Here is a 56387-nt window from a genome sequence, read left to right on the forward strand (position 1 = left end):
ACAACACAAAGAGGCCCCACAGTGCATTGGGTTATCGCCCACCGGCCCCGGAATCCATCATCCCGATGGAACACAGGACGATCATGCACTAACAATCAAACTGGACCAGTCAGATGAGGCTGCTCAGGTCGACCCGATTGCCTATGGGCTATCGGTCACAGCCTTCGTTCAGGTGCGCCTGACGCAGCATAACGAACAAACGGTCAAGACGTTTGAACAACGCATCATGCAGCTAGAGGAAGTGCTGGAGTGTTTCATCCTGACCGGCGGCACGGACTACCTGTTGAAAGTCATGGTGTCGGGCCTGAACGCCTATGAAGACTTTATCCGTAAGCGTCTTCACTTAATCGGCGGCATTGGTTCGATCGATACAAGCTTTGTCTATAGCGTGGTCAAGCAGTCGAACGTTTATCCAAGCGCGTAATGTCCCGGTTGAGAGACCTGCCGGGTGTCACGGCGTATCTGACGATGGGCGCATAGGCGAGAGCGGTTGCGTTCTCCCGATCGCGCCCAAGAGCGCCAGTGCCTATCGCCTCCTCGAGGGGCTTGATGGAGCGATGAACAGGACGCGTGGAAGCGTTCATCAATGAGCTTGGTCAACGGTGACCAATAGCCGCCGAAAGCCAGTTTATTCTATCAAGCTAAGGGATTTTGGTGGAGCCAAGGGGAGTCGAACCCCTGACCTCTTGCATGCCATGCAAGCGCTCTCCCAACTGAGCTATGGCCCCATCTTTGTGCTGGCGTTCCCGCCTGCCCGGGTGATCTATGGCAGGGCGCGGGGGAGATCAAGAGAAAAAATCCCCCGCCCCAGAAATTATTCAGTCGTCATCATCCGACGCGACATCGGCGATATCGTCGAGCGAAACGTCGTCGTCATCGTCGTCATCCAACAGGTCATCATCGAGATCGACATCGTCGTCATCGACCAGCACGTCATCATCATTGTCCAGATCCTTGTCGGCGCTGGGCTGCGATTTCGCGTCCGATTTGTCCGCTACCAGGGTGCGGGCCTTGCCGATGGCCAGAGCTTCGGCGCTGAAGCTGTGTCCGCAGGACGGGCAGGTCATCGGATCACGTTGCAGGTCGTAAAAACGGGTCGAGCAGTTCGGGCAAACGCGTTTTACGCCCCATTCTTCCTTGGGCATGGTCATTCCCTTCGTTCGTCAATGTACGGACAGAGTCGCAGCGAAGTGCCATATGTGCCGCAAGGTGTCAAAGCCCTTTTTGGTTCAATTCCGACCCTTGCCGGAATTGATGCTGGACGGCCCCAATCGACTGGCTAAACATGGCGGCATGACACGCGAAACTCCCTCTGTCGCCGTTTTGCCGGGCGATCCCCGGGTCGAGGTGCAGCTGCGCCGCTCGGGGCGGGCGCGGCGCTATTCGCTGCGGGTGTCGCAACTTGATGGCCGGGTGACGCTGACCCTGCCGACGCAGGCGCCGTTGCGCGAGGGGTTGGATTTCCTGAACGAGCGCGCCGAGTGGGTGCGCGGCCATCTTGAACAGCGCCCCGAGGCGCAGAGCGCCGTGCTGGGGGGCGAGTTGCTGTTCGAAGGCGTGCTGCTGCCCGTGCGCGGCGCGTCGGGCCTGCGGGCACCCCGGATCGAGGGTGGTGCTTTGCTGGTGCCCGACAATGACGCCCGCGCGTCTGCGCGCATTCAGGCCTTTTTGAAACAGGCGGCGCGTGATCGGTTGGTGGCGGCCTGTGACCGGCATGCCGCGGCGCTGGGCCGGCGGTATGGGCGGATCACGCTGCGCGACACCCGTTCGCGCTGGGGGTCATGCACGGCGCAGGGCGATCTGATGTTTTCCTGGCGGCTGATCATGGCCCCGCCCGTGGTGCTGGATTACGTCGCCGCGCATGAGGTGGCACATCTGATCGAGATGAACCATTCAGCGGCCTTCTGGGCGCAGGTGGCGCGGGTCTGTCCCGACTATGCGCGCCACCGGGGCTGGCTGCGCGAAAACGGGCGTCAGCTGCACCAGGTGCGGTTTGAGTGATTGACGCAAAGCCATTTCGTGATCACAGTCGCAACATGAATCCGACGCCCAGATCCCCCGACAGTTCGGCCGTTGCGCATGAGTTCGTCTATCGCACTCTGCGCACGCGTATCATGCATGGCGAGATGACGCCCGGGTCGGCCCTGACCCTGCGGGGGGTTGGCAGCCAGTTCGGCGTGTCCATGACCCCCGCGCGCGAGGCCGTGCGGCGCCTGGTGGCCGAGGGCGCGCTGACACTGTCGTCGTCGGGCCGGGTCTCGACGCCCGAGCTGTCGCCGGAGCGGATCGAGGAACTGGCCGCGCTGCGTGCGCTGCTGGAGCCCGAACTGGCCGCGCGCGCCTTGCCGCGGGCGCATATGGCGCTGATCGACAGGTTGCAGATGATCAATGGCAGCATTGCCGAGGCCGTCAGCCGCAACGATGCGATCGGTTATATCCGCACCAATCTTGAGTTTCACCGCACGCTGTACCTACGCGCGCAGGCGCCGGCGATGCTGGCGATGCTGGAAACGGTGTGGTTGCAGCTGGGGCCGACGATGCGGGCGCTTTACGGTCGATCGGGCCGGACAGAGCCGCCGCGCCATCACCTCAACATCCTGGCCGCGCTCAAGGCCGGGGACGAGCCGTCGCTGCGGCTGTCGGTGCGCACCGATGTGACGCAGGGGCTGCGGCTGCTGATCGGCTGATCGAATTTTCAGGAAAAGCGACGGAAACGGCCCCGCCGGGCGTTAGGGACATGTGACCGGGCTATCCCTTGCCGGTCATCTTTCCCTATGTCTGGCGGCAACTCCAGACGATACGGCCGGGGCGTGTTCCACCCCGGCCGTTTTTTTATCAGGCGTGGATCGCGCCGTCGCCACAGGCCAGGGCGGCCTCACGCACAGCCTCGCTAAAGGTCGGGTGGGCGTGGCAGGTCAGGGCGATATCCTGAGCCGAGGCGCCGAATTCCATGGCCACGCAGATCTCGTGGATCATGTCGCCGGCCGCCGGGCCGATGATGTGGCAGCCCAGAACGCGGTCGGTCGCGGCATCGACGATCAGCTTGACGAAGCCGTCGCCCTGGAACACGGCCTTGGCGCGGCCATTGCCCATGAAGCTGAACTTGCCAACCTTGTAGGCGCGGCCTTCGGCCTTGAGCTGCTCTTCGGTCTTGCCGACCGAGGCGACCTCGGGGGCGGTGTAGATCACGCCGGGGATCACGTCATAGTTCACGTGGCCATGCTTGCCGGCCAGAACCTCGGCGACGGCCATGCCTTCGTCTTCGGCCTTGTGGGCCAGCATCGGGCCGACAACCGCGTCACCGATGGCATAGATGCCTTTGACATTGGTCGCCCAATGCGCGTCGATCTTGACCTGGCCGCGCTGTTCCATTGCCACGCCCAGGGCCTCGAGGCCCAGACCGTCGGTATAGGGTTTGCGGCCGGTGGCAACCAGCACCACGTCGGCATCCAGCGAATGCTCGCTGTCGTCCTTGCGCAGCTTGTAGTTCACCTTGGCCTTGGTCTTGGTGGTTTCCACGTTCTGCACGGCGGCGCCCAGGATGAAATCGAGGCCCTGCTTTTTCAGCAGCTTCTGGAAGCTGCGCGCCACTTCGGCATCCATGCCGGGGGTGATGTTGTCGAGGAATTCGACCACGGTCACCTCGGCGCCCAGACGCGCATAGACCGAGCCCATTTCCAGGCCGATAACACCGGCGCCGATGACGACCATCTTTTTCGGAATCTTGGGCAGTTCCAGCGCACCCGTCGAGGTGACGACGATTTTCTCGTCCACATCAACGCCCGGCAGCGAGGCCGATTCCGACCCGGTGGCGATGACGATGTTCTTGGCGGTGTGCACTTCGTCGCCGACCTGGACCTTGCCGGCCGCGGGGATCGAGCCCCAGCCTTTCAGCCAGTCGACCTTGTTCTTTTTGAACAGGAATTCGATGCCCTTGGTGTTCTGGCCGATCACGTCGTCCTTGTAGGCGATCATCTTTTCCCAATCGACCTTCACCTTGCCGGCGTTCAGGCCCATCTTTTCGAAATTGTGCTCGGCCTCGTGCAGGCTGTGCGACGCGTGCAGCAGCGCCTTGGACGGGATGCAGCCCACGTTCAGGCAGGTGCCGCCCAGGGTTTCGCGCCCCTCGACGCAGGCGGTTTTCAGGCCCAGCTGGGCGCAGCGGATCGCGCAGACATAGCCGCCGGGGCCGCCGCCGATCACGATGACATCATAGTCAGCCATTTATCTCTCCTGTGTGCCCCTTGGGTGGGGCGTAAAGAATGGGGCGAGCCTCGGCCCGCCCCGTCGTTATGTGTCGGTCAGATCTTACAGATCCATCAGCAGGCGGCGGGGATCTTCCATCGCCTCTTTGACGCGAACCAGGAAGGTCACGGCGCCTTTGCCGTCGACGATGCGGTGATCGTAGGACAGGGCCAGGTACATCATCGGGCGGATCTTGATCTCGCCGTTGATGACCATGGGGCGGTCCTGGATCTTGTGCATGCCCAGAATACCCGACTGCGGGGGGTTCAGAATGGGCGAGGACATCAGCGAGCCGTAGACACCACCGTTCGAGATGGTGAAGGTGCCGCCCTGCATCTCGGCCATCGACAGCTTGCCGTCGCGGGCGCGGCGGCCTTTCTCGGCGATGGCTTTCTCGATCTCGGCGAACGACATCTTGTCGGCGTCACGGATGACCGGAACCACCAGGCCCTGCGGGGTGCCGGCAGCGATGCCCATGTGCACATAGTTCTTGTACACGATGTCGGTGCCGTCGATCTCGGCGTTGACTTCGGGGATCTCTTTCAGCGCGTGGCAGCAGGCCTTGGTGAAGAAGGACATAAAGCCCAGGCGGACGCCGTGTTTCTTCTCGAACAGGTCCTTGTATTGCGAACGCAGTTCCATGGCCGCAGTCATGTCCACCTCGTTATAGGTGGTCAGGATGGCCGCGCTGTTCTGAGCATCCTTCAGGCGCTTGGCGATGGTCTGGCGCAGGCGGGTCATCTTGACGCGTTCCTCGCGGGCGGCGTCATCGGCGGCCACGGGGGCGCGCGGCGCGGCGGCCGGGGCAGGGGCGGCAGCCGGGGCGAGAGCGGCTTTCAGCACGTCCTCTTTCATGATGCGGCCATCGCGGCCCGAGCCCTGCACATTGGCGGCGGCGATGCCTTTTTCCGCCATCAGCTTGTTGGCCGAGGGGGCGTTTTCGACATCCTTGCCGCCTGCGGGGGCAGCAGCAGCCGGGGCTGCGGCGGGGGCGGCGGCAACAGCGGCGCCGGCGCCCGAGGCGATGACGGCCAGCTTGGCGGTGGCGTCAACCGTGGAGCCCTCGGGGGCGACGATCTCGGCCAGGACACCGGCGGCGGGGGCCGGAACCTCGACCGACACCTTGTCGGTTTCCAGTTCGCACAGCATTTCATCCTGAGCGACAGTGTCGCCGACCTTCTTGAACCAGGTCGAAACGGTGGCCTCGGTGACGCTTTCGCCCAGGGTGGGCACCATCACGTCAACGCTGGCACCGCCTGCGCTGGCGGCGGGGGCGGCAGCAGCGGCAGGCGCGGCGGCCGGGGCCGATGCAGCGGCAGCGCCGCCTTCGGCGATGGTGGCCAGCAGGGCGTCGACACCTACGGTATCGCCCTCGGCGGCGATGATGTCGCCCAGGGTGCCGGCGACCGGCGAGGGAACCTCGACGGTGACCTTATCGGTTTCCAGTTCGCACAGCATCTCATCAACTGCGACGGCATCGCCGGGTTTCTTGAACCAGGTTGCGACGGTGGCTTCGGTTACGCTTTCGCCCAGGGTCGGGACGCGGACTTCGGTGGTCATGTTCAATTACCCTTCAATGGTCAGCGCATCATTCACGAGCGCAGTTTGTTGTGCTTTGTGCTGGCTGGCGAGGCCCGTCGCGGGCGAAGCCGAGGCGTTGCGGCCCGCATAGCGGGGACGCGAATGCTTGGCACCGATACGGGTCAGAACCCATTCGATGTTCGGCTCGATGAAGGTCCAGGCACCCTGGTTCTTGGGTTCTTCCTGGCACCACACCATTTCCGCCTGCGGGAAACGTCCCAGTTCCTTGGCCATCGAGATGGCCGGGAACGGATAGAACTGTTCCACGCGCAGCAGGTAGATGTCGTCGATCCCGCGGGCGTCGCGTTCTTCGAGCAGGTCGTAATAGACCTTGCCCGAGCACATGACGACGCGCTTGATCTTGTCATCTGCCACCAGCTTGGTGTCGGAATTGCCGTGTTCGGCGTCATCCCAAAGCACCCGATGGAAGGAGGAGCCGGTGGTAAAGTCTTCGGTGTTGGAAACGCACATCTTGTGACGCAGCAGCGACTTGGGCGTCATCAGCACAAGCGGCTTGCGGAAGCTGCGGTGCAGCTGACGGCGCAGGATGTGGAAATAGTTCGCAGGCGTCGAACAGTTCGCCACGATCCAGTTGTCCTCGGCGCAAAGCTGCAGGAACCGTTCCAGGCGGGCCGAGCTGTGCTCGGGGCCCTGGCCCTCAAAGCCGTGCGGCAGCAGCATCACCAGGCCCGACATCCGCAGCCATTTGCGTTCGCCCGAGTTGATGAACTGGTCGAACATGATCTGCGCGCCGTTGGCAAAGTCGCCGAACTGGGCTTCCCACATCACCAGCGCGTTGGGTTCGGACAGCGAATAGCCGTATTCAAAGCCCAGCACCGCGTATTCCGACAGCATCGAGTCGATGACCTCGTAATTGGCCTGACCGTCGCGGATGTGGTTCAGCGGATAGTAACGCTCTTCGGTTTCCTGGTTCACCAGGCCCGAATGGCGCTGCGAGAAGGTGCCGCGGGTGGCGTCCTGGCCGGCCAGGCGCACCGGATAGCCCTCGGTCAGCAGCGAGCCAAAGGCCAGCGCCTCGGCGGTGGCCCAGTCAAAGCCCTTGCCGGTGGTGAACATCTCTTGCTTGGTTTCCAAGAGACGGCCCACGGTCTTGTGCAGGGCAAAGTCGTTGGGCGCCGTGGTCAGGGCCTTGCCGACCTCTTCCATGGTCTCGGGTTTGATCGAGGTGTCGCCGCGCTGGTAATCCTCGCCCTCGCGGTTGAGGTGGGCCCAGCGGCCATCCAGCCAGTCGGCCTTGTTGGGCTTGTATTCCTTGCCGGCCTCGAACTCTTCGTTGAGGTAGGCCTGGAACGCGGCCTTCATGTCTTCGATTTCACCTTCCGGGATCAGACCATCGGCCACCAGGCGCTCGGTATAGAGCTGCAGAGTGGTTTTGTGGGTCTTGATCTTCTTGTACATCAACGGGTTGGTGAACATCGGCTCGTCGCCTTCGTTGTGACCGAAGCGGCGATAGCAGAAGATGTCGAGAACCACGTCCTTGTGGAATTTCTGGCGGAACTCGGTGGCGACGCGTGCAGCATGCACCACGGCCTCGGGGTCATCGCCATTGACGTGGAAGATCGGCGCCTCGACGACCAGCGCGTTGTCGGTCGGGTAGGGCGAGCTGCGCGAGAAGTGCGGAGCGGTGGTAAAGCCGATCTGGTTGTTCACCACGATGTGGATCGTGCCGCCGGTCTTGTGACCGCGCAGGCCCGACAGGGCGAAACATTCGGCCACGACGCCCTGGCCCGCAAAGGCTGCATCGCCGTGCAGCAGGATCGGGATCACGGTGTGGCGGATCGGATCCTTGTTCTGGTCGGTCTTGGCGCGGCATTTGCCCAGCACGACCGGGTTTACCGCCTCAAGGTGCGAGGGGTTGGCGGTCAGCGACAGGTGCACCCTGTTGCCGTCGAACTCGCGGTCCGAGCTGGCGCCCAGGTGGTATTTCACGTCGCCCGACCCATCGACATCCTCGGGCTTGAAGCTGCCGCCCTGGAATTCGTTGAAGATGGCGCGGTAGGGCTTGGCCATCACGTTGGCCAGCACCGACAGGCGGCCGCGGTGCGGCATGCCGATCACGATTTCCTTTACGCCCAGGCTGCCACCGCGCTTGATGATCTGTTCCATCGCCGGGATCAGGCTTTCACCGCCGTCCAGGCCGAAACGCTTGGTGCCCATGTATTTGACATGCAGGAACTTCTCGAAACCTTCGGCCTCGACCAGCTTGTTCAGGATCGCTTTGCGGCCCTCGCGGGTAAAGGCGATTTCCTTGCCGTAACCCTCGATGCGCTCTTTCAGCCAGCTGGCCTGCTCGGGGTCGGAGATGTGCATGTATTGCAGGGCGAAGGTGCCGCAATAGGTGCGTTTCACGATGTCCAGGATCTGGCGCAGAGAAGCGATCTGCAGGCCCAGAACATTGTCGATAAAGATCGGGCGATCCATGTCGGCATCGGTGAAACCGTAGGATTTGGGATCCAGCTCGGGGTGGGCATTGCCGTCGCGCATGCCCAGCGGGTCGAGATCGGCCACCAGGTGGCCGCGGATGCGGTAGGCGCGGATGATCATCAGGGCGCGGATCGAATCCAGCACGGCGCGCTTGATCTGGTCGTCGGACACCTCGATGCCCTTTTCGGCGGCCTTGGCGGCAATCTTCTTGCCGGCGCCCTTGGCCTCGACCGCGGGCGCGGCCCATTGGCCATCCAGCGCGGCGGTCAGATCGTCATTGGGCACGGGCGGCCAGTCGGCGCGTTGCCATGACGGGCCGGCGGCCTCGGCCTTGACGTCCATATCGGCGTCGCCAAGTGCAGAGAAGAATTGCTGCCATGCCGCGTCGACCGCATTCGGGTCATTGGCATAGCGGGCATAAAGCTGTTCCACATACTCGGCGTTGTGGCCTTGTAGGAACGATGATGCATGAAAAAGATCGTTGGGGGTCTGGTCGTTCATTTGTTGTTCCCTGACAGGGGTGGGGTCGCTTCTTGTTCTTTCGATCCCGGTGCGCGGACACGACCGGGAAGGGGTTAGTGAAGTGGGGTCTCCGGGTCGTCGTAATGGTCAAGAACCCAGGCCATCCGATCTTGAACGATCGAAACGGCTGGGGGGGTAGGGTGATCGGCAATGCCAAGGCCGCTGCGGAGGGCCTTGGTCGATTTGGTGATCGGCATATCAGCCGGATCGCGTTGCAGCCCCAGCTGATCACAGACATCTGCGGTGTCACCGGGCAGATGTTCCAGGCGGATCGCGGCGTCGACGATGTGCTCTCCATCAATCGTGACGACTTCGCGGTCATCGCCCCAGCTGTCGGACTGTAGAAATTCCAGAAATTCCGCCCGGGTCGATGCGATATCGGTCAAAGGGGCGGCGCCGTTGCGGGAACGGCAGAGGTGGAACGGCGGGATCATGCGGGCAAAGGGATTGCGCACCGTGGCGATGATCGTGCTGTCGTTCCGTTGCTTGGGGCCGAGATGCTGGCGCATCCCGGCCGCAGGCATGTGAGTGTACCGGATGCGCCCCCGGGGGGACGCCTGGTCGGCAGGCAGCTTGCGAAGCGCGGTAACGGCGTCGGTCTGTTCGATCACGGGGGCATCCGAGATGGCCGCTGCCTTTTGCAGGGCCATCTCAACCGAAGTGCCTCCGGTTTTGCGCGTCTTGATAAAGACGAAACGCGGATCGTTGCAGTCCAAGACCATTTACCAAGCCTTTGCGACAGTGGCGGGCGCCACCGAAGCCGATCGGGGTTAGCCGATCGCCTTCAGAACAGCCTCGCCCAGACCGGCCGGGCTTTCGGCGACAATGATACCGGCCGATTTCATGGCTTCGATCTTGTCTTCGGCGCCACCTTTGCCACCGGCGACGATCGCGCCAGCGTGGCCCATGCGACGTCCCGGAGGGGCGGTGCGGCCAGCGATGAAACCGGCGACGGGCTTCCAGCGGCCTTTCTTCTTCTGTTCGGCCAGGAATTCGGCGGCTTCTTCTTCGGCCGAGCCACCGATTTCACCGATCATGATGATCGACTGGGTTTCCGGGTCGTCCAGGAACATGTCCAGCACGTCGATATGCTCGGTGCCCTTGATCGGGTCGCCACCGATGCCGACGGCGGTCGACTGGCCCAGACCGATATCAGAGGTCTGCTTGACGGCCTCATAGGTCAGGGTGCCCGAACGCGACACAACGCCGACCGACCCACGCTTGTGGATATGACCGGGCATGATGCCGATTTTGCAGGCGTCGGGGGTGATGATGCCGGGGCAGTTCGGGCCGATCAGACGGCTGGAGCTGTCCATCAGCGCGCGCTTGACCTTCATCATGTCCAGCACCGGGATGCCTTCGGTGATGCAGACGATCAGTTCCATCTCGGCGTCGATCGCTTCGAGGATCGAGTCGGCCGCGAACGGCGGCGGAACGTAGATCACGGTGGCGTTGGCTTCGGTCTTGGCTTTCGCTTCGTGAACCGAGTTGAACACGGGCAAGTTCAGATGGCTTTGGCCACCCTTGCCGGGGGTCACGCCGCCGACCATCTGGGTGCCGTAGGCAATCGCCTGTTCCGAGTGAAAGGTGCCCTGCGAGCCGGTGAAGCCCTGGCAGATGACCTTGGTATTTTTGTCTACGAGAACAGCCATTCTTCTTATCCCTTCACCGCTTTCACGATTTTCTCAGCACCATCCGACAGGTTGTCCGCGGCGATCACGTTCAGGCCAGAGGTGTTGATGATCTCTTTACCGGCTTCCACGTTGGTGCCTTCCAGGCGCACGACCAGCGGAACCTGCAGGCCCACTTCTTTCACGGCCGCGACAACGCCTTCGGCGATGACGTCACAACGCATGATGCCGCCAAAGATGTTCACCAGGATGCCCTTCACGTTGGGGTCCGAGGTGATGATCTTGAAGGCTTCGGTGACTTTCTCGGTGGTGGCGCCGCCACCCACGTCGAGGAAGTTGGCCGGCTCGGCGCCGTACAGCTTGATGATGTCCATGGTGGCCATGGCCAGGCCGGCACCGTTCACCATGCAGCCGATTTCGCCGTCCAGCGCGATGTAGTTCAGGTCGAACTTCGACGCGGCCAGTTCTTTCGGGTCTTCCTCGGTTTCGTCGCGCAGGGCGGCGATGTCGGGGTGGCGATACACGGCGTTGCCGTCAAAGCCGACCTTGGCGTCCAGCACCTTGATGCTGCCTTCGTCGGTGATGATCAGCGGGTTGATCTCCAGCATCTCCATGTCCTTCTCGACGAAGGCTTTGTAGAGGATGCCCATCAGCGCCACGCATTCCTTGACCTGCTTGCCTTCCAGGCCCAGGGCGAACGCGATGCGGCGGCCGTGGAACTGCTGATAGCCGGTGGCCGGATCAACGGTGAACGACAGGATCTTTTCGGGGGTCGAGGCCGCGACTTCTTCGATGTCCATGCCGCCTTCGGTCGAGCACACGAACGAGATGCGCGAGGTGCCACGATCGACCAGCAGGGCGAGATACAGCTCGCGCTCGATGCCCGAGCCATGTTCGATATAGATGCGGTTGACTTGCTTGCCGACCGGGCCGGTCTGGTGGGTCACCAGGGTGCGGCCGAGCATCTTCTTGGCTTCTTCGGCAGCTTCTTCGACCGATTTGGCCAGGCGGACGCCGCCTTTTTCGCCGGCATCGGCTTCTTTGAATTTGCCCTTACCACGGCCACCGGCGTGGATTTGCGCCTTGACCACCCACAGCGGGCCGTCAAGCTCGCCCGCGGCGGTCTTGGCTTCGTCTGCTTTCAGAACGACCCGGCCGTCGGAGACCGGGGCGCCATAGGAGCGAAGAAGAGCCTTCGCCTGATACTCATGAATGTTCATGAAGTGTGTCCCATTCTAGTGCATTTCACAGGCGGTAATGGCACGGGCGGGCGGGCAAACCAAAGGTTTTTATGAGGAAGGGTGCGAATAAGGCCAAAATTCCGACCTTTGTGATCACGCCCCAGAATAGTGTGATCACATCTTGCTGCGTTGCAGCTTGGAAAATGTAACGAAATGTGATTCGGGGGGTATGCGACGTTTTTGTTACGGCAATCGACGTAGCGTCACAAAGCAGAACGGGGCGGCAAAGGCCGCCCCGTTCCGGAATGCGTTCTGGCTTAGGCCAGCGAGCTGTCGATGCCTTTGCAGGCCTCGACCAGACCTTTGACCGCATCGACCGATTTGGTGAACATCTCTTGCTCTTCTTTCGACAGCTTGATGTCCACGATCTTTTCGATGCCGCCGGCGCCGATGATGGTCGGCACGCCGACATACATGCCGTTCAGGCCGAATTCGCCGTCGCAATAGGCCGCGCAGGGCAGCAGGCGCTTTTGGTCTTTCAGATAGGCTTCGGCCATTTCGATGGCGCTGGTTGCCGGGGCGTAGTAGGCCGAGCCGGTTTTCAGCAGGCCAACGATCTCGGCGCCGCCGTCACGGGTGCGCTGAACGATGGCGTCCAGTTTCTCTTGGGTGGTCCAGCCCATTTCCACCAGGTCGGGCAGCGGGATGCCGCCAACGGTCGAGTAGCGGACCGAGGGAACCATGGTATCGCCGTGGCCACCCAGCACAAAGGCGGTGACGTCGCGCATCGAGACGTTGAACTCGACCGACAGGAAGTGGCGGAAGCGGGCCGAGTCCAGCACGCCGGCCATGCCGACAACCTTGTTCGCGGGCAGGCCCGAGAATTGCTGCAGCGCCCAAACCATGGCGTCCAGCGGGTTGGTGATGCAGATCACGAACGCGTCGGGGGCGTGGGCAGCAATGCCTTCACCGACCGACTTCATGACTTTCAGGTTGATGCCCAGCAGGTCATCGCGCGACATGCCCGGCTTGCGCGGCACGCCAGCGGTCACGATGATGACGTCGGCGCCGGCGATATCGGCATAGTCGGTGGTGCCTTTCATCGCGGCGTCAAAGCCTTCGGACGGGCCCGATTCAGCGATGTCCAGGGCCTTGCCCTGGGGGGTGCCGTCGGCGATGTCGAACAGGACGACGTCGCCCAGTTCCTTGATGGCAGCGAGGTGGGCAAGGGTGCCGCCGATTTGTCCGGCGCCGATAAGGGCAATCTTGGGTCTGGCCATTGAATTAGGTCCCCGATCTGGTTGAAATCGGGGGAATGCCTATCCATTCGCGGCGCATCGCGCAAGGATGTTGCGCGGCGTTAGCGTAAACTTGGCACTTTTTAACCTAACAGCGTTCATTGTGGCCGCTCAAACAAAGGAAATGGCAGGGCGCGGATGATCACCTTTGACCTGATGTTCTTTGTTCTGGCGATTCCCGCGGTGATCTTTGCGGGCATATCCAAGGCCGGTTTCGGGTCGGGCGCCGCGTTCGCCGCGACGCCGATTCTGGCGCTGATCCTGCCGCCGGCGGCTGCGGTGGGGCTGATGCTGCCGCTGCTGATGCTGGTCGACCTGGCGACGCTGGGGCCCTATTGGCGGCGCTGGGACACGCGCGCCGCCCTGTTGCTGATCGCGGGCGCGGTGCCCGGCGTGGCGCTGGGCGCGCTGCTGTTTCGCGCGGCCGATCCCGATTTGTTTCGCCTGCTGATTGGCGCGGTGGCTTTGGGGTTTGTGCTGTATCAGCTGGCGCTGCGCGCGGGGCTGTTTCGGATCCGGGGGCGGCCCTTTCCGCAATGGGGCGGGGTGGTGGCGGGCACCACCGCCGGGTTCACCAGTTTCATCAGCCATGCCGGCGGGCCGCCGGTGGCGGTGTTCCTGCTGGCGCAGGGCCTGGGCAAAACCACGTTCCAGGCGACGACCGTTCTGGTGTTCTGGATCATCAATCTGCTGAAATTCGTGCCTTATGCCGCGCTGGGCTTTTTCTCGAACGATACGTTGCGGGCCGATCTGATGCTGGCGCCCTTTGCGCTGATCGGGGCGTGGCTGGGGGTGCGGGCGCATCGGCTGATGCCCGAGCGCGCCTTCTTTGCGGTGACCTATGTGTTGCTGACCGTCACCGGGGCCAAGCTGATCTGGGACGGGCTGATCTAGCCGAATATTCTGCAACGCGGCAAATCGGGGGTTGCCATTTGCTGCGCCTGTGTGGTGTTTTGCGCAACAAAATTGCGGAGACCAGAATCATGACCACCCAGGCACGCCCCTATCGTTCGGTTCTTTATATTCCCGGTTCCAAGGATCGGGCCCTTGAAAAGGCCAAGACCCTGCCGGTCGATGCCATCATCTTTGACCTCGAAGATGCGGTCGCGATCGACGAAAAGGTCAACGCCCGCGCTCTGCTGGCCGAAACGCTGGCCGCCGGTGGTTATGGCCCCCGCGCCAAGATCGTGCGCGTCAACGGGCTGGATACCGAATGGGGCCGTGATGACGTGCTGGCCTTTGTCGGCGCCGATATCGACGCGATCCTGATCCCCAAGGTGGGCAGCGCCGCCGATGTGCAGGCCGTGGCCGACCTGATCCCCGATGTGCCGCTGTGGGCGATGATGGAAACGCCGATCGGCATGATCAACGCGCATGAGCTCGCCGCGCATCCGCGCATGGCCGGTTTCGTGATGGGCACCAACGACCTGGCGAAAGAGCTGAAGTGCCGCTTCCGTGCCGATCGCCTGCCGATGATCACCTCGCTGCAACTGTGCCTGCTGGCCGCTCGCGCCGAGGGCATCGTGGCTGTTGATGGCGTCTATAACGCGTTCAAGGATGACGAGGGTCTGAAGGCCGAATGCGAGCAGGGCCGCGATATGGGCTTTGACGGCAAGACTCTGATCCACCCGGCGCAGGTCGCCATCACCAACGATGCCTTTGCCCCGACCGAGGCCGAGATCGACCTGGCCCGCCGCCAGATCGAGGCGTTCGAGCAGGCCGAGAAAGAGGGCCTGGGCGTTGCGGTCGTAGACGGCAAGATCGTCGAGAACCTGCATATCGTCACCGCCAAGGAAACCCTGGCCAAGGCCGATGCCATCGCCGCGCTGGCGGCAGGTGCCTAAGCCATGAAGGCCTATCGCCTGCTGACCGAAGAGGACACATCTGCCTTTTGTCACAAGGTGACCGAGGCGCTGTCCAAGGGCTGGGAGCTGTATGGCAGCCCCGCCTATGCCTATGACGCAACCACCGGCAAGATGCGCTGTGCGCAGGCGGTGGTCAAAGAAACCGAGGGCGACTATGCGCCCGACATGAAACTGGGGGCATTGTAAGATGGCCAAGACCAACGCCGGTAATTTCTTTGAGGATTACAAGATCGGGCAGGTGATCAAGCACGCCGTGCCGCGCACCGTATCGGGGGGCGAGCGGGCGATGTATCACGCGCTGTATCCCGCGCGTCATGCCCTGTATTCGTCGGACGAATTCGCGCGCGCCAGCGGTCTGCCGGGCGCGCCGATGGATGACCTGATCACCTTTCATACGGTGTTCGGCAAGACCGTTCCCGATGTGTCGCTGAACGCCGTCGCCAACCTGGGCTATGCCGAGGGCAAATGGCTGAAACCGGTCTACGAGGGCGATACGCTGCGGTCGGAATCCGAGGTGATCGGCCTGAAGGAAAATTCGAACGGCAAGTCGGGCGTGGTTTACGTGCGCACCCGTGGTCTGAACCAGCGCGACGAGGTTGTGCTGGAATATGTGCGCTGGGTGATGGTGCGTAAAAACAACCTGGACGCCCCGGCGCCCGAAACCGTGCTGCCGACGCTGGCCAAGGTGGTTGATCCGTCCGATCTGGTCATCCCCGAGGGGCTGGATTTCACCAATTACGATTTCGATCTGGCGGGCGAGGGCCATCGCTGGGGCGATTACGAGGTGGGCGAGACCATCGACCATGTCGATGGCGTGACCATCGAAGAGGCCGAGCACATGATCGCCACCCGCCTGTGGCAGAACACCGCCAAGGTGCATTTCGACGCCACCTTCCGCCCCGACGGGCAGCGGCTGATCTATGGCGGGCATGTGATCTCGATGGCGCGGGCGCTGTCGTTCAACGGGCTGGCCAACGCGCAGATGATCGTCGGCCTCAATGGCGGCGCGCATGCCAACCCCTGTTTCAGCGGGCTGACCGTCAAGGCCTGGTCCGAGGTTCTGGACAAGGCCGAAACCAGCGCGCCCGGCGTTGGCGCCATTCGCCTGCGGCTGGTCGCCACCAAGGGCGGCGCGCCCTTCGCCCTGAAAGGCGACGACGGCAAATACCTGCCCGAGGTTCTGCTGGATCTCGATTACTGGGCGCTGATGCCGATGTAATCTGATCAGCCGTTGCTGTGATCAAGAAATAAGCAGCTAATCTGATTTTTGGCGGCCTGAATGTCTTTACGTACATTCAGGCCGCTTTTTGATTGCGCGTTTTGCCGCTTGCAGCAACGATGGGTTTGTAACAACATAACAATCTCGGAAAGTCCGAGTGAAGTTCAAAAGAACTCTAGTGGGTTGATATCAGGAGAAAATACCCATGTTGAAGGTGTCCTACATTTCTGCGGGCGTCGTTGCCCTCTCGGCCATGGGCGGTGTGGCGTTGGCAGAACCGTCCGTAAGCTATGGCGTGACTGTGACCAGTAACTATGTCTCTGGCGGCGTGACGCAAACCGACGGTGGCGCGGCAATCCAGCCCTATATCGAGTTTGACATCGGCGCGGGCTTTTATGCTGGCATCTGGGCGTCGAACGTCGACTTCGGCACCGCCGATAACTTCGAATATGACCTCTATGTCGGGTACGGCGGCAGCTTTGGCTCGATCGAATATGACGTGTCGTATCTGCGCTATTATTACGACGACTCCGGGTTCGACAGCGAAGAGCTGATCCTGACCTTCGATTACGCGCTGACCGACAAGATCGCGGCCAGCTCGTCGCTGTCGTCGGATCTGATGGGCGCCGAGTCCTTCACTCAGGGTGTGTCTTTCGAGGTTGCCGACAACTATGAACTCTCGGCCGAATACGCCTGGGACCTCAGCGGGGACGGCGAAGACTGGAACCTGGGCGTCAGCCGTTCGCTGAACGATAATGTCTCGATTGATCTGCGTTACTTCGAAGCCAGCGGCGAAGATGCGGAATTCGCCCTGTCGATTTCTTTCGACAGCTAAGCGATCGACGTCATCCTAGGTGGGCCCCGGCGGAAAACGTCGGGGCCTACCTTTTTGTGATCGCAAAATATTTTTATGCGATCACGAACAATGTCCAAAACCGGGAATGTTGCAAAATTTTTGCAATTTATGCTCGAAACTCGTGACTCGGGCGGAAAAATCGTTATCACAAATCCCAAAGAAAACGCTTACGCGCCTAACTAAAGGGACACTCCATGGCTGATGTGAACCGGGGGAACCGGCCGCTTTCCCCCCATCTTCAGATTTACCGGCCTCAACTTACCTCGATCACGTCCATTCTGACCCGGATCACCGGCGCTGGCCTTCTGGTCGGCGCGCTGCTGGTGGTGTGGTGGCTGCTGGCCGCCTCGACCGGCGAAGGGTATTTCGAAATGGCGGATGCCGTGCTGACCTCGTTCATCGGGGATGTGGTGATGTTCCTGTCGCTCTGGGCGCTGTGGTATCACACCTTTGCCGGTGTGCGTCACCTGATCTGGGATACCGGCCGTGGCTTTGACATCCCGACCGCCACCAAGCTGGGCTGGGCCGTGATCATCGGGTCGGTTCTGGCCACGCTGTTCACCGTCGTTGTGATCTGAGGAGGCCAAGATGCGTTATCTGACCGACCGTAAACGTGCCGTGGGCATGGGCGCCGCCCATAGCGGCACCGAGCATTTCTGGGGCATGACCGTCAGCGCCGTTGCCCTGCTGATCCTGGTGCCGCTGTTCGTGTTCACCTTTGGGCCGATGCTGGGCAAACCCCATGCCGAGGTTGTCGCCTATTTCGGCCGTCCGTTCCCCGCGATCGTTGCCGGGCTGACCCTGTGGGTCGGCTTCATGCACTTCAAGAACGGTATCCGCGTTGCCATCGAGGACTATACCCATGGCATCAACCGCAAGATCTTTATCATCGGCGCGACCTGCCTGAGCTACGCCGCCGCCGCGACCGGCCTCTTCGCGCTGGCCCGCATCGCGCTGTAAGGAGCACCAAGAACAATGGCTGCATACGATTACGAAACGCACAACTATGACGTGGTGGTTGTGGGGGCCGGCGGCGCCGGTCTGCGCGCCACGCTGGGCATGGCCGAACAGGGCCTGCGCACCGCTTGTGTGACCAAGGTGTTCCCGACCCGCTCGCACACGGTTGCGGCACAGGGCGGCATCGCCGCGTCCCTGGGCAACATGGGCCCGGACAGCTGGCAGTGGCACATGTATGACACCGTCAAGGGCTCGGACTGGCTGGGCGATACCGACGCGATGGAATATCTGGCACGCGAGGCCCCCAAGGCCGTGTACGAGCTGGACCATTACGGCGTGCCGTTCTCGCGCACCGAAGAGGGCAAGATCTATCAGCGCCCGTTCGGTGGCCACACCACCGAATACGGTGAAGGCCCGCCGGTGCAGCGTACCTGCGCCGCCGCCGACCGCACCGGCCACGCCATCCTGCACACGCTGTATGGCCAGTCGCTGAAGAACAACGCCGAATTCTACATTGAATATTTCGCCATCGACCTGCTGATGAGCGACGCCGGCGAATGCCAGGGCGTTCTGTGCTGGAAGCTGGACGATGGCACGTTCCACGTGTTCAACGCCAAGATGGTGGTTCTGGCCACCGGTGGTTACGGCCGCGCGTTCTTCTCGGCCACCTCGGCCCACACCTGCACCGGCGACGGTGGCGGCATGGTGGCCCGTGCCGGCCTGGCGCTGCAGGACATGGAGTTCGTTCAGTTCCACCCGACCGGCATCTACGGTTCGGGCTGTCTGATCACCGAGGGTGCCCGCGGTGAAGGCGGCTACCTGACCAACAGCGAAGGCGAGCGTTTCATGGAACGCTATGCGCCGACCTATAAAGACCTGGCGCCGCGCGACTATGTTTCGCGGTCGATGACCATGGAAATCCGCGAAGGCCGCGGCGTGGGTAAAGAGGGGGATCACATCCACCTGCACCTGAACCACCTGCCGCCGGAAACCCTGGCCGAGCGCCTGCCGGGCATTTCGGAAAGCGCCAAGATCTTTGCCGGTGTCGATGTGACCAAGGAGCCGATCCCGGTTCTGCCGACGGTTCACTACAACATGGGCGGTATCCCGACCAACTATTGGGGCGAGGTGCTGAACCCGACCGCCGCCGATGCCAATGCTGTCGTGCCCGGCCTGATGGCCGTGGGCGAGGCCGGCTGTGCCTCGGTGCACGGTGCCAACCGCCTGGGCTCGAACTCGCTGATCGACCTTGTGGTCTTTGGCCGCGCCGCCGCTATCCGCGCCGGCAAGGTTGTCGACGCCAGCACCCCGGTGCCGGTTGCGCCGCAAGCCCAGATCGACAAGGCCTTTGCCCGTTTCGACGACCTGCGCCATGCCAAGGGTGGCATCGCCACCGCCGATCTGCGTCTTGAAATGCAAAAGACCATGCAGTCGGATGCCGCGGTGTTCCGTACCGACAAGACCCTGAAAGAGGGCGTCGAGAAGATGACGGCCATCGCCGCCAAGATGGACGATCTCAAGGTCACCGACACCTCGCTGGTCTGGAACAGCGACCTGATGGAAACGCTGGAACTGACCAACCTGATGCCGAACGCCCTGGCCACGATCTATGGTGCCGAGGCCCGTCACGAAAGCCGTGGCGCCCACGCGCACGAGGATTACCCGACGCGCGACGACAAGGAATGGCGCAAGCACACCATTTCGCGTGTCGACGGCAACAAGGTCGAGCTCAGCTATCGCCCTGTGGTCGAAGCACCGCTGACCACCGAAGATCAGGGTGGCATCAGTCTGGCAAAAATCGCGCCCAAGGCGCGGACGTTCTGAGGAGGCACAGATGGTTCAGTTTACACTTCCGAAGAACTCGAAGGTCACGACCGGGAAAACCTGGCCCAAGCCCGAGGGCGCGACGAATGTGCGCGCGTTCCGGATCTATCGCTGGAACCCCGATGATGGTCAGAACCCCCGGGTTGATACCTATTTCGTCGATATGGACGATTGCGGGCCGATGGTTCTGGATGCGCTGATCTACATCAAGAACAAGGTCGACGCGACGCTGACCTTCCGCCGTTCGTGCCGCGAAGGCATCTGCGGCTCGTGCGCGATGAACATCGACGGCATCAACACGCTGGCCTGTATCTACGGCATGGACGAGATCAAGGGCGACGTGAAGATCTATCCGCTGCCGCATATGCCGGTGGTCAAGGACCTGATCCCCGACCTGACGCATTTCTATGCGCAGCACGCGTCGATCATGCCCTGGCTGGAAACCAAGACCAACCGGCCCGCGAAAGAGTGGCGCCAGTCGATCGAAGATCGCAAGAAGCTGGACGGCCTGTATGAGTGCGTCATGTGCGCCTCGTGCTCGACCTCGTGCCCCAGCTACTGGTGGAACGGCGACCGGTATCTCGGCCCCGCCGCGCTGCTGCACGCTTATCGCTGGATCATCGACTCGCGCGATGAGGCCACGGGCGAGCGTCTGGATAACCTCGAAGATCCGTTCAAGCTTTACCGCTGCCACACCATCATGAACTGCGCCAAGACCTGCCCGAAAGGTCTGAACCCGGCCAAGGCCATCGCGCAGATCAAGAAGATGATGGTCGAACGGACTGTCTGATCTGATACGAGGCGCGTCATAACCCATGGCGCGCCTCGTCATCCATTGTGGTCTGCACAAGGCCGGTTCGACCAGCATCCAGCATCTGCTGCGGGCGAACAAAAAAAACCTTCCCGGTAATGTTCTCTATGTCTCGCGTGGGCTGCCGCCCTTTACGGTGATGTTGCAGGCCTGTCGTGATTTTGACCCCAAGCAGCAACAGGCGTTTCAGGCGCGTATCCAGAAAAGCCTGAGCGTGGCGCTGGAAATGGTGGGGCACCAGCCGGGCGATACGCTGATCCTGTCGTCCGAGGATTTCATGGGCACGATGCCCGCCACGCGGCAGGCGCGGCCGCTCTATTATCAGGCCCCGTCGGTTCTGCGCGCGATCGAGACCTCGGCCCGCGCGCTGGGCTATGAGGTCGAATTCGTGATCTGCCTGCGCGAGCGCGACAGCTGGCTGCGTAGCTGGCACAAGCATCAACTGCTGTGGCGGCCCAAGCCGATCGCATGGGATGAGTTGATACAGCGCGAGTGGGTTCAGGACTATGACCCCGCCGCGCTGGTCGGCAAGATCCGCGAAAAGGTCACGGCACCGCTGCATGTGATCCGGTTCGAGGATGAGGTGAAAACCCGGCTGGGGCCGGGCACGGGGGTGTTGCGCGTGGCCGGGTTGAACGCTGATCAACTGGCTGCCTTGCGCCCCGTTGCCGCGATGCAGCGCACACCGCGACCCTGGGTGTTCGACGTTGCCCGCTCGCCGTTGCTGCGGCTGTTGCCGGCGGGTTTGCGAACGCGGTTCAAGGTGTTGTTGGTGCGTCTTGATCGCTATCTGACAAGGGGATGACATGCCTTTGGTAATCGTGCTGTTCATCGCGACAGTGATCTTCATGTTTCTCTATCGCCGCTCGCACAGCCTTAGCCGCGACTGTCGTTGGCGCGCGCGCCGGCAACCCGGGCAGGACGTGACGCAGGAATATTATTGCGCCTCTTGCGGTGCCCTGTGGCACAGTGAGGACGGCAAGGCACCCACAGCCTGTCGCAAGCCCGAGGCCGAAAAATGACCCAAGCCCCCGATGACGCCGCCCGCCGCCGGGCCGTGCCGCCGGTGATCTGCTATCCCAATGATACGCTGCCGCAACCCGACCTGGCGCTGTATCAGCGGGCGCGGGCGACCGCGCAAAAGCTGGCGCAGGTGCTGGTGTCTCCGCGCCAGGCCGGGTGTTTCCGGGTCAGGGCGGGGCAGGTGTTTCGCATTTCCTGCCCCGAGGGCAGCCAGGTGGGTGACCTGAACCTGTGGAACGCGGATGATCTGTCGGAAAGGTTCTTTTCCGGAAAAAGTCGCGCCCTGCATGGCAGCCACCTGGGCGTGGGTGACCGGATGTGGAGCAGCTTTCCCGCGCTGCGCCCGATGGCCACGATCATTGCCGACAGTCTGGGCTGGTATGGGGCCGATGAGTTCGGCGGGCGGGTGCATGACGTGATCGGCACGCGCTGCGATCCCTACACGCATCGCCTGTTGTCCGGCGGCGAGTATCACCATTGCTGCCATTCCAATCTGACCCGCGCGCTGGCGGCGGAAACAGGGCTAACGCTGGAACAGGCCGAGGGCCATGTGCATGACGTGCTGAACGTGTTCATGTGCACCGGTTTCACCCGCGACACGGGCCAGTATTTCATGAAGGCCAGCCCGGCGCGGGCAGGGGATTTCATCGAGTTCTTTGCCGAGATCGACCTCTTGGGCGCGCTCAGCGCCTGCCCCGGCGGCGATTGCGGGGCCGAGCATTCGTCAGACGCGGCGCAGTGCCATCCTCTGTTGGTCGAGGTCTTTCAACCTGCCGAGGGCGCGCTGGACGGCTGGGTCAGCCCGCCGCCCAACGGCTATTCGCGCAGCCACGGCGCTTAGCCGAACTGCTCGATGCCAATACTTTGCGCATAGCTATAGCGCCCGCCATGGGCAAAGCCCTTGGGCAAGAGGCGCGCAATCTCGGCGCGGTCGTCATCCGACAGGGTGATCTGGTCGGCCTGCAGCCATTCCAGCAGATGCGCGGCGGTGCGAGTGCCGGGAATGGGAATGTGGTTTTCGCCCTGATCCAGCACCCAGGCCAGCGCGCCGGCAGAGGTGCTCCAGCCCTTGCCATGGCAGAACCGGCGGAACCCCTCGATGGCCTTGGCGTTGTAATCCCAGTTCGGGCGCTGAAAGCGCGGGTTGGAATGGCGGAAGTCCTTTTCGGCGATCTGTTCGGGGGTGATCGAGCGTTCGCCGAACATGCCGCGCGCCAGCGGTGAAAAGGCGACAAAGGCGATGCCCAGTTCAGCGCAGGTCTCGGTCAGCCCCATTTCAGGCACGCGGGTCCAAAGCGAATATTCGTTCTGCACAGCGGTCAGCGGCGTCACCTTATGGGCGCGGCGCACTGTGCCGGGGGCGACCTCGGACAGGCCCCAGCCGCCGATCAGCCCTTCGTCGATCAGGCGGCCCATGGTCTCGGCCACCTCTTCGACGGGGCGTTCGGCCTCGCGGCGGTGGATGTAATACAGCTCGACCCGGTCGCGGTTCAGCCTTTCCAGCGAGCTTTCCAGTTCAGCCCGGATATAGTCGGCTTGGTTGCTGAAACTGCGCGGCGGGCCGGCGACGATGCCGACCTTTGTGGCCAGCGAGATCTGCGCACCGGTTTCACGCAGGAACCGCCCGACAATATGTTCGGACCGGCCCATGCCATAGATATTGGCGGTGTCAAAGAAATCGATGCCCGCGTCCACGGCGGCCTGCATGCATTCCATCGACACATCATCATCGGCGCGGCCAAAGAAACCGGCGAAACTCATACAGCCCAGACCGATCTGTGAAACCATGGGGCCATTGGCGCCAAGCTGGCGTTTTTTCATCTTCTCTCTCCGTTTGGTCCGGGGTCAGGAAAAGGCGGCGGTCAGGGCGATCTCGACCATGTCGCCAAAGCTTTGTTCGCGCTCAGAACTGGGCAGGGCCTTGCCGGTCAGCAGGTGGTCGGACACGGTCAGCACCGCCAGCGCGCGGCGATTATGACGGGCGGCAAGGTTGTACAGCTCGGCGGCCTCCATCTCGACGGCCAGAACACCGTGGCGGGTCAGCTGTTCGTTCAGGTCGGGGCGTTCGTCATAGAACACGTCCGACGAATAGATGCCGCCGACATGGGTGGTGACGCCCTTGTCTTGCGCGGCCTTGTGGGCGGCGGACAGCAGGGCGAAATCGGCGCAGGGGGCAAAGTTCAACTCGCGGAATATGCCGCGCGACGGGGTTGATATGCTGGATGCTGTCTGCGCCAGGATCACGTCGCGCAGCCCCACCTGTGGCTGCATCGCGCCGCATGACCCGATGCGGATCAGCGTCTGTGCGCCAAAGTCGCGGATCAACTCATTGGCATAGATCGACAGGCTGGGCATACCCATGCCCGAGCCGTGGATCGTGACCGAATGGCCGCGCCAGGTGCCGGTATAGCCCAGCATGCCCCGCACCTGGTTGATGCAGCGCGGATTGTCCAGAAAGGTCTCGGCCGCCCATTTGGCGCGATAGGGGTCGCCCGGCAGCAGCACGGTATCGGCAATTTCGCCCGGCTTGGCGCCAATATGGATGGTCATGGCTGGTCTCCGCTGTTTATGCGGAAACTATAGTCGGCTGCGCAGGGATTGGCGATGCAATCCCTGCGAAACCGTTGGGTCAGATTTCCAGATCTTCGATCTTTTTGCCAGCGTCGAGATGGGCAACCACCCACAGAGGCTTGCGGCCGCGACCTGACCAGGTTTGGTCAGGGTTTTCGGGGTTGCGGTATTTCGGGGCGACAGGGGCCGAGGCACCGGTCAGTTCCGCCAGCGAGAAGCCGTGTTCGCGCGCGGCGGCCTCGACTGCGGCCAGGGCGCTGGCGCGCTCGCGCTGGGCCAAGGTCTTTTCGGCCTTGTCGATTTCCTTGCGCAGGGCTTGCAGTTCGGCGCGGCTCATCGCGTTGAGGTCGATTTTCATTATTATCCTCCATTATCCTGACGCTGAGGAATGCGATCTATGAGAAAAATTCAAGATGTTTCGGGAAAACAGATTTAAATACCGGGCGTTACTCAATTCTGAATTGAGTTATTAAGTCTCGGGACGCCTATTAATAAAAAAGGAGCCCAAAACATGGGCTCCTTCATTTCAATTATGTCGGCTTTTCTTATTCAGCCGCGACCGGCGAGGGGTCAACCAGGCCGACGATATCGAACATGATGCGGTTCAGCTCGAAATCCTTGGGGGTGTAGACCTTGGCCACGCCCATCGCCAGCAGGCGCTTGGCGTCTTCGTCGGGGATGATGCCGCCGACCACGACCGGGATATGGCCCAGGCCCTCGGAGGTCATGCGCTTCATCAGATCCTCGAGCAGGGGAATGTGGCTGCCCGACAGGATCGACAGGCCGACCACATGCACGTCTTCCTCGCGCGCGGCGTTGACGATTTCCTCGGGCGTCAGGCGGATGCCTTCATAGCTGATATCCATGCCGCAATCGCGGGCGCGGGCGGCGATTTGCTCGGCGCCGTTGGAATGGCCATCAAGGCCCGGCTTGCCGACCAGGAATTTCAGGCGGCGGCCCAGTTTGGTCGATACGGCGTCGACCTGGCTACGGATGTCTTCCAGACCTTCGGTGCGGTTCGAGGGGTTCTTGGACACGCCGGTCGGGCCGCGATACTGGCCGAAGGCGGCACGCACCATGTCGCCCCATTCGCCGGTGGTGGCGCCGGCCTTGGCGGCCTCGATCGAGGGGATCATGATGTTGGTGCCGGTCTTGGCGGCTTCGCGCACCTTGGCCAGCGCGGCCTGCACGGCGGCTTCGTCGCGGCTTTCGCGCCAGGCGTTCAGGCGGCCGACCTGATCGGCCTCGGCCTGCGGATCGGCGACCATGATCGCCTCGTCGCCGGCGGTCAGCGGGCTTTCCTCGGCTTCGGTCCATTTGTTCACGCCAACCACGATGGTATCGCCGCCTTCGATGCGCGAGATACGCTCGGCGTTGGTCTCGACCAGGCGCGATTTCATGTATTCGATGTTCTCGATGGCGCCGCCCATGCTGTCGATCTGGGCCAGCTCGGCACGGGCGCCGTCCTTCAGGGCCTCGACCTTGCGGGTGATCGCGGGGTTGCCGTCGAACAGGTCGTCATATTCCAGCAGGTCGGTCTCATAGGCCAGGATCTGCTGCATGCGCAGCGACCACTGCTGATCCCACGGGCGGGGCAGGCCAAGCGCCTCGTTCCAGGCGGGCAGCTGCACGGCGCGGGCGCGGGCGTTTTTCGACAGGGTCACGGCCAGCATCTCGATCAGGATGCGGTAGACGTTGTTTTCGGGCTGCTGCTCGGTCAGGCCCAGGCTGTTGACCTGCACGCCGTAACGGAAGCGCCGCATTTTCGGATCGGTGATGCCATAGCGCTCGGTTGTGATTTCATCCCACAGCTCGACAAAGGCGCGCATCTTGCACATCTCGGTCACGAAGCGGATGCCGGCGTTCACGAAGAACGAGATCCGGCCGACCATTTCCGGGAAGGCCTCTGCCGGCACCTTGGTTTTCAGGTCGTCCAGCACGGCGATGGCGGTGGCCAGCGCAAAGGCCAGTTCCTGCTCGGGCGTCGCGCCGGCCTCTTGCAGGTGATAGGAACACACGTTCATCGGGTTCCATTTCGGCAGATGCTCGCGGGTATAGGCGGCCACGTCGGTAATCATCCGCAGGCTGGGCTTGGGCGGGCAGATATAGGTGCCGCGCGACAGGTATTCCTTGATGATGTCGTTCTGCACGGTGCCTTGCAGTTGCGAGACATCGGCGCCCTGTTCCTCGGCCACGGCGATATACAGCGACAGCAGCCAGGGCGCGGTCGCGTTGATCGTCATCGAGGTGTTCATCTGCTCCAGCGGGATCTGGTCGAACAGCGCGCGCATGTCGCCCAGATGGCAGACCGGCACCCCCACTTTGCCGACCTCGCCCCGCGACAGTTCGTGATCGCTGTCATAGCCCGTCTGGGTCGGCAGGTCGAAGGCCACCGACAGGCCCGTCTGCCCCTTGGACAGGTTGGTGCGATACAGCGCGTTCGAGGCCTTGGCCGTCGAATGGCCAGCATATGTGCGGAACAGCCAGGGGCGGTCTTTTTTCATATCGGTCATGGAGGGGTCTCGTGAATCAGGGTCGGTAATTTTGTTTCGTTCGGGTCGTGATACTTAAAATATTATGCCAATGTCAATTCGCTGCGACGCGGCGGCGCAGTGCAAGTGCAGAGAGGTGGGTATACTGGGCTTATATGGGTGTAAATGCGGGCATTGCAGATTCGGCGGGACATAAAATTACAAAATAGGTGATCAGGCGGTTGCAATGTTGCGCAAACGTATTTACTTCCCCTTGCCAATGGCGCATTGATTCTGCGATGCGGCGCGAACTGTTAACACATTGGAGGCTTTGATGGCGCTCGATACCAAAAACGACGTTCTGACCTACGATGCTCCTGAAAAGGAACTGTATGAAATCGGCGAGATGCCCCCGATGGGCTATGTTCCGCCGAAGATGTATGCTTGGGCCATTCGCCGTGAACGTCACGGTGAACCCGAAAAATCCTTTGAAGTCGAAGTCGTGGACACCTGGCAGGTCGACAGCCACGAAGTGCTGGTTCTGGTGATGGCCGCTGGCGTCAACTACAACGGTGTGTGGGCCGGCCTTGGTGTGCCGATCTCGCCGTTCGATGGCCACAAACAGCCCTATCACATCGCCGGTTCGGATGCCTCGGGCATCGTCTGGGCCGTTGGTGACAAGGTGAAGACTTGGAAAGTGGGCGACGAGGTCGTGATCCACTGTAACCAGGATGACGGTGACGACGAGGAATGCAACGGCGGCGACCCGATGTTCTCGCCCACCCAGCGGATCTGGGGCTACGAGACCCACGACGGTTCGTTCGCTCAGTTCACCCGCGTTCAGGCGCAGCAGCTGCTGCCGCGTCCCAAGCACCTGACCTGGGAAGAGGCCGCCTGCTATACGCTGACGCTGGCCACCGCCTACCGGATGCTGTTCGGCCACCACCCCCACGAGCTGAAGCCGGGCCAGAACGTTCTGGTCTGGGGCGCCTCGGGCGGTCTGGGCTCGTTCGCGATCCAGCTGATCAACGCGGCCGGCGGCAACGCCATCGGTGTGATCTCGGACGAAGACAAGCGCGATTTCGTCATGGGCCTGGGCGCCAAGGGCGTGATCAACCGCAAGGACTTCAAATGCTGGGGCCAGCTGCCCACGGTCAACACCCCGGAATACAAAGAGTGGTTCGCCGAAGCACGTAAGTTCGGCAAGGCCATCTGGGACATCACCGGCAAGGGTATCAACGTCGACATGGTGTTCGAACACCCCGGCGAGGCGACCTTCCCGGTGTCGACCCTGGTTGTAAAAAAAGGCGGCATGGTCGTGATCTGCGCCGGCACCTCGGGCTTCAACTGCACCTTCGACGTGCGTTACATGTGGATGCACCAGAAGCGCCTGCAGGGTTCGCACTTTGCCCACCTGAAGCAGGCGGCTGCCGCGAACAAGCTGATGGTCGAGCGTCGTATCGACCCCTGCATGTCCGAGGTCTTCCCCTGGGCCGAGATCCCGAACGCCCACACCAAGATGATGCGCAACGAGCACAAGCCCGGCAACATGGCCGTGCTGGTTCAGGCGCCGCGCACCGGTCTGCGTACCCTTGAGGACGTGCTCGAGGCCGGCCCCTCGGCCTAAGCCTCGCGCCTTGCAAAGATCAGCCCCGCCCGGCCATGCCGCGGCGGGGCTTTTCTTTTCTGGGCCAAAGGGGCTAGGCATCCCGAGATTTCGCGCTATGGTTGTTTTCGGGTCGGTCAAAGAAAGGGCATACCGTGGCGGATGACTGGATTCTTGAGGTGTTGGAGGATCTGAGCAGCTTTGCGCGCCTGAACGGGTTGAACGCCCTTGCGCGCGAGTTGGACAATGCGGCGGTGGTGGCGATGGCGGAATTGTCGGGCCGCGATGTGGGTCTTGCCGCAGGGTTTTCCAAGCCGAAACTCGCCAAGCGGCACTGAGGGTCTGGCACCTTTTCGGGCGGGCGGATAGGGTCGCGCCCATGTCACTGGCTGCGCTGCAATTTTCCGACGATCAGGCCGAGGCCTATGACCGCGTGACCGAGGCGTTGCGTGGTATCGGTGTCGATCTGGATGACGAGACCCTGACCCCGCGCGCCGAGGGGCATGGGGGCACGGTTCTGTCGGTGGTCGGGAAGGCCGGGTCGGGCAAGACGATGCTGCTGGCGCGGCTTTATCAGGCTCTGGAACAGGCGGGTGTCGACGTGGTGTCGGGCGATTACGAGGGCCGCCGCCGCAAGGATCGCCGCACCCTGGCCATTCTGGCCCCCACCAACAAGGCCGCCAGCGTGCTGCGCGGCCGGGGCGTGCCGGCGACCACGATTCACCGCATTCTCTACACGCCGGTCTATGACCCCGAATATGAAAAGATCGCCGAATGGCTGGCCGGAAACGGTGACCGCCCGACGATCGAGGGGCTGACCGACACCGCGCTTGACCGGGCGCATGCGTTCTACCAGGTCAACAAATCCATCCCCGGCGCGCTGGCTGCCGCTGGTCTGCGGGGCAGCGATTTCATCACCGGGTGGAAGCGCCGCGACGAGCCGCTGGATATCGGCTTTGTCGACGAGGCCTCGATGCTGGATCAGCGCCAGTTCGATGATCTGAAAGAGATTTTCCCGACGCTGGTCATCTTTGGCGACCCGGCGCAGCTGGCACCGGTGAACCAGTCGGGCGAACTGGTGTTCGAGAGCCTGCCCGAGCGTGACAAGCTGACCCTGCATCGCATTCACCGCCAGGCCGACGACAACCCCATTCTCGATCTGGCCCACGCGCTGGCCGATCCCGATCTGGGGTTCGAAGATTTCGAGCGCATGGTTGGCGAAAAGGCCGCGCGCGATGATCGCGTGGTGCTGGCGGGGCGGGTCGAATCCGACCTGATGGCGCGCTCGCCGGTGCTGGTCTGGCGCAATGCCACGCGCATCCGGCTGATCCATGCGTTTCGCGCCGCCTATGGCGCGCCCGAAGATGCGTTGCTGCCAGGCGAGCCGCTGATCTGCGACGGGATCGAGCTGCCGCTGAAACACCGCAAGAAACGCCTCGACCTAGAGGCGCGCGGCCTGATCAAGGGCGCGCAGGTGATCTATCTGGGGCCGGGCAACCGGGCGGGGTTCTCGCGTCTGCATGTCATGGGCGCCGAAGATCCGCGGGTTTCGGCCGCGTCGATCATCAAGATCGAAATGCCCGACGAGGAAGAGCCGTTCATCCCCTTTGCCGCCCATATGGGCGCGGCGTTCCTGCACGGGGCGGCGGTGACCATTCACAAGGCCCAGGGCAGCCAGTGGGAAAACGTGCAGGTCTTTGCCCCCGATCTGTGGGCTGCCGCGCGCATGGGCCGGGTCGAGGCCGGGCAGCCTTTGTGGAAACGTCTGGCCTATGTGGCGATCACCCGCGCCGAGCATCGGCTGTATTGGGTCACGCGCAACCGGTTGGCGCGGCCGTCCGGGGCGCTGAACGTGGACGATCTGCGCGCCGCGCCCACACCCTTGGAATTGCAGATGGAGGTTCAGGATGAAGGCTAGAACAATCCTCATCACCGGGGCCAGCAGTGGCATCGGCGCCGCCGTGGCTCAGCGGTTTCTGGACAAGGGCTGGCATGTGGGGCTGATGGCGCGCCGGGCCCGCCAGCTGAACGCGTTGGCCGAGGGCCGCAAGAACGCCTATGTGTTGCCCGCCGATGTGACCGACCCGGCGGCGGTCGACGCCGCCTTTGATGCCTTTACCGATCGGGTGGGGCATCTGGATGTGCTGTTCAACAATGCCGGTATGTTTGGCCCGTCGGGGTCGATTGACGAGGTGCCGCTAGAGGACTGGTGGCAGGTGATGCAGGTGAACCTGAACGGCATGTTCATCTGCGCGCGCGCGGCCTTTGGCCGGATGCGGGCGCAGCACCCGCAGGGCGGGCGGATCATCAATAACGGGTCGATCTCGGCCCATAGCCCGCGCGCCGGATCGGTCTGCTATACCACCACCAAACACGCGATCACCGGGCTGACGAAAGCCCTGTCGCTGGATGGGCGGGCCTATGGGATTGTGTGCAGTCAGATCGACATCGGCAATGCCCGAACAGAGATGGTCGATGATCTGAACGACAGGCTGCGCAAGGCGAACAAGCCGGTGCAGCCCACGATGAACGTGGCGCAGGTGGCGGATTCGGTACAGCTGATGGCGGAAATGCCGCCCGAGGCCAATGTGCAGTTCATGACGGTGATGGCGTCGACAATGCCCTATATCGGGCGCGGCTAGCCCCGGATCATGCGGAACACGGCCGAGGCGCCCCATCCGGCGACCACGGCCAGAACCACGCAGAGAATGCCGTAGATCACCGGGCGCTGCATGGCCAGGTTGAAGGTCAGGCGCTCGATCCCCACCATCGACACGTTGATCATGGTTTCGTGGCTGTCGATCACCTCGCCGCCGCGGGTCAGGAAGATGCGGGTGGAATACAGGCCCTCGGTCAGGTTTGCGGGCAGGGCGACGGCGGCGCGGAACAGCGTGTCTTCGTCCAGGCGCACGCCGCGCGGCTCGACCCGGTAGTCGCCGCTGTCGCGCCGGATGCGCAGCAGCGCGTCGCCAAAGGTGGTGTCGGTGCCCGCCGGGATGAACTGCGGCACCGAGATGCGATAGCGCGCGTCGGCGCCGGGGCTAAGCAGCGTATCCAGCGGCCCGTTCGAGGTGATCGCGTAAAAGCTGGGTACCTCGGCGATGCTGCGGGATTCGGCATTGACCCAGATGCCCGCGACCTGATCCTTGCGGCGCACGGTCACCGTTTGCGGCGGGCCGGCGACGGTGATGATCACGCCCAGCCGCTCGTCCGTCGGGGCAGGGGCAAAGCGTTTGACCGCGCCAAAGATCAGGATCTCGGCGCCCGAGAAATCGGCGGTGATATCGACCCGCGCCTGGCTGAGGCCGGCCACCACTTCTTCGCCCGCCGCGCGCAGGGGCAGCAGCATCAGCATGGTGATCAGCAAGGCGCGCAGCAGGGTCATCAGTGGCCCCCCTGCGCGATGGAATACAGCTCAGAGGGTTGCAGCAGCAGGTCCAGCGCCAGCTTGCCACAGACCGACAGCACCAACAGCGCCAGCAAGACGCGCAGTTGCTCGGCCTTGAGTTTCACCCCGATGCGCGAGCCCAGCTGCGCGCCGACCACGCCGCCCAGCAGCAGCACCAGCGCCAGGAACAGGTCGACCGTGTGGTTGGTGATGGCATGCATCAGGGTGGTAAAGGCGGTGACGAATATGATCTGGAACAGCGATGTGCCGATCACCACCTTGGTGGGCATGTTCAGCAGGTAGATCATCGCCGGCACCATGATGAACCCACCGCCCACGCCCATGATCGCGGCCAGAACGCCCACGGATGCGCCCACCACCAGCGGCGGGATGACCGACAGATACAGGCCCGAGGCGCGGAATTTCATCTTGAAGGGCAGGGCATGGATCCAGCCGCGCTGGCGCCGTTTGGGCGGGGCGCCCTTGCGCTGGCGGCTCAGCGCGCGGATGCCCTCGACCAGCATCAACAGGCCGATGATGCCCAGGAACACCACATAGCACAGCGTTACCAACAGCTCGACCTGGCCCAGCCGGGTCAGCAGGTTGAACAGCCAGATGCCAAAGCCCGATCCGATCAGCCCCCCGATCAACAGCACCGTGCCCATCCTCAGATCGACCGAGCGCCGCCGCAGATGCGCCAGCACGCCCGACACCGACGAGGCCACGATCTGGTTCGCGCCGGTCGCCACCGCCACGGCGGGCGGGATGCCGATAAAGAACAGGAAGGGCGTAATCAGAAACCCGCCGCCCACGCCGAAGAGGCCCGACAGCATGCCGACGACCCCGCCCAACCCCAGCAGGAGGAAAAGGTTCACCGAAACTTCTGCTACGGGTAGGTAGATCTGCATGTCCTATCCCTAGTGCCGAAAACCGGGGTGCCGCAAGGGGGCGCGTCAGCGTTCCTTGACATAAGGCGCGCCGCCGGCCCGCGGCGGGATCGCCTTGCCGACAAAACCGGCAAGGATCAGCACCGTCAAGATATAGGGCAGCGCGTCCATCACCTGCACCGGCACGGTAAATCCGCCCAGGTCGATATTCTGATAGCGCAGCGCGACCGCTTGTAAGAAACCGAACAGCAGCGTGGCCCAAAGCGCGTGCCAGGGCCGCCATTTCGCAAAGATCAGCGCCGCCAGCGCGACATAGCCGCGCCCTGCGGTCATCTCTTGCACGAATCCTGCCTGCAGCGCCGTCGCCATATAGGCCCCCGCCACGCCGCACAGCACGCCGCAGATGCCCACCGCCATATAGCGGATGCCGATCACCGAGATACCGGCAGTGTCGACGGCCTCGGGCGCCTCTCCGACGGCGCGCAGGCGCAGCCCGAACCGTGTCCGATACAGCAGCCACCACGTGGCCGGCACCATCAGGAAGGCGATATAGACCAGGATCGTGTGGCCCGAGATCAGTTCCTTGTAGATCGGGCCCAGCACAGGCACACCCGCCAGCGCATCGGCAAAGGGCAGGGTGATCGGCGTGAACCGTGCGCCTCCGATCAGCGATGGCGTGCGCCCGCCTTGTTCGAACCAGTCTTGCGCGATGACCACCGTCAGCCCCGAGGCCAGGAAATTGATCGCCACGCCGGAAATCAGCTGGTTGCCGCGAAAGGTGATCGAGGCCAGCCCGTGCACCACGCTTAGCGCCATCGAGGCCGCGATGCCACCCAAGAGGCCGATCCAGACATTGCCCGTAACCGCCGCAACCGCGCCCGACAGAAAGGCCGCGGCCAGCATCTTGCCTTCCAGCCCGATGTCGAAAATGCCCGCCCGCTCAGAGTAAAGCCCCGCCAGGCAGGCCAGCAACAGCGGCGTGGCCAGCCGCACGGTGGAATCGGCGATTTGCAGGGCGGTGACAAAGTCCATCAGCTCTTTCCCTTTCGCAGCGACAGGAACAGCCGTTCCAGCGGCATCCGCACCATGTTGTCCAGCGCGCCGGTGAACAGGATGACCAGCGCCTGGATCACCACGATCAGCTCGCGCGGGATGCTGGTCCACAGCGCCACCTGGCTGCCGCCCTGATAGAGAAACCCGAAAAGCAGCGCCGCCAGCAGCACGCCGAACGGGTGGTTGCGGCCCATCAGCGCCACGGCGATGCCGATAAAGCCCGCGCCCTCGGGTGCGTTCATGACCAGCCGCTCGGCCTCGCCCATGACGTTGTTGATCGCCATCAGCCCGGCCAGCGCGCCCGAGATCAGCATGGCCAGCATGGTGATCCGCACCGGTGAAATGCCGGCGTAAACCGCTGCGCGTTCTGACTGGCCATAGGCGCGGATCTCATAGCCCAGCCGCGTGCGCCAGATCAGCGCCCAGACCAGCACACAGGCCAAGAGCGCGAACAGCAGGCTGATATTGGCGGGGGCGGCTTTCGAGAAGTTGATGCCGATCGGCGCCAGCATGTCATGCAGCGTTGGCAGGTGGGTGGCCTCGGGGAACTTGGCCGTGGCCGGGTCCATCGATCGGGGGGGGCGCATCAGGTTGACCAGCAGATAGTTCAGCAGCGCGGCGCTGATGAAATTGAACATGATCGTGGTGATGACGATGTGACTGCCGCGTTTGGCCTGTAGCCAGGCCGGGATCGCCGCCCAGGCCGCGCCGAACAGTGCCGCCGCCACCATCGCGGCGGGCAAGGCCATCGACCAATGCGGCCATGGCACGTAAAGGCATACCATTGCCACGCCCAGCCCGCCCAGCGTGGCCTGGCCCTCGCCGCCGATATTGAACAGCCGGGCGTGAAACGCGACCGACACCGCCAGCCCGGTAAAGATGAAGTTGGTGGCGTAATAGAGCGTATAGCCCCAGCCATAGGTCGACCCCAGCGCGCCCTTGATCATCAGGCTGACAGCGGCCACCGGGTCTTCGCCGATGGCCACGATCACCAGCCCCGACAGCGCAAAGGCGATGACCAGGCTGATCAGCGGGATCAGCAGAACGTCGGCCCATTTCGGCATCTTTTCCATGCGTTTATGCCTCTTGCTCTGGTCTGGCGGCGTTTGAAATCGTCCAGCCTTGCATGGCGCGGGTGTCTGCGCCGCCCAGCCCGGCCATCAGGCATCCCAGCGCCACTTGCGAGGCACTGGCGGCGGGGCCTTCGCCCATCAGGTGGCCGTCGAACATCACCGCGATGCGATCGGACAGCGACAGGATCTCGTCCAGCTCGACCGAGACCAGCAGGATCGCCTTCCCGGCGTCGCGCAACTCGATCAGACGCTTGTGGATGAACTCGATCGCGCCGATATCGACGCCGCGCGTGGGCTGGCCGACCAGCAACAGGTCGGGGTTGCGCTCGATCTCGCGGGCCAGAACGATCTTTTGCTGGTTGCCGCCGGAAAAGTTGCGCGCGGCCAGCGCCGGGTCGGGCGGGCGCACGTCAAAGCGTTCCATCTTGCCGGCGGTGTCGGCGCGGATGGCGGCATGATCCATCAACAGGGCGTTTTTCTGATAGGCGTGGTCGTGGTGATAGCCAAAGGCGGTGTTTTCCCAGGCGGCGAATTCCATGATCAGGCCTTCGTGCTGGCGGTCTTCGGGCACATGGGCGATGCCGCGCGCGCGGCGCGACTGGCCGTCGGAATGGCGCCCGGTCAGGTCAAGTGGGGTGCCGTTCAGGCGCACGCTGCCGGTGCCCGTGGTGATGCCGCCCAGCACCTCCAGCAGCTGCGCCTGACCGTTGCCCGCCACCCCGGCGATGCCCAGGATTTCGCCCGCGCGCACATTCAGCGACACGCCTTTCAGCCGCTCGACCCCGTCCTCGTCGATGACGCGCAGGTTCTCGACCTCAAGCACCGGCGCGCCGGGTTTGGCGGGGGTCTTGTCGACCCGCAACAGCACCTTGCGCCCGACCATCAGCTCGGCCAGCTGCTCGGGGTTGGTCTCGGCGGTCTTGACCGTGGCGGTCATCTGGCCACGCCGCATCACGCTGACCGTGTCGGTGATATGCATGATCTCGCGCAGTTTATGCGTGATCAGGATGATGGTTTTGCCCTCGGCCCGCAGGCGTTCGAGGATGCGGAACAGCTGATCGGCCTCGGCCGGGGTCAGCACGCCGGTTGGCTCGTCCAGGATCAGGATATCGGCATGGCGATAAAGCGCCTTTAGGATCTCGACCCGCTGTTGATGGCCGACGGACAGATCCTCGATCAGCGCGTCTGGGTCGATGTGCAACTCGTAGTCAGCGGCCAGCTCCTTTAGCGATTTCCGCGCCTTGGCCAGCGATGGTCGCAGCAACCGGCCCTCTTCAGCGCCTAGGATGATGTTTTCGAGGACGGTGAAATTCTGCACCAGCTTGAAGTGCTGGAACACCATGCCGATGCCGGCGCGAATGGCGGCCTGGCTGTCGGGGATCTGGGTCGGCGTGCCGTTGATGAAAATCTGGCCCGCGTCGGCCTTGTAGAACCCGTAGAGAATGGACATCAGCGTCGATTTTCCGGCGCCGTTTTCGCCGATGATGCCGTGGATCGTGCCGGGCATGACCCGGATCGAGATGTCCTTGTTGGCCTGAACCGGGCCGAACGCCTTGGAGATGCCTTTCAGCTCGATCGCGGGGGCGTTGGTCATGCGGGGGCTCGCGGTTCGGGGAAGGACGGGCGCGAGAGAGGCCCCGCGCCCGGCGTCATGTTCAGAACTTTAGGACCGCACAGGTGCTGGTCGCGCCGTAATCCTCGACCGTGATCTCGCCGGCGATGATCTGGGCCTTGGCGGCCTCGACGGCGGCGATCATGTCGTCGTTCACCAGGTTCTGGTTGTGCTCGTCCATGGCATAGCCGACGCCCTCGGCCGCCAGATCAAGCGTCAGAAAGCCGCCCTTGGCCTCGTCGCCGGCCATCATCACGTCATACACGGCCACATCGACGCGTTTCAGCATCGAGGTCAGCACCTGGCCCGGATGCAGGTGGTTCTGGTTGCTGTCGACGCCGATCGACAGGATGCCCGCATCAGCGGCGGTTTGCAGAACGCCCACGCCGGTGCCGCCGGCCGCGGCATAGATCACGTCGGCGCCCTGGCTGATCTGGGCATTGGCCAGTTCGCCGCCCTTGACCGGGTCATTCCAGGCGGTGGGGGTGGTGCCGGTCATGTTCGAGATGACCTTGGCATCGGGGTTGGCGGCCAGCACGCCCTGGGCATAGCCACAGGCGAATTTGCGGATCAACGGCACATCCATCCCGCCGATAAAGCCGACGGTGCCGGTTTTCGACGCCTTCGCGGCCATCATGCCGACCAGGTAGCTGCCTTCGTGTTCGGTAAAGCCGATGGTCAGCACGTTGGGCATGTCGACCCAGCCGTCGATGGTGACGAACAGCGTGTCGGGATAGTCGGGCGCCACCTCTTCGATGGGCGAGGCCATGGCGAAACCGGTGGTGATGATCGGGTTTGCGCCCGCCTCGGCAAAGCTGCGCAGGGCCTGTTCGCGCTGGGCTTCGGATTGCAGCACGATCTCGAGATACTTGCCGCCGGTTTCCTGGGCCCATTTCTCGGCGCCGTGAAAGGCGGCCTCGTTGAAGGATTTGTCGTATTTGCCGCCCAGGTCATAGATCAGGGCCGGTTCCGCCAGCGCCACGCCGGCCCCCAGCGCAAGGGTTGCCGCAGCGCCAAGGAAGGTGCGCATCAGGGTCATTGGAAATCTCCCGTTGAGGCCCGTTGGATGGTTGGGCCTGATATCATTATGCCAAGATTAAGGCCGCCGGGGCCTTGGCCGGTCAACGGTTTTTTGACTGTCTGGTCAGCACGCGTGGAAAACGTCGCGTCAGGGGTGGATCAGTGCTTTTCGCAGGATCAGCGCGTCGATCGCGGGGCCTTGGGGCGGGTGGTAGTACCCCTTGCGGCAGCCCACCTGCGCATAGCCCCGGCTTTGGTACAGCGCGATTGCGGGCAGGTTGTCGGCGGCGACTTCGAGAAAGGCATCAATGGCGCCGGCGGCATGGGCCTCGGTTTCAAAGGCGCGCAGGATTTCCCGGCCCAGCCCGGCGCGGCGGGCATCGGGGTGAACGGCGATAGTCAGCAGCTCGGCCTCGCCGGCCAGTTCGCGACCCAGAGCAAAGCCTTGCCCCTGGCTCACCAGGAAACAGCCCTGTCCGGCCAGCAGATCGCGAAACTCGTCCGCGCTCCAGGGGCGCGGGGTGGTGAAACAGGCGGCGTGCAGCGCGGCCAGCGCCTCGGGCGTCATGGCAGGATCACCGGCGGCGGGTCGGATGCCGGGGCGGCATCGGCGGCGCGCAGATACAGCGGCGCGGGGCGCGGGATGTCGCGGCCCTGATCCAGACGTTGGGCGCCGATGCGGGCCATCATCACGGTGTGATCGGCGGGGGTGTGATCGGTCGACAGGGCGACGGCGCCGTCCGGTGTGGCCTCGCACAGCACAGGGTCGCTCATCTTGTCGGGGTCGAAGAAATAGACCTGGCCGCGCGGCGCGGGCACGGCGGTTTGCGCCCAGTTCGACAAGCGCATGGTCGTATCAAAGAGCGACACGCCGACGGCGGGGATGTTCAATGCCAGCGCCAGCCCGCGTGCCGCGCTGACCGAAATGCGGATGCCGGTAAAGTTGCCGGGCCCGATGCCAACGCCGATCGCGTCGAGATCGGCCCAGGATTTACCAGCTTCGGCCAGCAGATCCTCAAGTAGCGGCATCAGCCGTTCGGCTTGTCCGCGCGCCATTTCTTCGTATCGGGTGGCGATGACCGTGTCGCCGCATAGCAAAGCGGCCGCGCAATGCGCGGCCGATGTGTCGAAGGCCAGGATCAGGCGATCAGACGGCAACCGGGCGCACCTCGGTCACCTCGGGGATATAGTGGCGCAGCAGGTTCTCGATGCCCATCTTCAGCGTCAGGGTCGAGGACGGGCAGCCCGCGCAGGCGCCCTGCATGTGCAGATAGACGACGCCGCGCTCAAAACCGTGGAAGGTAATGTCGCCGCCATCTTGCGCCACGGCGGGGCGGACGCGGGTATCAAGCAGCTGCTTGATCTGGTTGACGATCTCGGAATCGGGGCCGTCATGTTCGGCATGGGCGGCCTGAGCGGCGCCCTGCATGACCGGCTGGCCCGACTGGTAATGCTCCATGATCGCGCCCAGGATCGAGGGCTTGATGTGATCCCAGATGACGTCCTCGTCCTTGGTGACGGTCACGAAATCGGTGCCGAAGAACACGCCCTTGACGCCCTCGACCGCAAAGATGCGGGCGGCCAGCGGCGATTGCTGCGCGGCCTCGGCGCTAAGGAAATCGGCGGTGCCGGTTTCAAGCACTTCCTGACCAGGCAGGAATTTCAGCGTGGCCGGGTTCGGGGTGGATTCGGTCTGAATGAACATTTTGGGCATACCCTCTGTCTGTCACCCCTTGATATGCGCCTCGGGCCGCGGGGCGTCAAGAATGAGGGGTGAATAATCTAGAATTATTCTAAGGTATTTTGCCGCAGAGCCCAAGCCATGGCCTGTTCCAGCCGGTCGTCACCCCAAAAGACCTCAGCCCCGCTGACAAAGCTGGGCGCGCCGAACAGGCCGATGCGCATCGCCTCTTCGGTCTGGGCGCGCAGGGCTGTTTTGACCTCGGGCGTACCGGCGCGCTGGATCAGGTCGTGCGGCAAGCCGGCGGTGGTCAGGCAGTCGGCCAGAACCGCCGTGTCGCTGATGTCGGCGCCCTGCGCGAATTGCGCCTGGTAGACCGCGTGGCAAAAGGCGGGCATGGCCGTGCCCGCCGCCAGCGCGATGCGGGCGGCCATCAGCCCGTTTTGCGGAAACGGGTCGGGGCGTGCGAAGGCTAGCCCGCGTTCGGCGCAGATCCGTTCCATGTCGCGCCACATATAGCGCCCCTTGGCCGGGTAGATGTTGAAGGGCGACGTGTCCCAGCCCTGCGCGGCAAAGATTGGCCCCAGAAGAAAGGGCCGCCAGCGCACCGCCACCCCATGCTGGGCGGCAATGTCGTCGATGCGCATCGCGGACAGGTAGGAATAGGTCGAGGCGAACTCGAACCAGAAATCGAGGGTGGGCGGGGCCACGGTCAGGTGATCGCCTCGAGCTGTTCCTTGGACAGCCCGCCAGGCACCACGGTCATCGGCACCGGCAGGTTGCCCGAGCTTTTGCTCATCTGGGTGACCAGCGGGCCGGGGCCTTTCTTGCCGGTGCCCGCGCCCAGAACCAGCACGCCGATTTCGCGGTCTTCCTGGATCTGGGCCAGGATCTCGGCCACGGGTTCGCCTTCGCGGATCACCAGTTCTGGGTCGACGCCGTGCTTGTCGCGCATCCAGCGGGCGAAGACCTCGTAATGGGCGACGATGCGTTCGCGGGCCTCTTCGCGCATGATGTCGCTGACCCCGATCCAGTGGTTGAATTCCTCGGGCGGGATCACCGACAGCACCTGCACCCCGCCGCCGGTATGCTCGGCCCGCATGGTGGCAAAGCGCATGGCGTTCAGGCATTCGCGGCTGTCGTCGAGCACGACCAGAAACTTACGCATCCACAGGTCCCCCTTGTTGCCGGGTGATCTTGGCGGCTTGGCCGGGCGGTTGCAAGCGTGCTGCGAAAAAGGCCCCCGACCGCGCGGGCCGGGGGCAGGCCGTAACCGATACGGCTCAGGAGACCGAAGGCGCAATGTTGGGGACAGCCCTTCGGAGGTGCGCGTGCGTATAGTAACGCCAGACGCGACTATCTGTGCGCAGGTTTGAAACGCGGGAATGACGGTTTTGCAAAGCTTCGGTGTCGGCGCAAAAGAAAACGCCGCCCGAAGGGGGCGGCGTCGGGTTTGCCTGTTTGGGCGCGCGCCTAGCGCGAGCTGACCATCCCCACGATGTCGTAGGTGCGGGCCAGGATCGGCGCGGCGATCTCGTTCGCGCGGTTGGCGCCGCGGCCCAGGATGCGGTCGATCTCGGCGGGGTCTTGCATCAGCCGCGCCATCTCGGTCGAGATCGGTGCCAGCCGGTCGACCGCCAGATCGGCGAGCATCGGCTTGAACTGGCCGAATTGCATGCCGGCCAGCTCGGGCATGGCCTGATCGGGGGTCTTGTCGATGAGGGCCGCGTAGATGTTGACCAAGTTGCGCGCCTCGGGGCGATCGGCCAGGCCCTCGGCGGTGTCGGGCAGGGGCTCGGGGTCGGTCTTGGCCTTGCGGATCTTTTTCGAGATCGTATCGGCGTCGTCGGTCAGGTTGATCCGGCTCATGTCCGAGGGGTCGGATTTCGACATCTTCTTGGTGCCGTCGCGCAGGCTCATGACACGGGTGCCGGCGCCCTCGATCACGGGCTCGGGCACCGGGAAGAAATCAACGCCATAGTCATGGTTGAACTTGATCGCGATGTCGCGGGTCAGTTCGACATGCTGTTTCTGGTCCTCGCCCACGGGCACGTGGGTGGCGTGATACAGCAGGATGTCGGCCGCCATCAGCGCCGGATAGGCAAACAGGCCCAGCGAGGCGTTCTGCTGGTTCTTGCCGGCCTTGTCCTTCCACTGGGTCATGCGCTGCATCCAGCCCATGCGGGCGACGCAGTTGAAGATCCAGCCCAGCTGGGCGTGGCCCGGCACCTGGCTTTGGTTGAAGAGGATCGACTTTTCCGGGTCGACGCCCGAGGCGATGAACCCCGCGGCCAGTTCGCGCGTGGCGTGGCGCAGCTTGTCGGGGTCTTGCCAGACGGTGATCGCGTGCTGGTCGACCATGCAATAGATGGTCTCCATTCCGCCCTGGTTCTGGGCTTCGGCAAAGCGTTTCAGCGCGCCGAGATAGTTGCCAAGGGTCAGGCCGCCCGAGGGCTGGATGCCCGAAAAGACGCGCGGTGTGTGGACCACCTCCGTCATGGTGCTACTCTCCGTCTGGAATTTCCTGTCCGCCTCGCTTACCCATGCGGGAACAGCCCGTCAACCAAAGGCCGCCCGATGACCCAGCCGTCGCATAATTCGCCCCTCAATCCGCTGCCGCCGGTGGTGTGGTTGCTGACCCTGCCGATCGTGGCGGTCGAGATCGTGCTCAGCGCCGGCGACCGTGGGTTTGCCGGGGGCGCGGCGGGCATCGGCTGGCGCAGTGCCGCGATCGAGGATTACGCCTTTTACGATGTGCTGTTCGACCGGATGATTGCCACCGGCGAGGTGCTGCCGGGCGACCTGATGCGCCTGGTCAGCTATCTGTTCGTCAATTACAGCTTTACCCAGGCGCTGTTTGCCGTGGTGCTGTTGCTGGCGCTGGGCAAAATGGTGGGCGAGGTGTTCAAGCCCGTCGCCGTGGTCGCGGTGTTCTTTGTCTCGGGTATTGTCGGTGCGATGGCCTATGGCCTGTTGCTGGACGAGGCCCGCCCGCTGACCAGCGCCTATCCGGCCGTTTACGGGCTGATCGGGGCGTTTACCTATCTGCTGTCGGTCAACCTGGCGGCGCGGGGCGACAGCCGCTTTGGCGCGTTCTCGCTGATCGGGTTCCTGATGGGAATTCAGCTGCTGTTCAGCCTGCTGTTTAACAGCACCAATGACTGGGTGGCCGATCTGGCGGGGTTCTTTACCGGGTTCGGCCTGTCGTTCGTGATCAGCCCCGGCGGCTGGCGCCGGGTGCTGTCGCGGATGCGTCAGCGCTAGGCCTTGCGGCGGCGCAGGCCGCTGCGCAGTTCCGACAGGCTGATCGCGCCCACGGCCTGGCCGATGCCGAAATAGGCCACCATGCCCAGCCCCACCAGCAGCGCCAGCGCGCCGTAACGGATGGTGCCCGCCGTCAGCCAGGGTGCCAGCAGATGCGCGGCCCCGGCCAGGATAACCCCCATCAGAACGGCGCTAAGCACGATGCGGCCGAGGCGGCGTTTCAGGCGGTCGTCCAGCATGGCGGCGTCGCCCATGCTGCGCGAGCCGCGCCACAGCACCGCGACCATGGCCCAACCCGCAAGCGTGGTGCCAAGGGCGGCGGCCAGATAGCCCATCACCGGGATCAGCCCCACCGCCACGACGATATTCACCGCCAGCGACAGCAGCGCGTAATAGAACGGGCGCTTGGTGTCTTCGCGGGCAAAGAACAGCGGTTGCAGCACCTTTTGCATCACGAAGGCCGGCAGGCCCGCGCCATAGATCGCCACGGCGGCGGCTGTGGCGGCGGTGTCGGCGGCGTCAAAGGCGCCGCGCTGGAACAGCACGCCGATCAGCGGGCCGGGAATTGCGATCAGCGCCACGGCGGCGGGCACTGTCAGGGCCATCGACATCTCGGCCGCGCGGTTGAACGCGTCGCGCCCCGCCACCATGTCGCCCGCGCGCAGGCGGCGCGACAGCTCGGGCAGCAGCACCACGCCGATGGCGATGCCCACCACACCCAGCGGCAGCTGATACAGCCGGTCGGCATAGTTGAGCCAGGCAATCGCTCCGTCGAAAAAGCTGGCCACCTGGCGCCCCACCAGCAGGTTCACCTGCACCACGCCCCCCGCCAGCGCCGCCGGCGCGGCGATCAGGGCCAGGCGCTTCAGCTCGGGCGTCATGCGGGGGCGGGCGGGTGTCAGGCGGAACCCGGCGCGGGCGGCGGCCTGCCAGACCAGTACCAGCTGCGCGATGCCTGCCAAAGGCACGGCCCAGGCCAGCGTGTCACCCACCGGCCAGCCGGCCAGCCCGGCCAGCATCATGGCGGTGATGAACACCACGTTCAACAGCACCGGCGCGGCGGCGGCGGCCACGAAATGGCCCAGCGAATTCAGCACCCCCGACAGCAGCGCCGCAAGCGAGATGAACAGGATGTAGGGAAAGGCGATGCGCCCGTAATGCGTGGCCAGCGCCAGCCTGTCATCGGCGGCAAAGCCCGAGGCCATGGCCAGCACCAGCCAGGGCATGAAAATCTGCGCGATCAGCGTGAACACCACCAGCACCGCCGCCAGCCCCGACAGGGCATCGCGGGCAAATCCCAGCGGGTCTTCGCCGGATTCGAGCTTTTTCGAGAACATCGGCACAAAGGCCATGTTAAAGGCGCCCTCGGCAAAGAACCGGCGGAACATGTTGGGCAGGGAAAAGGCGATCAGAAAGGCCTCGGCCACGGGGCCAGAGCCCAGGTAGGCGGCGATCAGGATGTCGCGCACGAACCCCAGAACGCGGCTGGCCAGGGTCCAGACGCCAACCGTCACAAAGCCGGTGACCAGCCGGATCGGCGCCATCAGGCGCGCGCCCTTTCCGCGCCTTTTTCGATGGATTCCCGCAGCTTTCTTTCAAGGCTGTCCTGTTTCTGCTGGGAATGCAGTTTCAGCCCGAACATGTCCTTGACGTAAAAGCTGTCGACCACCTGAGCGCCGAATGTCGCGATCACCGCCGAGGCGATGTAGATGTTGTTGCGCGCCAGCACGCGGGTCAGGTCGAACAACAGGCCGGGGCGGTCGCGGGTGTCGACCTCGATGATCGTATAGATATCGGACCCGGTGTTGTCGAAGGTGATATGCGTGGGGAAGCGGAAGCCGCGCTCGCGCTTGGACAGCTTGTCGCGATCCTTGAGCTTGTCGCGCGCGATGACCTCGCCCAGAAGGGTCTTTTCGATCATCTGGCGCAGGCGCGGCAGGCGGGCGGCCTCGTAGGGGGCGCCGTCTGAATCCTGAATCCAGAACACCGCCGTGGCATAGCCATCCGACGAGGTATAGGTGCGCGCATCCACGACGTTGGCGCCGACGATGGCCAGAGCCCCGGCAAGCCGCGAAAAGATGCCCGGGTGATCGGCCAGCGCGAAACAGGCGCGGGTGGCGTCGCGGTCGGCATCAAGGTGCAGGTCGATGCGGATCTCGTCATCGGCGATATCGCGCAGCAGCTTGGCAAAGATGACCTGGGTTTCGGTTTGCAGGCCCTGCCAGTAGGGGCCGTAATGGCGCGTGGTCTCGCGGCGCAGGTCTTTCTTATCCCAGTCGGACAGGGCTTCGCGCAGGGCGCGCTTGGCCTCGTTCTCCAGCTTGTCGCGGTTCAGTTCCTCGATGCCGTTTTCCAGCGCGTCCGCGGTCATGTTGTAGAGGTTGCGCAGCAGCTGCGCCTTCCAGTTGTTCCACACGCCGGGGCCTACGCCGCGGATGTCACAGACCGTCAGCACGGTCAGCAGATCCAGCCGTTTCTTGTTCTTCACCAGCTTGGCAAAGTCGCGCACGGTGCGCGGGTCGGAAATGTCGCGTTTCTGCGCCACGTCGGACATCAGCAGGTGATAGCGCACCAGCCATTCCACGGTTTCGCATTCCTCGGGCTTGAGCCCAAGGCGCGGGGCCACCTTGCGGGCGATCTGGGCGCCCAGCACCGAATGATCCTCGGGGCGGCCCTTGCCGATGTCATGCAGCAATAGCGCGGTGTAGATCACCTTGCGGTTCATGCCATCTTGCAGGATGCGGCTGGCGATGGGCAGGCTTTCGCGCAGCTCGCCGCGCTCGATCTGAGCCAGGACCGAGATCGTCTGGATGGTGTGCTCGTCGACCGTGTAGTGGTGATACACGTTGAACTGCATCATCGCGATGATGGGCTCGAATTCGGGGATAAAGGCCTGTAGCACGCCCAGTTCCGACATGCGCCGCAGCGCGCGTTCGGGGTTGCCGTGTTTCAGCAGCAGGTCGAAAAAGATCCGCCGGGCCTCTTTGTCTTCGCGCAGGTCGTTGTCGATCAGTTCGAGATTGGCCGAGATCGCCCGCATCGCGTTGGGGTGGATCAGCGTGCCGGTGCGCAGGGCCTCTTCGAAGATGCGCAGGATGTTCAGCTTGTCCTCGAAAAAGCTGGCCTCGTCCGCGATGCTGAGACGGTTGTGCACGATCTGATAGCCGGCCTTGGCCTTGCGGCGGCGGCGGAACAGCCCCATCAACGTGGGTGCGGTCTTGACGTGGCTGGCCTCAAGCGCGGTCAGGAAGATCCGCGTCAGGTCGCCCACATGGGTGGCGTGGCGGAAATAGTCCTGCATGAAATGCTCGACCGCGCGACGGCCGCCCCGGTCGGTATAGCCCATGCGCGCGGCGACCTCGACCTGCATGTCGAATGTCAACTGATCCATCGCCCGCTTGGCCAGCAGATGCAGGTGGCAGCGAACGGCCCAGAGGAAATCTTCGGCCTTTTCAAAGTTGCGGTATTCGTCGGCGGTGAACACGCCCAGATCGACCAGTGCGGCGGTGCTTTGCACATGGTGGACGTATTTCGCGATCCAGAACAGCGATTGCAGGTCGCGCAGGCCGCCCTTGCCCTCTTTGACATTGGGTTCCAGCATATAGCGCTGGCCGCCCTGTTTCTCGTGGCGCGCGTCGCGTTCGGCCAGCTTGGCCTCGACGAAATCGGATTCGGTGCCCTTGAACAGGTCCTCTTGCAGGCGGGTGTTCAGTTCGTCGCCCAGCGGGGCGTGGCCGGCCAGAAAGCGGTGTTCCAGCAGGGCGGTGCGGATGGTGTAGTCTTCCTCGCCCAGGCGGATGCAGTCTTTGACCGTGCGGCTGGAATGGCCGACCTTCAGGTGCAGATCCCACAGCATGTAGAGCATGGATTCGATCGCGCTCTCGGCCCAGGGGGTGATCTTGTAGGGCGTCAGGAACAGCAGATCGACATCGGAATGCGGCGCCATTTCGGCCCGGCCATAGCCGCCCACGGCCAGCACGGCCAGGCGTTCGGCCTCGGTCGGGGTGGCAAGCGGATGCAGCACGGTGACCGCGATGTCGAACACAGTGCCCACGATGCAATCGGTCAGATAGGCATAAGACCGCACCACCCTGCGCGCAGCGAAAGGCGCGGTTTCGAATGCGGCGGCAATGGCGGCGTTGCCGTCCTTGCGGGCCTTGTTCAGCATCGAAACGGTGGCGTTGCGCACCGATTTGGGGTCGGTGTCGCCCTGCAAGATCTCGGCGACCCCGGCGGCGATGGCCTCGGGGTCGAAGATATCATGCGCGGGACAGATCAGCAGATCCGCCGGGGGCGGGGTGACGGGACCGGCCTCAGAAGCCGATGCCGCCGAAGTTTCTAGGGGCGGGGTCAATCACAAACACCTGATTATCGCGAATTTCAGCCACGGCCAGGCCGCGCTCGTTGGTGCCATCCGGCATCAGACGGAATATGCCGTTTACGCCGACAAAACCAGCCCCTTGCGTCAGCGCGGCTTTGGTCAGCGCGTCCGACTTGCCCTGGGTGACCAGCGCGCCGATGGCGGCGATCCCGTCATAGGCCAGACCGGCGATCGGATGCGGGGCCGAGCCATAGGCGGCCTGGTAGCGGTTGGAGAACTGGGCGTTCAACCCGGGATCGGGCAGAGCGAACCAGCCGCCCTGAACGCCAGGCAGCGCCAGGTTCGAGGCGGGGATGTCCCAGCGCGTCAGGCCGATGAACTGGATCGTTTCGGGCGAAATCCGGTTGTCGACCAGCAGCTGCGTCACCAGCGGCAGCGCCCCGGCGGAATCGGCGGTCATCAGCAGGGCGGTGGCTTTGGTCGCGCGCACGGTGTCGGCAATGCGCGGAATCGCCTGCACCACACCGTTCTGCGAGAACTCATACGAGTCGACTGCGACGATCTGGGCGCCGTTGCGCAGCGCTGCGGCCTGCACGGCGGCGGCGCCGACCTGGCCGGCGACGTTCTGATCATGCAGCACCATCATCTGGCTGCGCCCGCTGCGAGCGGCATAGCCAACCAGGCGGTTCGCGGTGTTCTCGAAGGTCGGGCCCATAACAAAGACGTTGCCGCCGGCGATGTCGGTGTTGTTCGAAAAGCTCAGCACATTGACGCCACGGCTGGCCACGGCCAGACCCGCGGCATTGGCCGACTGGGCATAGACCGGCCCAAGGATGATCTTGGCGCCATCTCCGACCGCCTGTTTCGCGGCCTGAGCGGCCATCTCGGGGTTGCCGGCGGTCGAGTAGACCCGCAGGTCGATCTCGATTCCATCCAGATCGGCAATCGCCAGGCGCGCGGCGGCCTCAAGACCCTGGGCCAGAACCTCGTCGCCCGACTGGCCAGACCCCGACGGCACCAACAGCGCCACCGGCACCGCGGCGCGGGTGTTGATCGAGGGGCCATTGCCGACCGGCTGACAGGCCGCCAGGGCCAGCGTGGCGGTTAGAAACACCAAGATCCCGCGCAACGGCTTGCGGGCGAACCTGAAAACGGCAAACATGTCTACTCTCCTGAACTCGCGGGCGCGGCCCCGTTACTGCCCGCACCCTAAGCGGTCGGGCCCCGCAAGTAAACGTCTCAGCATCCCGGAGGATCGCCGTGCAGATCGAACGAACCAGCCTGCAGCCGGGCCTGTATTTTGTTGCCACGCCTATCGGGTCGGCACGGGATATCACATTGAGAGCACTGGATATTCTGGCTTCGGCCGATGTCTTGGTGGCCGAAGATACCCGCACGCTGAAACATCTGATGCGGCTGCATGGCGTGACGCTGGGGGATCGGCAGGTTCTGGCCTATCACGATCATTCCGGCGAAGCGATGCGCCAGCGCATCACCGCGTTGATCGCCGAGGGCAGATCGGTCGCCTATGCCAGTGAGGCCGGCACACCCCTGGTGGCCGATCCGGGGTTTCAGCTGGGTCGCTCGGCGATTGCGGCGGGGCAAATGGTCACCACCGCCCCCGGTGCCTCGGCAGTGCTGGCGGCGCTGACCATCGCCGGCCTGCCAAGCGATCGATTCCTCTTTGCGGGCTTCCCGCCGCATTCAGCCGGGGCGCGACGCAAATGGCTGGCTGAGCTGGCCGATTGCCAGGCGACGCTGGTGCTCTACGAAAGTCCGAAACGCGTTAAACAATTATTAGATGACCTTGTGCCAAGCTTCGGAGAGGAAAGGAAAGCGGCGGTGTGCCGTGAGCTGACGAAGAAATTCGAAGAGGTGTGCCGTGGCACTTTGGCCGAATTGCAGGCTGAATTCGCGGATCGTTCGGTCAAGGGCGAGGTTGTCGTGCTGGTCGATCGGGGTGATGTGGCTGCGGCTTCTGACGAGGATATCGAAGAGATGCTGATAAGGGCATTGGCCAATCTGTCGGTCAAGGATGCTTCGGCCGAGGTTGCCGGGGTGCTGAACTTGCCAAAGCGGCAGGTGTATCAACTGGCCCTTGAAATCGCGAAGAGGGAAGAATGAGCGCTACGGGATATCTGGCCGGGTTGGCTGCCGAGGAAACGGTCGCGCGCGATTACCTGCGCCGCGGCCTGAAACTTGCGGGGCGCCGGTGGCGCGGACGCAGCGGTGAGATCGATCTGATCGCACGCGACGGGGACGGGCTGGTCTTTGTCGAGGTCAAGAAAAGCCGCTCTTTCGCCCGGGCGGCCGAGCGGCTGACGCGCAGGCAGATTGATCGGATCTTGATGGCCGCGCAGGAATTTTGTGCAGGCGAACCGCTGGGCCAACTGACCGAGATGCGGTTCGATGTGGCGTTGGTCGATGGGGCCGGGCGGCTGGAGATTCTCGAGAACGTGTTGGCCGCCTGACGGATTGGGGCATTGCATCGCTGCTCGGCTCGGGTCATGTAACCTTGTAAGCACGGAGGTTACGCATGTCGCTCAAAGTCGCCCTTCAGATGGACCCCATTGCGCCGATCAACATCGACGCGGATAGCACGTTTCGTATCGCCGAAGAGGCGCAGAAGCGCGGGCATAGCCTGTTCTATTATACGCCCGACCGGCTGTACTGGCTGGATGGTAAGGTCATGGCGCGTGGCTGGCCGTTGGAGGTGCGTCGGGTAAAGGGAGATCACTTCACCCTGGGCGATGAGATTGATGTCGATCTGGGTGAGTTCGATGTGGTGTGGCTGCGCCAGGATCCGCCGTTCGACATGGGTTATATCACCACGACCCATCTGCTGGAGCGTGTTCATCCCGGCACGCTGGTGGTGAATGATCCATTCTGGGTGCGCAACTTCCCCGAAAAGCTGTTGGTGTTGCAATTCCCCGATCTGATTCCGCCGACCATGATCGCGCGTGATCTGGGGGCCATTCGCGCCTTCAAGCAAGAGCATGGCGATGTGATTCTCAAACCGCTTTACGGCAATGGTGGCGCCGGGGTGTTCCGGCTTGACCCCAATGATCGCAATCTGGCGTCGCTGCACGAGCTGTTCACCGGCATCAGCCGCGAGCCGCTGATCGTGCAAAAATTCCTGCCGGATGTGTCGAATGGCGACAAGCGGGTGATCTTGGTCAATGGCGAGCCCGTGGGCGCGATCAATCGCGTGCCCCAGCCTGGCGAGACCCGGTCGAACATGCATGTGGGCGGGCGCGCAGAGAAGGTTGAGCTGACGGCTCGCGACCGCGAGATCTGCGAGGCCATCGGCCCTGTGCTGCGCGAACATGGGCAGATTTTCGTCGGGATCGATGTGATCGGTGATTACCTGACCGAGATTAACGTGACCTCGCCCACCGGCATTCAAGAGCTTGAGCGTTTCGATGGCACTAACACTGCCGAAAAGATCTGGCAGGTGATTGAGGCCAAGCGCGCGGTATGAGCCTGCGCCGGCATCTGTTGAACGGGTCTTTGCGGCTGTTCGAGCGCCCGCATCTGGCCCGGGTCAAAGGCCCCAACAAGATGCGGCGGGCTTTCAACATGAAGGCGCGGTTTTGGTTTCGCGCGCCCGGTGGGTCGCGGTTCAAGGAGGATCGTCTGGGCGACGTGCCGGTCACATGGGCACAGGGGCCCGGCGCCATGAGCGACGCGGTGATCCTGTATTTTCATGGGGGCGGCTATGTCATGGGTTCGGCCCGGACGCATCGCGCCATGCTGGCCACTTTGTCGGAAATGGCCGGGGTGCCGGCCTGTCTGCCCGATTACCGGCTCGGCCCCGAACACCCATTCCCCGCTGCGTTTGACGATGCGGTCGCTGCCTATCGCGGCTTGCTGGCGCGCGGATTTCGCGGCGATCAGATCATTCTGGGCGGGGACAGCGCCGGCGGTGGTTTGGCGCTGGCGCTCTTGGCCGAGATCTGCCGGGCAGGCATGCCGCAGCCTTTGATGAGTTTCGCCTTTTCGCCGCTGACCGATCTGACGATGACCTCGGCCTCGCTTCGCGACAATGCCCGCCGCGAGGTGATGCTGCCGCCCGAGCGTATGGCCGAACTGCCGCGTGATTACCTGAACGGGGCCGATCCGCGCGACCCGCGTGTTTCGCCACTGTATGGCCGGTTCGACGGGGCGGGGCCGGTCTATCTGACGGCCAGCACGCATGAGATACTGCTGGATGACAGCCGCAACATGGCGGCGCGTTTGCAGGAACAGGGCGTCAAAGTGCGGTTGCATCTGGAAAATGGACTGCCGCATGTCTGGCAGCTGTTTCACAACATTCTGCCCGAGGGGCGGCGCAGTCTGCACCGGCTGGCGGCGCAGATCCGGGTGCGTATTGACCCTAGCTGCGCAGAGCCAGACGAAAGCTGACCGCCTCGGCCACGTGCGGTTGGCGCACCTCATCTGATCCGTCGAGATCGGCGATCGAGCGTGCCACCCGCAATACCCGGTGATAGCCCCGTGCCGACAGGCCGAACCGCTCGGCGACGCGGGTCAGCAGGGCGCGGCCCTCGGCGTCGGGGGTGGCGATTTCCTCTAGCAGGCGGCCCTCGGCATCGGCGTTGCTGCGCAGGCCCAGCCCGTCGAACCGAGCGGCCTGGATGGCGCGGGCGGCGGCGACGCGGTCGGCCACGGTGGCCGAGCTGTCGCCGCTTTCGGGCAGGTCGAGATCGGCAAAGGCCACGGGCGGCACCTCGACCCGCAGGTCGAACCTGTCCATCAGCGGGCCGGAAATGCGGCCCATGTAGTCGTCGCCGCAGGCGGGAGCGCGCGAACAGGCGCGAGCCGGGTCGGCCAGGTGGCCGCAGCGGCAGGGGTTGGCCGCCGCCACCAGCAGAAACCGGCAGGGATAGCGCATATGGGCGTTGGCGCGGGCGACGACGACCTCGCCGGTCTCGATCGGCTGGCGCAGGGTTTCCAGAACGGGGCGCGCGAATTCGGGGAATTCGTCCATGAACAGCACGCCGTTATGGGCCAGGCTGATCTCGCCCGGTTTGGCGCCGCGCCCGCCGCCGACGATGGCCGCCATGGATGCGGTGTGATGCGGTTCGCGAAACGGGCGCTGGCGCGAGATGCCGCCATCGGACAAAAGCCCGGCCAGCGAATGGATCATGGAGGTTTCCAGCGCCTCGGCCGGGGTCAGGGGCGGCAATATGCCGGGCATGCGGGCCGCAAGCATCGACTTGCCCGCGCCGGGCGCACCGATCATCAGCATGTGGTGGCGCCCGGCGGCGGCGATTTCCAGCGCCCGCTTGGCGCGTTCCTGACCTTTGACATCGCGCAAATCGCGAGAGGCATCGCCCTGTTGCACCTCGCCGGGGGTGGCGGGTTCCAGAGGTTTCTGGCCGCTGTAGTGCTGGATCACCTCGGCCAACGATCCGGCTGCAAAGACCTGCGTGCCACCGACCCAGGCGGCCTCGGCGCCGCAGGCGAGGGGGCAGAGCAGCGCGCGGTCAGACTCGGCGGCGGCCATGGCGGCGGGCAGGGCGCCGATCACCGGGATCAGCGAGCCGTCCAGCGACATCTCGCCCAAGGCGATGGTTTGTTCGACATCCTCGCGCGGGATCACGTCGATCGCCGCCAGCAGCGCCAGCGCGATCGGCAGGTCGAAATGCGAGCCCTCTTTGGGCAGGTCGGCGGGCGAGAGGTTGACGGTGATGCGTTTCGACGGCAGCGCCAGCGCCATCGAGGACAGCGCGGCGCGGACGCGGTCGCGGGCTTCGGACACGGCCTTGTCGGGAAGGCCGACGATGGAAAAGCTGGGCAGCCCGGCGGCGACGGCGCATTGCACCTCGACCAGGCGGGCCTCGACCCCTTCGAATGCCACCGTGTATGCGCGCGAAACCATGCTGCCTCTGCCCGTTTGGTTAACGGGTAGAGGCAGAAGGTTTACGAATGGTAAATATGGCCGCGATCAGGCCGGGCCGGGCCAGTCGCCATGCGGCAGATCAAGCATGTAATCGGGGTGCTCGACATAGGGCTGGGCCAGGCCCTCGGCCCGCCAGCGGCGGAATGCCGGGTCGGCCAGATGCGCGGCGACATAGGCGGCGGCCTGCGGGCCCACCGGCAGGCCATATCCGGCCACCCGGCCTGCGACCGGCGCAAAGAACACATCGGCCAGGCTGTACCGCCCGAAGAGCCACGGGCCATCGCCGCCAAAGCGGGCAAAGGCATCGGCCCAGATCGTTTCCAGCCGCGCCAGGTCATTCAGCACCGCCTGCGACGGCTGAAAGCCCTGCCAGGCGCGGGCCAGGTTCATCGGGCAGGCGCTGCGCAGCGCGGTAAACCCGGCATGCATTTCCGACGCCAGCCAGCGCGCCCGCATCCGCGCCGCCGGGTCGGCGGGCCACAACCCGGCCTCGGGGTGGCGTTCATGCAGGGTTTCGGCCATGGCCAGGGTTTCGCCGACCACCTCGCCCTCGGGCGTGCGCATCACCGGCACCTGCCGTGCCGGGGCCAGCGGGGACATGTCCTGGGCGAAGGTGCCGGAGTAAAGGCCGACCTCGTGAGTTTTTGCGGGAATGCCGAAATTTTCAAACATCAGCCAGCCGCGCAGCGACCAGCTGGAATAGGTTTTGTCGGCTATGAAGAGATCATAGGTCATGGCCTGTAAATACCTGATTTCATTTCGCGATAATAATGAAATTCCGTGAGTTGAAGGATCAGAAATCCTGATGGGACGGCCCCGTTTCACATGATTGTTTTGATCCGCTGTCATGGCTGTTGCGTAGACCTTTCAAACCCTTTCGGGGGCGGCTGACGACACCCATGCGAGGAAACCCAATGGCACTGGACGGTTTTGACCCTCATCTGACCCGCCGCGCGATGCGGGCCGAAATGCTGGATGCTGAGACCGAGCGCGCGCTGGCCTATGCCTGGCGTGACCGGCGCGACAAGCAGGCGCTTGACCGGCTGATCACGGCCTATATGCGGCTGGCGATTTCCATGGCGGTCAAGTTCCGCCGCTATGGCGCGCCGATGAATGACCTTGTGCAAGAGGCCAGCCTGGGCCTGATGAAGGCGGCCGACAGGTTCGACCCGGATCGCGGCGTGCGGTTCTCGACCTATGCGGTGTGGTGGATCAAGGCCAGCATCCAGGATTACGTCATGCGCAACTGGTCGCTGGTGCGCACCGGCAGTACCTCGCCGCAGAAATCGTTGTTCTTCAATCTGCGCCGGGTTCAGGCGCGGTTTGAGCGCGAGGCCGCCGCGCGGGGCGAACAGCTTGACCAGCATCAGTTGCGCCAGATGATCGCGATGGAAATCGGCGTGTCGCTGGCCGATGTCGAGACCATGCAGGGGCGCTTGTCGGGCGGGGATTATTCGCTGAACGCCCCGCAGAACACCGATGATGGCGCGCGCGAGTGGATCGATGTGCTGGAAGATGAGGCCCCTCAGGGCGCCGATCATGTCGAGCTGCGCCATGATACCCGCCAGCTGCGGACCTGGTTGATCCACGCCATGGCCGACCTGAACGAGCGCGAGCGTCATATCATCACCGAGCGTCGGCTGCGCGACACCCCCCGGACGCTGGAAAACCTGGGGCAAGAGCTGAGCCTGTCGAAGGAACGCGTGCGCCAGATCGAGGCGGCGGCTTTTGACAAGCTGCGCAAGAGCCTTGAAGCCCGAAGCCGCGAGGTGCATCACTTTCTCTCATGAGAAAGCTTGCCCTGATGATCGCCGCGCTGGTGCCCCTGCCGCTATGGGGCGGCCAGATCGACGCGGATGATTTGCGTCATCTGCCCCGCGCCGATGTGGTGGTGCTGGGCGAGGTGCATGACAACCCCGTTCACCATGAAAACCAGGCGGCGGCCGTGGCGTCGATCGCCCCGGCCGCGCTTGTGTTCGAGATGCTCGATGCCGCTCAGGCGGCGCGGATCACGCCCGCCTTGCGCGGTGATGCGGATGCGCTGGGCGCAGAGCTGGGCTGGGCCGACAGCGGCTGGCCCGATTTCGCACTCTATTACCCGATCATGGCCGCCGTTCCGCAGGCCCGCATCTATGGCGGGGCCGTGCCGCGCGCAGATGTGCGCCGGTCTGTGTCCGAGGGCGCGGCGGCGGTGATGGGGGGCGATGCGGCGGCATATGGGTTGGATCTTGCTTTGCCGGCCGAACAGCAGGCGGCGCGCGAGGCCTTGCAGCAAGAGGCCCATTGCAATGCCCTGCCGCCCGATCTGCTGCCCGGTATGGTGCAGGCCCAGCGGCTGCGCGATGCGGCGCTGGCGCTGGCGGTCGATCAGGCGCTGCGCGACACCGGCGGGCCGGTGGCGGTGATCACCGGCAATGGCCATGCGCGCACCGATTGGGGGCTGCCGGCGGCGCTGCGGCTGGTGCGGGCGGATGTGTCGTTGCTGGCGGTGGGGCAGTTCGAAACCGACCCCGGCGCGGACGCACCTTATGATCTGTGGCTGATCACCGCACCTGCCGAACGCGAAGACCCCTGCGCCGGTTTCACCCGATAGGGCGCTTGTGCCACCGCGCCCGGCGTCCTAGGAATGAGGCAGGAAGCGGCAAGAGGTGGCCCATGCTGTCTGGCAAACGAGTGTTGTTGATCATCGGTGGCGGTATCGCGGCCTTTAAATCACTGGATCTGATCCGGCGCCTGCGCGAGCAGGGCGCGACCGTCGTGCCCGTGCTGACCAAGGCGGCCGAGGAATTCGTGACGCCCCTGTCGACCTCGGCGCTGGCGGCGGAAAAGGTGTATCGCGATCTCTTTGATCTGACCGACGAGGCCGAGATGGGCCATATCGAGCTGTCGCGCGCCGCCGATCTGGTGGTGGTGGCGCCCGCGACGGCCGATCTGTTGGGCAAGATGGCGAACGGGCTGGCGAATGATCTGGCCTCGACCCTGCTGATGGCGACCGACAAGCGGGTGCTGGTCGCGCCCGCTATGAATGTGCGCATGTGGGAACACCCTGCCAACCAGCGCAACGTCGCGACCCTGCGCGGCGATGGCGTGTTGTTTATCGGCCCCGATGAGGGCGAGATGGCCTGTGGTGAATTCGGCCCCGGCCGCATGTCCGAGGTGCCCGAAATCGTTGGCGCCGTGATTGCCGCGCTGGCCGATGGGCCGCTGCGGGGCAAGCATGTGGTGGTGACATCGGGCCCCACGCATGAACCGATCGACCCGGTGCGTTATATCGCCAACCGGTCTTCGGGCGCGCAGGGCACCGCGATTGCGCGGGCGCTGTCGGCGCTGGGGGCCGAGGTCACGTTTGTCACCGGCCCCGCCGATATCGCCCCGCCTGCGGGCGTGCGGGTGGTCAGGGTGCAGACCGCGCGCCAGATGCTGGAGGCCGTGCAAGGCGCGCTGCCCGCCGATGCGGCGGTGTTCGCGGCGGCTGTGGCCGACTGGCATGTCGCCAATGAATCGGGCCGCAAGATGAAGAAAACCCGCGAGGGCCTGCCCGTGCTGGAGTTCGCCGAGAACCCCGACATCCTGGCCACGGTCAGCCAGATGGGGCAGGGGCGTCCGGGCCTTGTGGTGGGCTTTGCCGCCGAAACCGATGACGTGATCGCCCATGCCACCGCCAAGCGCGACCGCAAGGGCTGTGACTGGATCGTCGCCAATGACGTGTCGCCCGCCACCGGCATCATGGGCGGGTCTGAAAACGCTGTGACCGTGATCTCTGGCGACGGCGCCGAGGACTGGCCGCGCATGAGCAAGGACCAGGTCGCCGCGCGGCTGGCCGCCAAGATCGCCGAGGCGCTGACATGACCCCCGCCATTGCCGTTGTGCTTGAAGACTGGGCCGACACCGCCTTGCCGCTTCCTAGCTATGAAACCGCCGGTGCCGCCGGAGCTGACCTGCGTGCCAACCTGCCGCCCGATGACCGCGCAGCGGGTCTGACCCTGGCCCCGATGGAGCGGCGCATCATCCCCACCGGGCTGCGCGTGGCGATCCCCGAAGGGTTCGAGATGCAGATCCGCCCGCGTTCGGGGCTGGCGC

At 63.9% G+C, this 56387-nt stretch carries 57 protein-coding genes and 1 tRNA gene (1 of these 58 running past the window's edge); 28 read left to right on the plus strand and 30 right to left on the minus strand.

The genetic code is table 11. From position 1 onward, the window contains the following. Positions 1–226: 226 nt before the first annotated feature. Positions 227–424, plus strand: coding sequence for an Lrp/AsnC ligand binding domain-containing protein (locus OE856_RS11375; protein WP_263716382.1), 198 nt, complete (start codon positions 227–229; stop codon positions 422–424). A gap of 228 nt (positions 425–652) precedes the next feature. On the opposite strand, the gene OE856_RS11380 is transcribed toward OE856_RS11375, so the two are convergent. Together OE856_RS11380 and OE856_RS11385 are read right to left on the minus strand one after the other, a co-directional pair. Next, a tRNA-Ala gene (locus tag OE856_RS11380) sits at positions 653–728 on the minus strand. A gap of 90 nt (positions 729–818) precedes the next feature. Further along, positions 819–1145 carry an FYDLN acid domain-containing protein gene (locus tag OE856_RS11385; RefSeq protein WP_263716245.1) on the minus strand — a complete coding sequence of 109 codons (327 nt, stop codon included), beginning with the start codon at positions 1143–1145 and terminating at the stop codon, positions 819–821. Positions 1146–1293: 148 nt separating this feature from the next. Between OE856_RS11385 and OE856_RS11390 the strand changes: the two genes are divergently transcribed. Then, positions 1294–2001: a M48 family metallopeptidase gene (locus tag OE856_RS11390; RefSeq protein ID WP_263716246.1), complete on the plus strand. Its 708-nt coding sequence runs from the start codon at positions 1294–1296 to the stop codon at positions 1999–2001. Positions 2002–2036: 35 nt separating this feature from the next. Beyond that, positions 2037–2687: a GntR family transcriptional regulator gene (locus OE856_RS11395; protein WP_263716247.1), complete on the plus strand. Its 651-nt coding sequence runs from the start codon at positions 2037–2039 to the stop codon at positions 2685–2687. Between the two features lie 148 nt (positions 2688–2835). Here the strand turns inward: OE856_RS11395 and lpdA are convergent, their stop codons facing one another. The 7 genes from lpdA to mdh all read right to left on the minus strand — a co-directional run bounded on the left by lpdA (position 2836) and on the right by mdh (position 12885). Beyond that, positions 2836–4224, minus strand: a complete 1389-nt coding sequence (gene lpdA / locus OE856_RS11400; protein WP_263716248.1) for a dihydrolipoyl dehydrogenase — start codon at positions 4222–4224, stop codon at positions 2836–2838. A gap of 84 nt (positions 4225–4308) precedes the next feature. Then, positions 4309–5805: a 2-oxoglutarate dehydrogenase complex dihydrolipoyllysine-residue succinyltransferase gene (gene odhB, locus OE856_RS11405; protein ID WP_263716249.1), complete on the minus strand. Its 1497-nt coding sequence runs from the start codon at positions 5803–5805 to the stop codon at positions 4309–4311. A 6-nt stretch (positions 5806–5811) separates the two neighbouring features. Then, the gene (locus tag OE856_RS11410; protein ID WP_263716250.1) at positions 5812–8772 is read right to left on the minus strand and encodes a 2-oxoglutarate dehydrogenase E1 component; all 2961 of its coding nucleotides are present in this window, start codon (positions 8770–8772) and stop codon (positions 5812–5814) included. A 74-nt stretch (positions 8773–8846) separates the two neighbouring features. Further along, the gene (locus OE856_RS11415; protein ID WP_263716251.1) at positions 8847–9404 is read right to left on the minus strand and encodes a hypothetical protein; all 558 of its coding nucleotides are present in this window, start codon (positions 9402–9404) and stop codon (positions 8847–8849) included. A gap of 159 nt (positions 9405–9563) precedes the next feature. Next, positions 9564–10445: a succinate--CoA ligase subunit alpha gene (gene sucD, locus OE856_RS11420; RefSeq protein ID WP_263716252.1), complete on the minus strand. Its 882-nt coding sequence runs from the start codon at positions 10443–10445 to the stop codon at positions 9564–9566. Between the two features lie 5 nt (positions 10446–10450). Beyond that, the gene (gene sucC, locus OE856_RS11425; protein WP_263716253.1) at positions 10451–11644 is read right to left on the minus strand and encodes an ADP-forming succinate--CoA ligase subunit beta; all 1194 of its coding nucleotides are present in this window, start codon (positions 11642–11644) and stop codon (positions 10451–10453) included. A gap of 278 nt (positions 11645–11922) precedes the next feature. Further along, positions 11923–12885 (minus strand): malate dehydrogenase, encoded by a 963-nt coding sequence (gene mdh, locus OE856_RS11430; RefSeq protein WP_263716254.1) that lies wholly within the window; start codon positions 12883–12885, stop codon positions 11923–11925. Between the two features lie 156 nt (positions 12886–13041). Between mdh and OE856_RS11435 the strand changes: the two genes are divergently transcribed. The 12 genes from OE856_RS11435 (at position 13042) to OE856_RS11490 (ending at position 22299) form a co-directional block, all read left to right on the plus strand. Continuing rightward, positions 13042–13797, plus strand: coding sequence for a sulfite exporter TauE/SafE family protein (locus OE856_RS11435; RefSeq protein ID WP_263716255.1), 756 nt, complete (start codon positions 13042–13044; stop codon positions 13795–13797). Between the two features lie 89 nt (positions 13798–13886). Next, on the plus strand, positions 13887–14747 hold the full coding sequence (locus tag OE856_RS11440; RefSeq protein WP_263716257.1) for an HpcH/HpaI aldolase/citrate lyase family protein: 861 nt from the start codon (positions 13887–13889) through the stop codon (positions 14745–14747). 3 nt (positions 14748–14750) lie between these two features. Next, positions 14751–14954, plus strand: coding sequence for a DUF1737 domain-containing protein (locus tag OE856_RS11445; protein ID WP_263716258.1), 204 nt, complete (start codon positions 14751–14753; stop codon positions 14952–14954). 1 nt (position 14955) lies between these two features. Next, positions 14956–15987: a MaoC family dehydratase gene (locus OE856_RS11450; protein WP_263716260.1), complete on the plus strand. Its 1032-nt coding sequence runs from the start codon at positions 14956–14958 to the stop codon at positions 15985–15987. 205 nt (positions 15988–16192) lie between these two features. After that, positions 16193–16822 (plus strand): TorF family putative porin, encoded by a 630-nt coding sequence (locus OE856_RS11455; RefSeq protein ID WP_263716261.1) that lies wholly within the window; start codon positions 16193–16195, stop codon positions 16820–16822. 215 nt (positions 16823–17037) lie between these two features. Next, positions 17038–17421, plus strand: coding sequence for a succinate dehydrogenase, cytochrome b556 subunit (sdhC, locus tag OE856_RS11460; protein WP_263716262.1), 384 nt, complete (start codon positions 17038–17040; stop codon positions 17419–17421). 10 nt (positions 17422–17431) lie between these two features. Next, positions 17432–17803 carry a succinate dehydrogenase, hydrophobic membrane anchor protein gene (sdhD, locus tag OE856_RS11465; protein ID WP_263716263.1) on the plus strand — a complete coding sequence of 124 codons (372 nt, stop codon included), beginning with the start codon at positions 17432–17434 and terminating at the stop codon, positions 17801–17803. 15 nt (positions 17804–17818) lie between these two features. Next, positions 17819–19624 (plus strand): succinate dehydrogenase flavoprotein subunit, encoded by a 1806-nt coding sequence (sdhA, locus tag OE856_RS11470; protein WP_263716264.1) that lies wholly within the window; start codon positions 17819–17821, stop codon positions 19622–19624. A gap of 10 nt (positions 19625–19634) precedes the next feature. Next, positions 19635–20414 (plus strand): succinate dehydrogenase iron-sulfur subunit, encoded by a 780-nt coding sequence (locus OE856_RS11475; protein WP_263716265.1) that lies wholly within the window; start codon positions 19635–19637, stop codon positions 20412–20414. Between the two features lie 25 nt (positions 20415–20439). Then, positions 20440–21240: a hypothetical protein gene (locus OE856_RS11480; protein ID WP_263716266.1), complete on the plus strand. Its 801-nt coding sequence runs from the start codon at positions 20440–20442 to the stop codon at positions 21238–21240. A 1-nt stretch (position 21241) separates the two neighbouring features. Next, positions 21242–21457 carry a hypothetical protein gene (locus OE856_RS11485; protein WP_263716267.1) on the plus strand — a complete coding sequence of 72 codons (216 nt, stop codon included), beginning with the start codon at positions 21242–21244 and terminating at the stop codon, positions 21455–21457. Next, positions 21454–22299 carry an urea carboxylase-associated family protein gene (locus tag OE856_RS11490; protein WP_263716268.1) on the plus strand — a complete coding sequence of 282 codons (846 nt, stop codon included), beginning with the start codon at positions 21454–21456 and terminating at the stop codon, positions 22297–22299. The genes OE856_RS11485 and OE856_RS11490 overlap by 4 nt, the downstream gene beginning before the upstream one ends. On the opposite strand, the gene OE856_RS11495 is transcribed toward OE856_RS11490, so the two are convergent. The 4 genes from OE856_RS11495 to OE856_RS11510 form a co-directional block, all read right to left on the minus strand. Next, positions 22296–23279 (minus strand): aldo/keto reductase, encoded by a 984-nt coding sequence (locus tag OE856_RS11495; protein ID WP_263716269.1) that lies wholly within the window; start codon positions 23277–23279, stop codon positions 22296–22298. The genes OE856_RS11490 and OE856_RS11495 overlap by 4 nt on opposite strands. Positions 23280–23303: 24 nt before the next feature. Beyond that, positions 23304–24008: a purine-nucleoside phosphorylase gene (gene deoD, locus OE856_RS11500; RefSeq protein WP_263716270.1), complete on the minus strand. Its 705-nt coding sequence runs from the start codon at positions 24006–24008 to the stop codon at positions 23304–23306. Positions 24009–24087: 79 nt separating this feature from the next. Then, positions 24088–24387: an H-NS histone family protein gene (locus OE856_RS11505; RefSeq protein ID WP_263716271.1), complete on the minus strand. Its 300-nt coding sequence runs from the start codon at positions 24385–24387 to the stop codon at positions 24088–24090. A 187-nt stretch (positions 24388–24574) separates the two neighbouring features. Next, complete coding sequence (locus tag OE856_RS11510; RefSeq protein ID WP_263716272.1) at positions 24575–26542, minus strand: protein meaA; 1968 nt, start codon at positions 26540–26542, stop codon at positions 24575–24577. 292 nt (positions 26543–26834) lie between these two features. On the opposite strand from OE856_RS11510, the gene ccrA reads away from it, so the two are divergent. From ccrA to OE856_RS11530, 4 genes are all read left to right on the plus strand, one after another. Next, positions 26835–28127 (plus strand): crotonyl-CoA carboxylase/reductase, encoded by a 1293-nt coding sequence (gene ccrA / locus OE856_RS11515; protein WP_263716273.1) that lies wholly within the window; start codon positions 26835–26837, stop codon positions 28125–28127. 134 nt (positions 28128–28261) lie between these two features. Beyond that, entirely contained in the window at positions 28262–28444 is a 183-nt protein-coding gene (locus OE856_RS11520) for a hypothetical protein (protein ID WP_263716274.1), read from the plus strand. A 41-nt stretch (positions 28445–28485) separates the two neighbouring features. Next, positions 28486–30024 (plus strand): ATP-dependent DNA helicase, encoded by a 1539-nt coding sequence (locus tag OE856_RS11525; RefSeq protein WP_263716275.1) that lies wholly within the window; start codon positions 28486–28488, stop codon positions 30022–30024. Further along, the gene (locus OE856_RS11530; RefSeq protein ID WP_263716276.1) at positions 30014–30748 is read left to right on the plus strand and encodes an SDR family oxidoreductase; all 735 of its coding nucleotides are present in this window, start codon (positions 30014–30016) and stop codon (positions 30746–30748) included. Before OE856_RS11525 ends, OE856_RS11530 begins: the two co-directional genes overlap by 11 nt. Here OE856_RS11530 and OE856_RS11535 read toward each other — a convergent pair. From OE856_RS11535 to trpS, 12 genes are all read right to left on the minus strand, one after another. Further along, positions 30745–31491 carry a TIGR02186 family protein gene (locus tag OE856_RS11535; RefSeq protein WP_263716277.1) on the minus strand — a complete coding sequence of 249 codons (747 nt, stop codon included), beginning with the start codon at positions 31489–31491 and terminating at the stop codon, positions 30745–30747. The two genes, OE856_RS11530 and OE856_RS11535, sit on opposite strands and share 4 nt — an antisense overlap. Beyond that, complete coding sequence (locus OE856_RS11540) at positions 31491–32402, minus strand: sulfite exporter TauE/SafE family protein (protein WP_263716278.1); 912 nt, start codon at positions 32400–32402, stop codon at positions 31491–31493. Before OE856_RS11540 ends, OE856_RS11535 begins: the two co-directional genes overlap by 1 nt. A gap of 45 nt (positions 32403–32447) precedes the next feature. After that, positions 32448–33413 carry an ABC transporter permease gene (locus OE856_RS11545; RefSeq protein WP_263716279.1) on the minus strand — a complete coding sequence of 322 codons (966 nt, stop codon included), beginning with the start codon at positions 33411–33413 and terminating at the stop codon, positions 32448–32450. Beyond that, a complete protein-coding gene (locus tag OE856_RS11550) occupies positions 33413–34507 on the minus strand; it encodes an ABC transporter permease (RefSeq protein ID WP_263716280.1) in 1095 nt (364 codons plus the stop codon). The genes OE856_RS11545 and OE856_RS11550 overlap by 1 nt, the downstream gene beginning before the upstream one ends. A 4-nt stretch (positions 34508–34511) precedes the next feature. Further along, entirely contained in the window at positions 34512–36101 is a 1590-nt protein-coding gene (locus OE856_RS11555) for an ABC transporter ATP-binding protein (RefSeq protein ID WP_263716281.1), read from the minus strand. Between the two features lie 61 nt (positions 36102–36162). Further along, entirely contained in the window at positions 36163–37158 is a 996-nt protein-coding gene (locus OE856_RS11560; RefSeq protein WP_263716282.1) for a BMP family lipoprotein, read from the minus strand. 129 nt (positions 37159–37287) lie between these two features. Further along, positions 37288–37707, minus strand: coding sequence for a GNAT family N-acetyltransferase (locus tag OE856_RS11565; RefSeq protein ID WP_263716283.1), 420 nt, complete (start codon positions 37705–37707; stop codon positions 37288–37290). Next, the gene (gene tsaB, locus OE856_RS11570; RefSeq protein WP_263716284.1) at positions 37704–38297 is read right to left on the minus strand and encodes a tRNA (adenosine(37)-N6)-threonylcarbamoyltransferase complex dimerization subunit type 1 TsaB; all 594 of its coding nucleotides are present in this window, start codon (positions 38295–38297) and stop codon (positions 37704–37706) included. Before tsaB ends, OE856_RS11565 begins: the two co-directional genes overlap by 4 nt. Then, positions 38287–38844: a NifU family protein gene (locus OE856_RS11575; RefSeq protein ID WP_263716285.1), complete on the minus strand. Its 558-nt coding sequence runs from the start codon at positions 38842–38844 to the stop codon at positions 38287–38289. Before OE856_RS11575 ends, tsaB begins: the two co-directional genes overlap by 11 nt. Positions 38845–38927: 83 nt before the next feature. Continuing rightward, on the minus strand, positions 38928–39530 hold the full coding sequence (locus OE856_RS11580) for a 2-hydroxychromene-2-carboxylate isomerase (RefSeq protein ID WP_263716286.1): 603 nt from the start codon (positions 39528–39530) through the stop codon (positions 38928–38930). A gap of 2 nt (positions 39531–39532) precedes the next feature. Continuing rightward, positions 39533–39988 (minus strand): universal stress protein, encoded by a 456-nt coding sequence (locus OE856_RS11585; RefSeq protein WP_263716287.1) that lies wholly within the window; start codon positions 39986–39988, stop codon positions 39533–39535. Positions 39989–40293: 305 nt separating this feature from the next. Then, on the minus strand, positions 40294–41319 hold the full coding sequence (gene trpS / locus OE856_RS11590; protein ID WP_263716288.1) for a tryptophan--tRNA ligase: 1026 nt from the start codon (positions 41317–41319) through the stop codon (positions 40294–40296). Positions 41320–41397: 78 nt separating this feature from the next. On the opposite strand from trpS, the gene OE856_RS11595 reads away from it, so the two are divergent. Next, positions 41398–42084: a rhomboid family intramembrane serine protease gene (locus OE856_RS11595; protein ID WP_263716289.1), complete on the plus strand. Its 687-nt coding sequence runs from the start codon at positions 41398–41400 to the stop codon at positions 42082–42084. On the opposite strand, the gene murJ is transcribed toward OE856_RS11595, so the two are convergent. Genes murJ through OE856_RS11610 form a run of 3 tightly spaced genes read right to left on the minus strand, consistent with a single transcriptional unit; the run spans position 42081 to position 47567 of the window. Then, a complete protein-coding gene (murJ, locus tag OE856_RS11600) occupies positions 42081–43628 on the minus strand; it encodes a murein biosynthesis integral membrane protein MurJ (protein WP_263716290.1) in 1548 nt (515 codons plus the stop codon). The two genes, OE856_RS11595 and murJ, sit on opposite strands and share 4 nt — an antisense overlap. Next, positions 43628–46438: a [protein-PII] uridylyltransferase gene (locus tag OE856_RS11605; RefSeq protein ID WP_318527642.1), complete on the minus strand. Its 2811-nt coding sequence runs from the start codon at positions 46436–46438 to the stop codon at positions 43628–43630. Before OE856_RS11605 ends, murJ begins: the two co-directional genes overlap by 1 nt. Continuing rightward, positions 46398–47567 (minus strand): penicillin-binding protein activator, encoded by a 1170-nt coding sequence (locus tag OE856_RS11610; RefSeq protein WP_263716291.1) that lies wholly within the window; start codon positions 47565–47567, stop codon positions 46398–46400. The genes OE856_RS11605 and OE856_RS11610 overlap by 41 nt, the downstream gene beginning before the upstream one ends. Positions 47568–47665: 98 nt before the next feature. Here OE856_RS11610 and rsmI point away from each other — a divergent pair, with 98 nt between their 5' ends. The 4 genes from rsmI to OE856_RS11630 all read left to right on the plus strand — a co-directional run bounded on the left by rsmI (position 47666) and on the right by OE856_RS11630 (position 50809). Next, a complete protein-coding gene (rsmI, locus tag OE856_RS11615; protein WP_263716292.1) occupies positions 47666–48529 on the plus strand; it encodes a 16S rRNA (cytidine(1402)-2'-O)-methyltransferase in 864 nt (287 codons plus the stop codon). Then, positions 48526–48876, plus strand: a complete 351-nt coding sequence (locus OE856_RS11620) for a YraN family protein (protein WP_263716293.1) — start codon at positions 48526–48528, stop codon at positions 48874–48876. The genes rsmI and OE856_RS11620 overlap by 4 nt, the downstream gene beginning before the upstream one ends. A gap of 65 nt (positions 48877–48941) precedes the next feature. Next, complete coding sequence (gene gshB / locus OE856_RS11625) at positions 48942–49886, plus strand: glutathione synthase (RefSeq protein WP_263716294.1); 945 nt, start codon at positions 48942–48944, stop codon at positions 49884–49886. Further along, positions 49883–50809, plus strand: a complete 927-nt coding sequence (locus tag OE856_RS11630) for an alpha/beta hydrolase (protein WP_263716295.1) — start codon at positions 49883–49885, stop codon at positions 50807–50809. The genes gshB and OE856_RS11630 overlap by 4 nt, the downstream gene beginning before the upstream one ends. Here the strand turns inward: OE856_RS11630 and OE856_RS11635 are convergent. Both OE856_RS11635 and OE856_RS11640 read right to left on the minus strand, forming a co-directional pair. Continuing rightward, positions 50781–52286, minus strand: coding sequence for a YifB family Mg chelatase-like AAA ATPase (locus OE856_RS11635; protein ID WP_263716296.1), 1506 nt, complete (start codon positions 52284–52286; stop codon positions 50781–50783). The two genes, OE856_RS11630 and OE856_RS11635, sit on opposite strands and share 29 nt — an antisense overlap. 66 nt (positions 52287–52352) lie before the next feature. Beyond that, complete coding sequence (locus OE856_RS11640; RefSeq protein WP_263716297.1) at positions 52353–53042, minus strand: glutathione S-transferase; 690 nt, start codon at positions 53040–53042, stop codon at positions 52353–52355. A gap of 179 nt (positions 53043–53221) precedes the next feature. Here OE856_RS11640 and OE856_RS11645 point away from each other — a divergent pair, with 179 nt between their 5' ends. The 4 genes from OE856_RS11645 to dut all read left to right on the plus strand — a co-directional run. Then, a complete protein-coding gene (locus OE856_RS11645; RefSeq protein WP_263716298.1) occupies positions 53222–54097 on the plus strand; it encodes an RNA polymerase factor sigma-32 in 876 nt (291 codons plus the stop codon). Next, entirely contained in the window at positions 54094–54900 is an 807-nt protein-coding gene (locus OE856_RS11650; protein ID WP_263716299.1) for a ChaN family lipoprotein, read from the plus strand. The genes OE856_RS11645 and OE856_RS11650 overlap by 4 nt, the downstream gene beginning before the upstream one ends. Positions 54901–54962: 62 nt before the next feature. Then, positions 54963–56156, plus strand: coding sequence for a bifunctional phosphopantothenoylcysteine decarboxylase/phosphopantothenate--cysteine ligase CoaBC (coaBC, locus tag OE856_RS11655; protein ID WP_263716300.1), 1194 nt, complete (start codon positions 54963–54965; stop codon positions 56154–56156). Beyond that, a protein-coding gene (dut, locus tag OE856_RS11660; protein WP_263716301.1) for a dUTP diphosphatase crosses the window boundary here: on the plus strand, positions 56153–56387 show its 5' portion. It continues 233 nt past the right edge of the window; the window shows 235 of its 468 coding nt (coding positions 1–235); the start codon lies at positions 56153–56155; its stop codon lies beyond the right edge, outside the window. Before coaBC ends, dut begins: the two co-directional genes overlap by 4 nt.

The organism is Actibacterium sp. XHP0104 (assembly GCF_025751515.1).
Taxonomy (GTDB): Bacteria; Pseudomonadota; Alphaproteobacteria; order Rhodobacterales; family Rhodobacteraceae; genus Actibacterium_D.

Coding starts and splice junctions, on each gene's coding strand:
- OE856_RS11390 (WP_263716246.1), top strand. CDS start 1,294: ATGACACGCGAAACTCCCTCTGTCGCCGTTTTGCCGGGCGATCCCCGG.
- OE856_RS11650 (WP_263716299.1), top strand. CDS start 54,094: ATGAGAAAGCTTGCCCTGATGATCGCCGCGCTGGTGCCCCTGCCGCTA.
- OE856_RS11640 (WP_263716297.1), bottom strand. CDS start 53,042: ATGACCTATGATCTCTTCATAGCCGACAAAACCTATTCCAGCTGGTCG.
- OE856_RS11595 (WP_263716289.1), top strand. CDS start 41,398: ATGACCCAGCCGTCGCATAATTCGCCCCTCAATCCGCTGCCGCCGGTG.
- sucC (WP_263716253.1), bottom strand. CDS start 11,644: ATGAACATTCATGAGTATCAGGCGAAGGCTCTTCTTCGCTCCTATGGC.
- OE856_RS11375 (WP_263716382.1), top strand. CDS start 227: ATGCAGCTAGAGGAAGTGCTGGAGTGTTTCATCCTGACCGGCGGCACG.
- OE856_RS11530 (WP_263716276.1), top strand. CDS start 30,014: ATGAAGGCTAGAACAATCCTCATCACCGGGGCCAGCAGTGGCATCGGC.
- OE856_RS11555 (WP_263716281.1), bottom strand. CDS start 36,101: ATGACCAACGCCCCCGCGATCGAGCTGAAAGGCATCTCCAAGGCGTTC.
- odhB (WP_263716249.1), bottom strand. CDS start 5,805: ATGACCACCGAAGTCCGCGTCCCGACCCTGGGCGAAAGCGTAACCGAA.
- OE856_RS11550 (WP_263716280.1), bottom strand. CDS start 34,507: ATGGAAAAGATGCCGAAATGGGCCGACGTTCTGCTGATCCCGCTGATC.
- sdhA (WP_263716264.1), top strand. CDS start 17,819: ATGGCTGCATACGATTACGAAACGCACAACTATGACGTGGTGGTTGTG.
- OE856_RS11395 (WP_263716247.1), top strand. CDS start 2,037: ATGAATCCGACGCCCAGATCCCCCGACAGTTCGGCCGTTGCGCATGAG.
- OE856_RS11565 (WP_263716283.1), bottom strand. CDS start 37,707: ATGACGCCCGAGGCGCTGGCCGCGCTGCACGCCGCCTGTTTCACCACC.
- OE856_RS11535 (WP_263716277.1), bottom strand. CDS start 31,491: ATGACCCTGCTGCGCGCCTTGCTGATCACCATGCTGATGCTGCTGCCC.
- OE856_RS11450 (WP_263716260.1), top strand. CDS start 14,956: ATGGCCAAGACCAACGCCGGTAATTTCTTTGAGGATTACAAGATCGGG.
- gshB (WP_263716294.1), top strand. CDS start 48,942: ATGTCGCTCAAAGTCGCCCTTCAGATGGACCCCATTGCGCCGATCAAC.
- OE856_RS11630 (WP_263716295.1), top strand. CDS start 49,883: ATGAGCCTGCGCCGGCATCTGTTGAACGGGTCTTTGCGGCTGTTCGAG.
- lpdA (WP_263716248.1), bottom strand. CDS start 4,224: ATGGCTGACTATGATGTCATCGTGATCGGCGGCGGCCCCGGCGGCTAT.
- OE856_RS11525 (WP_263716275.1), top strand. CDS start 28,486: ATGTCACTGGCTGCGCTGCAATTTTCCGACGATCAGGCCGAGGCCTAT.
- OE856_RS11480 (WP_263716266.1), top strand. CDS start 20,440: ATGGCGCGCCTCGTCATCCATTGTGGTCTGCACAAGGCCGGTTCGACC.
- OE856_RS11575 (WP_263716285.1), bottom strand. CDS start 38,844: ATGTTCATTCAGACCGAATCCACCCCGAACCCGGCCACGCTGAAATTC.
- sucD (WP_263716252.1), bottom strand. CDS start 10,445: ATGGCTGTTCTCGTAGACAAAAATACCAAGGTCATCTGCCAGGGCTTC.
- coaBC (WP_263716300.1), top strand. CDS start 54,963: ATGCTGTCTGGCAAACGAGTGTTGTTGATCATCGGTGGCGGTATCGCG.
- murJ (WP_263716290.1), bottom strand. CDS start 43,628: ATGGCGCCGATCCGGCTGGTCACCGGCTTTGTGACGGTTGGCGTCTGG.
- deoD (WP_263716270.1), bottom strand. CDS start 24,008: ATGACCATCCATATTGGCGCCAAGCCGGGCGAAATTGCCGATACCGTG.
- OE856_RS11585 (WP_263716287.1), bottom strand. CDS start 39,988: ATGCGTAAGTTTCTGGTCGTGCTCGACGACAGCCGCGAATGCCTGAAC.
- sdhD (WP_263716263.1), top strand. CDS start 17,432: ATGCGTTATCTGACCGACCGTAAACGTGCCGTGGGCATGGGCGCCGCC.
- OE856_RS11540 (WP_263716278.1), bottom strand. CDS start 32,402: ATGCAGATCTACCTACCCGTAGCAGAAGTTTCGGTGAACCTTTTCCTC.
- OE856_RS11560 (WP_263716282.1), bottom strand. CDS start 37,158: ATGACCCTGATGCGCACCTTCCTTGGCGCTGCGGCAACCCTTGCGCTG.
- OE856_RS11610 (WP_263716291.1), bottom strand. CDS start 47,567: ATGTTTGCCGTTTTCAGGTTCGCCCGCAAGCCGTTGCGCGGGATCTTG.
- ccrA (WP_263716273.1), top strand. CDS start 26,835: ATGGCGCTCGATACCAAAAACGACGTTCTGACCTACGATGCTCCTGAA.
- sdhC (WP_263716262.1), top strand. CDS start 17,038: ATGGCTGATGTGAACCGGGGGAACCGGCCGCTTTCCCCCCATCTTCAG.
- OE856_RS11505 (WP_263716271.1), bottom strand. CDS start 24,387: ATGAAAATCGACCTCAACGCGATGAGCCGCGCCGAACTGCAAGCCCTG.
- OE856_RS11645 (WP_263716298.1), top strand. CDS start 53,222: ATGGCACTGGACGGTTTTGACCCTCATCTGACCCGCCGCGCGATGCGG.
- OE856_RS11440 (WP_263716257.1), top strand. CDS start 13,887: ATGACCACCCAGGCACGCCCCTATCGTTCGGTTCTTTATATTCCCGGT.
- OE856_RS11485 (WP_263716267.1), top strand. CDS start 21,242: ATGCCTTTGGTAATCGTGCTGTTCATCGCGACAGTGATCTTCATGTTT.
- OE856_RS11620 (WP_263716293.1), top strand. CDS start 48,526: ATGAGCGCTACGGGATATCTGGCCGGGTTGGCTGCCGAGGAAACGGTC.
- OE856_RS11445 (WP_263716258.1), top strand. CDS start 14,751: ATGAAGGCCTATCGCCTGCTGACCGAAGAGGACACATCTGCCTTTTGT.
- mdh (WP_263716254.1), bottom strand. CDS start 12,885: ATGGCCAGACCCAAGATTGCCCTTATCGGCGCCGGACAAATCGGCGGC.
- OE856_RS11510 (WP_263716272.1), bottom strand. CDS start 26,542: ATGACCGATATGAAAAAAGACCGCCCCTGGCTGTTCCGCACATATGCT.
- OE856_RS11545 (WP_263716279.1), bottom strand. CDS start 33,413: ATGGACTTTGTCACCGCCCTGCAAATCGCCGATTCCACCGTGCGGCTG.
- OE856_RS11635 (WP_263716296.1), bottom strand. CDS start 52,286: ATGGTTTCGCGCGCATACACGGTGGCATTCGAAGGGGTCGAGGCCCGC.
- OE856_RS11475 (WP_263716265.1), top strand. CDS start 19,635: ATGGTTCAGTTTACACTTCCGAAGAACTCGAAGGTCACGACCGGGAAA.
- OE856_RS11435 (WP_263716255.1), top strand. CDS start 13,042: ATGATCACCTTTGACCTGATGTTCTTTGTTCTGGCGATTCCCGCGGTG.
- OE856_RS11385 (WP_263716245.1), bottom strand. CDS start 1,145: ATGCCCAAGGAAGAATGGGGCGTAAAACGCGTTTGCCCGAACTGCTCG.
- trpS (WP_263716288.1), bottom strand. CDS start 41,319: ATGACGGAGGTGGTCCACACACCGCGCGTCTTTTCGGGCATCCAGCCC.
- OE856_RS11490 (WP_263716268.1), top strand. CDS start 21,454: ATGACCCAAGCCCCCGATGACGCCGCCCGCCGCCGGGCCGTGCCGCCG.
- OE856_RS11410 (WP_263716250.1), bottom strand. CDS start 8,772: ATGAACGACCAGACCCCCAACGATCTTTTTCATGCATCATCGTTCCTA.
- OE856_RS11455 (WP_263716261.1), top strand. CDS start 16,193: ATGTTGAAGGTGTCCTACATTTCTGCGGGCGTCGTTGCCCTCTCGGCC.
- OE856_RS11495 (WP_263716269.1), bottom strand. CDS start 23,279: ATGAAAAAACGCCAGCTTGGCGCCAATGGCCCCATGGTTTCACAGATC.